General features: G+C 59.0%; 35 protein-coding genes and 4 pseudogenes. 11 read left to right on the forward strand and 28 right to left on the reverse strand.

Features of this window, described 5'->3' with window-relative positions:
- Positions 1 to 11: 11 nt before the first annotated feature.
- Together ACFFWD_RS31535 and ald are read right to left on the reverse strand one after the other, a co-directional pair.
- Positions 12 to 185: a YegP family protein gene (locus ACFFWD_RS31535; RefSeq protein WP_376972059.1), complete on the reverse strand. Its 174-nt coding sequence runs from the start codon at positions 183 to 185 to the stop codon at positions 12 to 14.
- Between the two features lie 175 nt (positions 186 to 360).
- A complete protein-coding gene (gene ald, locus ACFFWD_RS31540) occupies positions 361 to 1,473 on the reverse strand; it encodes an alanine dehydrogenase (protein WP_376972061.1) in 1,113 nt (370 codons plus the stop codon).
- A 416-nt stretch (positions 1,474 to 1,889) separates the two neighbouring features.
- Here ald and ACFFWD_RS31545 point away from each other — a divergent pair, with 416 nt between their 5' ends.
- The 3 genes from ACFFWD_RS31545 to ACFFWD_RS31555 all read left to right on the forward strand — a co-directional run bounded on the left by ACFFWD_RS31545 (position 1,890) and on the right by ACFFWD_RS31555 (position 4,359).
- Positions 1,890 to 2,618 carry a LuxR family transcriptional regulator gene (locus tag ACFFWD_RS31545; RefSeq protein ID WP_376972064.1) on the forward strand — a complete coding sequence of 243 codons (729 nt, stop codon included), beginning with the start codon at positions 1,890 to 1,892 and terminating at the stop codon, positions 2,616 to 2,618.
- Between the two features lie 79 nt (positions 2,619 to 2,697).
- Positions 2,698 to 3,324, forward strand: a complete 627-nt coding sequence (locus ACFFWD_RS31550) for an acyl-homoserine-lactone synthase (protein WP_376972066.1) — start codon at positions 2,698 to 2,700, stop codon at positions 3,322 to 3,324.
- A gap of 63 nt (positions 3,325 to 3,387) precedes the next feature.
- Complete coding sequence (locus ACFFWD_RS31555) at positions 3,388 to 4,359, forward strand: LysR family transcriptional regulator (protein WP_376972068.1); 972 nt, start codon at positions 3,388 to 3,390, stop codon at positions 4,357 to 4,359.
- Between the two features lie 62 nt (positions 4,360 to 4,421).
- On the opposite strand, the gene ACFFWD_RS31560 is transcribed toward ACFFWD_RS31555, so the two are convergent.
- The 16 genes from ACFFWD_RS31560 to ACFFWD_RS31635 form a co-directional block, all read right to left on the reverse strand.
- A complete protein-coding gene (locus ACFFWD_RS31560) occupies positions 4,422 to 4,781 on the reverse strand; it encodes a hypothetical protein (RefSeq protein ID WP_376972070.1) in 360 nt (119 codons plus the stop codon).
- On the reverse strand, positions 4,745 to 5,785 hold the full coding sequence (hypE, locus tag ACFFWD_RS31565; RefSeq protein ID WP_376972072.1) for a hydrogenase expression/formation protein HypE: 1,041 nt from the start codon (positions 5,783 to 5,785) through the stop codon (positions 4,745 to 4,747). Before hypE ends, ACFFWD_RS31560 begins: the two co-directional genes overlap by 37 nt.
- Before the next feature lie 2 nt (positions 5,786 to 5,787).
- Complete coding sequence (gene hypD / locus ACFFWD_RS31570) at positions 5,788 to 6,930, reverse strand: hydrogenase formation protein HypD (RefSeq protein WP_376972074.1); 1,143 nt, start codon at positions 6,928 to 6,930, stop codon at positions 5,788 to 5,790.
- The gene (locus tag ACFFWD_RS31575) at positions 6,927 to 7,163 is read right to left on the reverse strand and encodes a HypC/HybG/HupF family hydrogenase formation chaperone (RefSeq protein WP_512699841.1); all 237 of its coding nucleotides are present in this window, start codon (positions 7,161 to 7,163) and stop codon (positions 6,927 to 6,929) included. Before ACFFWD_RS31575 ends, hypD begins: the two co-directional genes overlap by 4 nt.
- Position 7,164: 1 nt before the next feature.
- Positions 7,165 to 9,432 carry a carbamoyltransferase HypF gene (gene hypF / locus ACFFWD_RS31580; RefSeq protein WP_376972078.1) on the reverse strand — a complete coding sequence of 756 codons (2,268 nt, stop codon included), beginning with the start codon at positions 9,430 to 9,432 and terminating at the stop codon, positions 7,165 to 7,167.
- Positions 9,429 to 10,373, reverse strand: coding sequence for a hydrogenase nickel incorporation protein HypB (gene hypB / locus ACFFWD_RS31585; RefSeq protein ID WP_376972080.1), 945 nt, complete (start codon positions 10,371 to 10,373; stop codon positions 9,429 to 9,431). The genes hypF and hypB overlap by 4 nt, the downstream gene beginning before the upstream one ends.
- Positions 10,373 to 10,714, reverse strand: a complete 342-nt coding sequence (hypA, locus tag ACFFWD_RS31590) for a hydrogenase maturation nickel metallochaperone HypA (RefSeq protein WP_376972082.1) — start codon at positions 10,712 to 10,714, stop codon at positions 10,373 to 10,375. Before hypA ends, hypB begins: the two co-directional genes overlap by 1 nt.
- Positions 10,707 to 11,804 (reverse strand): nickel-dependent hydrogenase large subunit, encoded by a 1,098-nt coding sequence (locus ACFFWD_RS31595; RefSeq protein ID WP_376972084.1) that lies wholly within the window; start codon positions 11,802 to 11,804, stop codon positions 10,707 to 10,709. The genes hypA and ACFFWD_RS31595 overlap by 8 nt, the downstream gene beginning before the upstream one ends.
- Positions 11,801 to 12,532 (reverse strand): [NiFe]-hydrogenase assembly chaperone HybE, encoded by a 732-nt coding sequence (gene hybE, locus ACFFWD_RS31600; RefSeq protein ID WP_376972086.1) that lies wholly within the window; start codon positions 12,530 to 12,532, stop codon positions 11,801 to 11,803. Before hybE ends, ACFFWD_RS31595 begins: the two co-directional genes overlap by 4 nt.
- Positions 12,529 to 13,392: a hydrogenase expression/formation protein gene (locus ACFFWD_RS31605; protein ID WP_376972327.1), complete on the reverse strand. Its 864-nt coding sequence runs from the start codon at positions 13,390 to 13,392 to the stop codon at positions 12,529 to 12,531. The genes hybE and ACFFWD_RS31605 overlap by 4 nt, the downstream gene beginning before the upstream one ends.
- 312 nt (positions 13,393 to 13,704) lie before the next feature.
- The gene (locus tag ACFFWD_RS31610; protein WP_376972088.1) at positions 13,705 to 13,995 is read right to left on the reverse strand and encodes a HypC/HybG/HupF family hydrogenase formation chaperone; all 291 of its coding nucleotides are present in this window, start codon (positions 13,993 to 13,995) and stop codon (positions 13,705 to 13,707) included.
- Between the two features lie 16 nt (positions 13,996 to 14,011).
- Positions 14,012 to 14,596, reverse strand: a complete 585-nt coding sequence (locus tag ACFFWD_RS31615; RefSeq protein WP_376972329.1) for a HyaD/HybD family hydrogenase maturation endopeptidase — start codon at positions 14,594 to 14,596, stop codon at positions 14,012 to 14,014.
- Between the two features lie 12 nt (positions 14,597 to 14,608).
- A complete protein-coding gene (cybH, locus tag ACFFWD_RS31620; RefSeq protein ID WP_376972090.1) occupies positions 14,609 to 15,331 on the reverse strand; it encodes a Ni/Fe-hydrogenase, b-type cytochrome subunit in 723 nt (240 codons plus the stop codon).
- A gap of 10 nt (positions 15,332 to 15,341) precedes the next feature.
- Complete coding sequence (locus tag ACFFWD_RS31625; RefSeq protein ID WP_376972092.1) at positions 15,342 to 17,132, reverse strand: nickel-dependent hydrogenase large subunit; 1,791 nt, start codon at positions 17,130 to 17,132, stop codon at positions 15,342 to 15,344.
- A 20-nt stretch (positions 17,133 to 17,152) separates the two neighbouring features.
- A complete protein-coding gene (locus ACFFWD_RS31630; protein WP_376972094.1) occupies positions 17,153 to 18,244 on the reverse strand; it encodes a hydrogenase small subunit in 1,092 nt (363 codons plus the stop codon).
- Positions 18,245 to 18,818: 574 nt separating this feature from the next.
- The gene (locus ACFFWD_RS31635; RefSeq protein ID WP_376972096.1) at positions 18,819 to 19,727 is read right to left on the reverse strand and encodes a tyrosine-type recombinase/integrase; all 909 of its coding nucleotides are present in this window, start codon (positions 19,725 to 19,727) and stop codon (positions 18,819 to 18,821) included.
- Between the two features lie 242 nt (positions 19,728 to 19,969).
- Between ACFFWD_RS31635 and ACFFWD_RS31640 the strand changes: the two are divergent.
- A pseudogene (locus ACFFWD_RS31640) lies at positions 19,970 to 20,254 on the forward strand (class I SAM-dependent methyltransferase); the annotation flags it as partial.
- A 196-nt stretch (positions 20,255 to 20,450) separates the two neighbouring features.
- Here the strand turns inward: ACFFWD_RS31640 and ACFFWD_RS31645 are convergent.
- On the reverse strand, positions 20,451 to 21,527 hold the full coding sequence (locus ACFFWD_RS31645) for a hypothetical protein (RefSeq protein WP_376972098.1): 1,077 nt from the start codon (positions 21,525 to 21,527) through the stop codon (positions 20,451 to 20,453).
- A 478-nt stretch (positions 21,528 to 22,005) separates the two neighbouring features.
- On the opposite strand from ACFFWD_RS31645, the pseudogene ACFFWD_RS31650 reads away from it, so the two are divergent.
- Positions 22,006 to 22,219: pseudogene (locus ACFFWD_RS31650) on the forward strand (transposase); the annotation flags it as partial.
- 175 nt (positions 22,220 to 22,394) lie between these two features.
- Here the strand turns inward: ACFFWD_RS31650 and ACFFWD_RS31655 are convergent.
- The 6 genes and pseudogenes from ACFFWD_RS31655 to ACFFWD_RS31680 form a co-directional block, all read right to left on the reverse strand.
- A complete protein-coding gene (locus ACFFWD_RS31655; protein ID WP_376972100.1) occupies positions 22,395 to 23,375 on the reverse strand; it encodes a PDR/VanB family oxidoreductase in 981 nt (326 codons plus the stop codon).
- An 11-nt stretch (positions 23,376 to 23,386) separates the two neighbouring features.
- Positions 23,387 to 24,139: a GntR family transcriptional regulator gene (locus tag ACFFWD_RS31660; RefSeq protein ID WP_376972102.1), complete on the reverse strand. Its 753-nt coding sequence runs from the start codon at positions 24,137 to 24,139 to the stop codon at positions 23,387 to 23,389.
- A gap of 3 nt (positions 24,140 to 24,142) precedes the next feature.
- Positions 24,143 to 25,192: an aromatic ring-hydroxylating dioxygenase subunit alpha gene (locus ACFFWD_RS31665; protein WP_376972104.1), complete on the reverse strand. Its 1,050-nt coding sequence runs from the start codon at positions 25,190 to 25,192 to the stop codon at positions 24,143 to 24,145.
- 1,438 nt (positions 25,193 to 26,630) lie between these two features.
- A pseudogene (locus tag ACFFWD_RS31670) lies at positions 26,631 to 26,913 on the reverse strand (helix-turn-helix transcriptional regulator).
- A gap of 133 nt (positions 26,914 to 27,046) precedes the next feature.
- Positions 27,047 to 27,487 carry a DUF2285 domain-containing protein gene (locus tag ACFFWD_RS31675; RefSeq protein ID WP_376972106.1) on the reverse strand — a complete coding sequence of 147 codons (441 nt, stop codon included), beginning with the start codon at positions 27,485 to 27,487 and terminating at the stop codon, positions 27,047 to 27,049.
- A 139-nt stretch (positions 27,488 to 27,626) separates the two neighbouring features.
- Positions 27,627 to 27,821 (reverse strand): transcriptional regulator domain-containing protein, encoded by a 195-nt coding sequence (locus tag ACFFWD_RS31680; protein WP_376972108.1) that lies wholly within the window; start codon positions 27,819 to 27,821, stop codon positions 27,627 to 27,629.
- 1,020 nt (positions 27,822 to 28,841) lie between these two features.
- Between ACFFWD_RS31680 and ACFFWD_RS31685 the strand changes: the two genes are divergently transcribed.
- The 5 genes from ACFFWD_RS31685 (at position 28,842) to ACFFWD_RS31705 (ending at position 35,172) form a co-directional block, all read left to right on the forward strand.
- Positions 28,842 to 29,000 carry a hypothetical protein gene (locus ACFFWD_RS31685; RefSeq protein ID WP_376972110.1) on the forward strand — a complete coding sequence of 53 codons (159 nt, stop codon included), beginning with the start codon at positions 28,842 to 28,844 and terminating at the stop codon, positions 28,998 to 29,000.
- Positions 29,001 to 29,248: 248 nt separating this feature from the next.
- Positions 29,249 to 30,565, forward strand: coding sequence for a C4-dicarboxylate transporter DctA (gene dctA / locus ACFFWD_RS31690; RefSeq protein ID WP_376972112.1), 1,317 nt, complete (start codon positions 29,249 to 29,251; stop codon positions 30,563 to 30,565).
- Positions 30,566 to 31,345: 780 nt separating this feature from the next.
- Positions 31,346 to 34,018, forward strand: coding sequence for a PAS domain S-box protein (locus ACFFWD_RS31695; RefSeq protein WP_376972114.1), 2,673 nt, complete (start codon positions 31,346 to 31,348; stop codon positions 34,016 to 34,018).
- Positions 34,015 to 34,692, forward strand: coding sequence for a response regulator transcription factor (locus ACFFWD_RS31700; RefSeq protein ID WP_376972116.1), 678 nt, complete (start codon positions 34,015 to 34,017; stop codon positions 34,690 to 34,692). Before ACFFWD_RS31695 ends, ACFFWD_RS31700 begins: the two co-directional genes overlap by 4 nt.
- Positions 34,693 to 34,785: 93 nt before the next feature.
- A complete protein-coding gene (locus ACFFWD_RS31705) occupies positions 34,786 to 35,172 on the forward strand; it encodes a response regulator transcription factor (protein WP_376972118.1) in 387 nt (128 codons plus the stop codon).
- 590 nt (positions 35,173 to 35,762) lie between these two features.
- On the opposite strand, the gene ACFFWD_RS31710 is transcribed toward ACFFWD_RS31705, so the two are convergent.
- The 3 genes and pseudogenes from ACFFWD_RS31710 to glmS form a co-directional block, all read right to left on the reverse strand.
- Positions 35,763 to 36,620 carry an effector protein NopP gene (locus ACFFWD_RS31710; RefSeq protein WP_376972120.1) on the reverse strand — a complete coding sequence of 286 codons (858 nt, stop codon included), beginning with the start codon at positions 36,618 to 36,620 and terminating at the stop codon, positions 35,763 to 35,765.
- Between the two features lie 271 nt (positions 36,621 to 36,891).
- Positions 36,892 to 37,098, reverse strand: a pseudogene (locus tag ACFFWD_RS31715) (IS5/IS1182 family transposase); the annotation flags it as partial.
- A gap of 500 nt (positions 37,099 to 37,598) precedes the next feature.
- Positions 37,599 to 39,425, reverse strand: coding sequence for a glutamine--fructose-6-phosphate transaminase (isomerizing) (glmS, locus tag ACFFWD_RS31720; RefSeq protein WP_376972122.1), 1,827 nt, complete (start codon positions 39,423 to 39,425; stop codon positions 37,599 to 37,601).
- Positions 39,426 to 39,888: 463 nt separating this feature from the next.
- Here glmS and gmd point away from each other — a divergent pair.
- Positions 39,889 to 40,609, forward strand: a 721-nt coding sequence (gmd, locus tag ACFFWD_RS31725) for a GDP-mannose 4,6-dehydratase (RefSeq protein ID WP_376972124.1), incomplete at its 3' end; no start/stop codon positions are given.

Below are 40,609 nucleotides of genomic sequence, written 5' to 3' on the forward strand. Positions count from 1 at the left end.
ACTGCGCCGATTCACTGTTCGTAAACCGGCGTCGCATGGTGCGTGCCCTTGACAAGCTCGATGCCACGCTGGGCATCGGCCTTATTCCAGTAGCCTTCACCGGAGTCCGCAATCTTCTTGTCGTTGGGCGCAAACAGCGCCCAGCGCCACTGATTTGCCTTGTCTTCATAGAGGTAGAAAAACATATCAGCCTCAATCTTGATGATTTTCAGCGGAACTTGTTCGAGTACAAATCCGGCGACGCAGAGTGGGGGATCGAAATCGTTGTGCTCAGCAGGTTAATAGAGGCCCTCAAAAAAGAGGCCACTCCGAGGGAGTGGCCCAAGTCAGGGAGGAAACGCCCGCTATGGGCCTCTGGGATCAGGCCGCAGCCTGTTCGATCGGTGAGAAGGGCAGCCCGAGACTCTCGGCCACAGCCCTATAAGTGAGCCGGCCTCGATGGACGTTGAGGCCCGCGCGCAGGTGCGGATTTTCGAGCACGGCGGAAAACCCCTTGTTGGCCAGAGCCAAACCAAATGGCAGCGTCGCGTTGTTCAGTGCCTGGCTTGAGGTGAGCGGGACGGCTCCGGGCATATTGGCCACACAGTAGTGAATGACGCCGTCCACCTCGTAAGTTGGATCAGCGTGGGTGGTCGGGTGCGATGTCTCGAAGCATCCACCCTGATCGATAGCGACATCCACGATCACCGCGCCCTTGCGCATCGAGCTCAACATACCGCGGCTGACCAGTTTCGGCGCGCTCGCCCCGGGAACGAGCACCGCGCCAATGACCACGTCCGCCGCCAACACCTCCTCCTCCACGGAGTCGATCGTAGAGAACCTGGTTCGAACACGCCCGCCGAACAGCTCATCAAGCTCGCGAAGCCGGGGTATCGAGCGATCAATGATGGTGACCTCGGCACCCAAACCGACCGCCATGCGCGCCGCATGCGTGCCAACAACGCCGCCTCCAATCACCACGATACGCGCCGGTTGAACACCGGGCACGCCACCGATCAATAGCCCCCGCCCGCCTGTATACCGCTTCAGAGCGCTACCTGCCGCTTCGATCGCAAGCCGACCTGCGACCTCGCTCATCGGTGCCAGCAGTGGAAGGCCGCCATGCGCGTCAGTTACGGTTTCGTAGGCAATGGCGGTGCACCCGGACTTTAGGAGGCCCTTGGCCTGCTCCGGGTCCGGCGCCAGATGCAGATAGGTGAAGAGGATCTGATTCTCTCGCAGCTGCCCCCATTCGGACGGTTGGGGCTCCTTGACCTTTACGATCATCTCGCTCGATGCAAAGACCTCGCGTGCGGAATCCAGAATTGTTGCGCCGGCCTTGCGATAATTGTCGTCACTTGCGCCAATGCCGGCGCCGGCATCGGTCTCGACCACCACACCATGGCCGGCAGCCACATACTCGCGGACGGATCCAGGGGTCAGGCCCACGCGATATTCGTGCGCCTTGATTTCCTTGGGAACCCCGACCTTCATTTGCACTCTCCTTGCTTGGATGACCTTTCTAATCGGAAGAGCGATGCGATATTGCTAAGCAGGCGTCCAAATCGCGCAGAAATTCAGCGATTTTTGCTCGACCGCGCAGGTTTCCAACACATGGACACCGACGAGACCAATATCCCAGTCCACGGAGCTTGGCAGTAGTACGATCCAGCACGCGGATCAGCCACCAGGATGTCGAAGCGAATAGCCTCTGGCGCAAGCAGCCCGCGGTGGAAGAAGGATACAATAGCGGAGCATCGGAAAGACTTCACCTGAACCGATTTGACCTCAACGCCCGCGTGCTGTCACGCTCGCCTCGGCGGCGTCTCCTTGACTCGGGGTCCGCCGGTCTTAGGGACGTTCCTGCCCCTATTTTGACCTGTTCGAAATCCGATTAGCGACGCACGACCATGCACCGCATCTATCAAACATTCATCGATCGCCTGTCGAGCGCCGAAGATGCTGACGACTTCGCAGAGACGATGGCGATCACTGCTACCGCACTTGATCTGTCTTACTTTGCATATTTATCGATGCCGCGGCGGGTTGGCAAAAACCCGCTCGTAATATCGACCTATCCGAGCAATTGGGTCACGCATTATGTCCGCAACCATTACGAACGCCTGGATCCAATTATCACACACGCGCTGGAGAACACCGAACCATTTCAATGGGGTTCGGAGCTACTTCCCAGCCAGATCTCACCGGCGCAGCAAGGATTTCTAGGCGAGGCTGCCGAATTCGGAATTCGCCAGGGCTTTACTGTCCCAATTCATGATGGGCAGAGCCCAGTCGCTGCCCTAACCTTCGCCACAGACCAAAGGCGTCCGCAGTTCGAAAAGTGCATTGATCTGCATGCGCGTGTCCTTCAACTGATGGCCATATGCTTCCATGCGCATGTTCGCCGCAAACTTTCGCATGAAATGACAATCCATGGAATTCTTCTGTCTCCTCGCGAACTCGAATGCTTGGAATGGGCCGCACAGGGCAAGACCAAGTGGGAGATTGGTCAAATCCTCGGCATATCGCGCAATACCGCAGCTTATTATCTGAATAGCGCGAGAGACAAGCTGGGGGTCCGGACGGTCATTCAGGCTGCGGTGCAGCTGGCCGCTGCCAAAGTAGATGGGCAAGAATAAGGTCAACATCCCCCATAGGTGTACGGGATGCTCGTTGTACGAAATCCAGTCAGAGTCGTGTCTGCTTTGGAGGGGCTGCATGATTCAACTGATTACAGAATCATTCTACGGCCCGTTCTCCTGCATGCTCGCGTCCATGTACAAGCTGCGATATCGCGTATTTAAGCAGCGGCTGGACTGGCGCGTTCGGACGTCCGGCGACATGGAGATTGATGATTTTGACGCGCTGCATCCGGCCTACCTGGTTCAAACATCCGTTGAAGGGCATGTGCAAGGTTCGGTCCGTCTCCTGCCGACGATGGGGCCTACGATGGTACGCGACACTTTTCCGATGCTTCTTGGAGGAAACCCTGCTCCGGCAGACCCGCTGGTATGGGAGAGTAGCCGCTTCGCAATCGACGTCGCTCCTGATGGGCCGAAGCGCGAGCATGGGCTGCTGAAGGCCACTTACGAGCTTTTCGCAGGGATGATTGAATTTGGACTGTCCCGGCGACTAGACAATATCGTTACGGCCACCGACGTTCGGATGGAAAGAATACTCAGGCGCGCGGGGTGGCCCCTCGGCCGTATTTCTCCTCCGTGCAGCATCGGCAACACTCTCGCTGTGGCGGGACACCTCGAAGTTTCCGCCGAGGCTCTTCGGAACATACGTATTGCCGGCGGGCTCTCCGCGCCAGTCCTCTGGGCTCCAGTCTTAATCGAATGAACGCGTCGTCTGCCGGCGTCTCCGCAGTGACCGACTGAATTTCCTTTCGTTGTTGGGTGCGCCATGTCTAACGCCGACCGCGAAGATCAAGAGCGACATAAAGCGCGGATCGACGCGATAACACTGCAGCACCTGCGATTCGCCGTCACTGCTAGCGACGCCGGAAGCCTTCGCAAGGCTGCGCATTTTCTGGCCGTTCGACATTCAATACTCAGTCGCGCAATCGGGCAATTTGAGCATCTGGTCGGGGCGGCCTTGTTCGAACGATCGAGCGGAGGTGTCAGGCCAACCCCGGCCGGCCGAGATGTTCTCCGCATTGCGAGATTCATCCTTGAGCAGGTCGATGTTCTGTTTGAGACAGGACGTGCCACTGCGGCAGGCGAAGCTGGGCACCTAGCCATTGGATTCTGCATGTCCGTTCTGGCAGGAAATCTTCGCGCTACTCTTTTAGAATTTAAGCGATGCTATCCCGAGGTAGAAATCACGACGGTCGAACGATCTCACAGCCACCTTTTGAATGCACTGCAGAATGGAACACTCGACGTTGTGATAGCGTCCGAGAGATTGGCTTCCACGGCGATGATAAGAGTCCTTCCGCTCTGGAGTGAACGAATCCTCATTTCGTTACCTGCGAATCACGAGTTGGCTACGCGCGAAGTGATCTACTCCACGGACCTTCGTGATCAGTCCGTGCTCCTGAGCCCGCAAGATCCAGGACGAGAGCTGGAGGAGCTTCTCATTTCAAAGCTGCTCCTGTGCGAGAGCAGGCCTAAGATTGAGCGGCACGAGGTAAGTCGAAGCGTTGTAAAGAGTCTCGTAAGCATGGGCCTTGGCGTCACTTTGGCGCTGGAGTCTGACTTCGGTGCGACAACATTGCCTGGGTTGACCTACCGCGAACTGCGCGATGGCACCGGATCTTCTCGGATTGGGTTCTCGGCTCGTTGGAGAACTAACAATGAAAATCCAGCCCTGGCGAACTTCTTGAAATTATTGAGCGACAATCACACTCCGCCGGTTGGAGAAGGGCAGCGGTGATCTCGGACTTGTCGCTTTCGCGTTGATGTTGTCCCTGACGATTAATCCAGTCCGACCTGCGCTCACCACGTTTGCTCACCACGGCAGCCTGCCGAAGCAGGCGGGTCCGGGTCATTGGAAATCCGATTGCAGAAAGGCCAATGGTCGTCGACGGCAGCTATGGCCAACTCGACGATGGCCAGGCAGGGCGCGCACATGAATGTCATCAAGCGCCGCCAAGCCAAGCAGATGAAGGGAAAATTGAACACTTGCCAGAATGATAATGCGCGAAATGTCTGGATGAGAAGTTCTCTTTCCAACGGCCGCACTTTTTCCAATTGATACTCAGCCGCAGCGATCAGGCCTTCGAAAGAAATGCGAGAAAAGCAGAATGCACGCGGCGTGCTCAGCAGATCCGGGGCAATTGTTCGCCGGACAGCCAATCAACAATTCGTGCGCCGCCAAAGCTGGTCGACATCTGCACAAACTGATGATCGTCAACTACGGCCTTGCCGATATCAGCCGCATCGCACCCAAGCGGATGCGCCTTCATGGCTGCAAGCACGGCATCAGCCATATCAGGCGCCACGATGGCAACGAGCTTGCCCTCGTTGGCGACATGGAGCGGATCAAGCCCAAGAAGTTCGCAGGCGGCTGCAACCGCAGGCTTCACCGGAATAGCCTCTTCCTGCAGACGGAACCCAAGGCCCGATTGATGCGCAATCTCGTTGAGCGTCGCGGCAAGACCGCCGCGCGTGGGGTCGCGCATCACCCGAATGCCGCTCCCGCCGGCCGCGACCATGACGGCCACGAGATTATGGAGCGCTGCAGAATCCGAGACGATCTCGATCTGAAAAGCGAGGTTCTGGCGTCTCGACATGATCGCCACACCATGGTCGCCGAGGCTGCCGGAGACCAGCACACGGTCGCCGACGCTTGCCTTCTCGGCGGAAAGATCGAGCCCATCGGCCAGAACTCCGACCCCGGTTGTCGAGATGAACAGGCCATCCGCTTTACCGCGCTCGACAACCTTGGTGTCGCCCGTGATGATGTAAACACCGGCGCCCCGCGCCGCCTTCCCCATCGAGTCCGCAATCTCCTTCAGATCCGAGAAGCGGAAGCCCTCTTCAATGATAAAGCTTGCTGACAGATAGAGCGGACGCGCGCCGGCCATCGCGACATCGTTGATTGTGCCGTGCACCGCGAGCGACCCGATATTGCCGCCGGGAAAGAATAGCGGCGAAACCACATAGCCGTCGGTCGTCATCACCATCCTGCCCGCGCCGACATCGAAGGACGACTGATCGTTGCAGCGGGCCAGCCATTGATTGCCGAAAGCTTCGTGAAAGAGGCCGGAGATCAGCTGCGTCATGGCGCGCCCCCCGGAACCGTGAGACAGGTCGACGCATCCGTTCTTGAAATCGAGCTTGCGTTCACAGGCCTTCATTCTCACGACGCGCGCCCCAACTGATAATCGCGAAGGCGGCCATACGTCCAATGCGCGGCACAGGCGCCTTCCGTCGAGACCATACAGGACCCTACGGGGGTTTCCGGCGTGCAGACGGCTCCGAACAGTTTGCAGTCGACCGGCCTCTTGGCGCCGCGCAGGATGGCCCCGCACTCGCACGCCGGATCGTCCGCGACATGCAGGTCTTGCATCGCGAAACGCACCTCGGCGTCGAATTGAGCGTAAGCCCGCTTCAGCTTCAGTCCGCTATTTGGTACGAGCCCGAGCCCGCGCCATTCGAACTGGTCACGCAGTTCGAAAATGTCCGACACCTCCTTCTTGGCGCGCCGATTGCCTACACGCGTCACCGCGCGGCTGTATTGGTTCTCCACCTCATGGCGGCCTTCGTTCACCTGCCGCACCAGCATCAGGATCGCCTGCATCATGTCGAGCGGTTCAAATCCTGCGATTACGATCGGCTTGCCGTATTCTTCAGCCAGGCACTCGTAAGGCTCCGTACCGATGATGGTGCTGACATGCGCAGGCCCGACAAATCCGTCGATTTCAACCCGGCCGACATTGCCGATATCGGGGCCCGCGAGAATCCGGTGCATCGCCGACGGAGTAAGCACATGGTTGCAGAAAACGCTGAGGCTATTCAGCCGCTTCCTCTCGGCCAGCCGGATCATCACCCCCGTCGGGGGCGTCGTGGTCTCAAATCCTATGGCAAAGAAGACCACCTCTCGATTCGGCGCCTGTTCGGCGATCCGGATCGCGTCGAGCGTCGAATAGACCATCCGAATGTCAGCGCCAAGCGCCTTGGCTCGCAACAGGGATTGTCCTTGCGAGCCGGGCACGCGCATCAGATCGCCGTAGACACACAGAATGACCTCCGGCCGCTGGGCGAGCCCGATCGCCATGTCGATCCGGCTGGCGGGGAGAACACAGACGGGACAACCCGGCCCGTGGATCATGCGGACATTCGCAGGCAGCAACTCTTCCAGGCCATAGCGGGAGATCGCATACGTGTGCCCGCCGCAGAATTCCATGAACCGGTAGGCCCTTTGCAGATCGGCTTCGGTGCCAATCGCACCCGCGAGCCCCTGCGCGAGGGCTTTATCGCGAAATTCGTCGGCATACTTCATGACCGGATCTCCAGTCCCGCGCTGCCTAGCTCCTGCAGGAGCTCCAGCGTGCGTTTGGCTTCCGCCGGGTCGATTTTGGCCAGAGCGTAGCCAACGTGGACAAGGACGTAGTCCCCCACGGCGAGATCATCGATGAGCGCAATCGATATCTCCATGCTGACGCCATCGATGGACACGATGGCCATGTCATCGGGAAGTATTCTCGCGACTTCCGCCGGAACCGAGAGGCACATATCAGGCTGCCCCTTCCAGGGCTGACGCCCCCGCAGCAATCTGCAGAGCGGCGATCCAGGCTTGTCCAAGGCTCAAGCCTCCGTCATTGGGCGGAAGCTGCCGTGGCGCCAGAGGCGTGAGGCCGGCCGCAATACACCCGCGCTGGATTTCATCCGCGAGCACCGCGTTCTGGAAACAGCCGCCGCTTAGAACGACAGTGGCGACGCCGCTTGTCCGCGCAGAACGCGCGACCCAGTCAACACAGGCGGCGGCGAACGTGCCGTGAAACAGCCCGGCCCCCTCCGTAGCGCTAACGTTGTCTTCAATTAAACGCGCAAACAGTGGACGAAGCGACAACACGCCGCCATCGATCACCCAGCCGTCTTCGAGCACCGCAGTCCGCCGCACACGCGCCTCGAGTTTCATCGCGGCTTCGCCCTCATAGCTCTGCAAAGTTGCCACGCCCAGCAGCGCCGCCGCTGCGTCGAACAGCCGGCCCGCGCTGGTCGTGGTGAGCCCGCCGGGCCGGTCCAGCAATGCCGGCAGACGCTCGGCCTGTGGATGCGCTGCGAAACGACGTCTGATCTCGTTTTCCCGCCCCAGTAACTGAAATATTGCGCTCGCCATGCGCCAGGGTTCGCGGGCCGCGCGATCTCCGCCAGGCATTTGCAGGGGTGCGAGATGCCCGATGCGTCGAAACCTGGCGCCTTCACACAACAAGAGCTCGCCACCCCAGTTGCCGCCGTCGGAGCCATAGCCATGGCCGTCGAGCAGAAGAGCGAGCGCAGGTCCCTCAAGGCCATGCTCTGCAATGACGGCCGCCGCGTGCGCGTGGTGATGCTGGACAGCGACCAGCGCGCGGCCGCTTGCTTCTGCAAAGCGGGTAGACGCCATGTTGGGATGCAGATCATGGGCAACGACGACAGGCTCGACATCGAGGGTCGACGTGAGGTGCTGGATCGTCTCCTCGAAAAAGCGAATGCCTTCGGCTGTATCGAGATCGCCGATGTGCTGAGAGACGAACGCTTCGTTGCCCCGCGTGATCGTGATGGTTGATTTCAGCGCGCCGCCGACGGCAAGCACAGGCGGTACAGACCTCGGGAGCCGTACCGGGTCGGGAACATAGCCGCGGGCGCGACGAATGAATTGACGTCGTCCCGCCACTACCGACACCACGGAATCATCGACACGCGTCAGGATATCGCGATCATGGGTCACAATAAGATCGGCGATGCCCGCGAGCCGCCGCAGCGCCTCCGTGTTGTCGCTCGGGAGCGGTTCGCCGCCGAGATTGGCGCTGGTGCAGACGATGACTGGACCTTCACTCTCAAACCATGCACCTGTCGAACGAAGCGCATGCAAGATGAGGTGATGCAGCGGCGCCACGGGCAGCACGACGCCCACGCGCGCCAACCCAGGGGCTATCGCGGGCGCCAGATTGTCGCGCGACGGCAGAAGAACAATCGGGCGGGCTGCGGATTGGAGCAGCGCGAGCTCGGCAGCATTCGTTTGCGCGATCTCACTGACCTGCTCTACGGAACCGACCATGACCGCAAACGGCTTCTGTTCGCGCTGCTTCCTCCCCCGCAAACGCTGCACGGCTTCATGGTTGCGAGCGTCGCAAAGCAGCTGGTACCCTCCTAACCCCTTTATCGCCACGATTTGGCCGCCGGTGATCGCGGCGGCAATGGCATTGATCTCATGACTGAGCCGAGGGCCGCATGTCGGGCACGCGATCGCCTCCGCATGAAACCTGCGACTCACAGGGTCGGCATATTCGGCCGCGCAGGCGGCACACATCGCAAAGGCTTTCATAGCGGTGTTGCGGCGATCGTATGGAAGCTGTTCGGCGATGGTATAGCGCGGCCCGCAATGGGAGCAGTTGATGAAGGGATAGAGGTAATGTCGGCTTTTCGGGTCAAACAACTCATCAAGACATTGCTGGCAAGTCGCCGCATCGGCGACGATCCGCGTCGACGGCTTGCCCTGTGCGCTGGAGCCGATCGAAAACTCCACCGCCGCAAGCGCACCGATCTCCTGAACGGAGATGTGGTCGATGAGCGCCAATGGAGGTCTTTCGAGCGGCAAAGCGGCCACAAACTCGGACGTACGGTCGCCCTCGACCTCGATGGTGACGCCGTTGGGATCGTTGGCGACGAACCCGGCCAGACCATAACGGGTGGCAAGACGATAAACATATGGACGAAAGCCGACCCCCTGCACGACGCCACTTACGTGGACCCGAAGCCGGGTTCCATGATAGGTGGTGACGTCGCGGTTGGCGGTCATCGCGTTGCGTCCTCGAGGGGACACCTCTGATGCACAGCCTGCTTCTGGATCCAGGCGTAGAGTGCGGCAAAGCCCCCGCCGGTACGCGCCGAAACCGGTAGCACATCAATCTTCGGGTTGACCCGTCTCACATATTCGATGGTCTGGCCCAAATCGAAGTCAACCACCGGCGCCAGATCAATCTTGTTGATTAGCATGAGCGACGATGCCGCAAAAATATCCGGATATTTGAGCGACTTATCCTCACCCTCGGTGGTTGAGAACACCACGATCTTGCTAGCCTCGCCCAGATCGAATGCCGCGGGACAAACCAGATTGCCGACATTCTCGATGAAGAGAATACCGCGCTTGAGCGACGGCAAGCGGCGATAAGCCTCGCCGACCATTGCAGCATCGAGATGGCAGCCCTTGCCGGTATTGATTTGAATTGCGGGCACGCCGGTCGAGCGAATGCGCTCGGCATCGTTCGAGGTCTGCTGATCGCCCTCGATGACCCCAACGGGGTGTCTCCGCTTGAGCTCGGAGACGGCGCGGACGAGCAGCGAGGTTTTGCCCGCGCCGGGACTGGAAACAAGGTTGAATACGAGTACGTCATCGGCCAGGAAGCGCGCGCGGTTCTCGGCCGCGATCCGATTGTTCTTGTCGAGGATGTCGCGCCCGATCTGAATGACCCGTTCGCTGTTCATGCTCACGACCTTCAAGACGGCCGCGCCTGCGCCGCATTCCACAAGCGCCCGTCCGCCATGATGGCCATGATCATGATGGTCACGATGGTGATGATGGCGGCGGTGGTGCGGATGATGCTCATCCTGGCCGCCATGCACATGATCACGATGATGATCGTAATGATCCCGCGCATGATCATGGTGGCACTTGACTTCGTGCGCGTCGGCCCCCTCAGTGGAAAGCGTTCCTTCACTGCAGCCGCATACGACACACATCAGTCGACCTCCAGCTCTTTCACCCGCATCTCTTCGCCCGCGGTTACCTGCAACTGATAGCTGCCGCAGCAGGGACACGGCTCATACCGCTGCGCAATCTCGACGCTCCTCGAACAGGCCATGCACCAGGCGACGCCAGGCGATTCGACGATTTCAAGAATCGCGCCGTCGGCGATGGTCCGCGCGGCAACAGCCGCAAAGCAGAACTTTATCGCTTCTGGAGCGGCATGGCTCAGCGCCCCGATCTCCAGACACACGGTCCTCACCTTGGAAAACGAACGCCGGCGCGCTTCCTCCTCGACGATCTCCATTACGCTCTCACAAAGCGCCATTTCATGCATCGTCAACTTCGCGGAACTTGAGGGTGAACCCGACGCAAGGATCAAACGATGCGATCAAAGCGCGAACCGCATCCTGTTCGTGCTGTCGTCCTGTCAACACCGCCCCCTGCAGGCTGCGGACCAGCGGACCGCGCGCGTGGAAGTTCCATTCGGTCGGCGCACAAAATTCGAAGCGCGATATCTGCCCCTGACGATCAAGTTCAACCGCGTGATAGAGACGTCCTCTGGCGCATTCGACCGCGGCCGCACCACGGTCAGACTCCAGCCTGTAGCTTTCGACGATCCCATCCTCGGCCACCTCGACATGAGCACCGGCCTTGAGCCAAGCGCATAGTCGCGCGATTTCCGTAACCCTCGCCTTCAGTCGCTCGACCGGCCCTGACCGGCTTAGCGAGCGCCGAGCACGCATCATTTGGCGCGCCCACGGACCCGTCTCGGGAATAAGGTCCGCCAGGTCTGGGCAACGGCAAGCTCTCGCGTCACTCACAAGCAGCCGTCCAACGATATTGCGATCGTCACCAACTGACAGGAACGAGTGCTGCATCGGCATTGGCTTCCATACGATCTCCTCGAGCGCCGCGATGCGAAGAGCGAGTGGGCTGCCGGGCGTTGGCGCGCCATCCTCATTCGATATGCCGAGCGCGGCCAGCACCGGCGCAATCCGCGCTGTTGCCTCGCCTCGAGTGGGGCCGCACCCGGGCTTTCCGCTGCCGACCAGGACCGACAGTTCCTGCATCAGGGCGCGAATAGCTGAAGCACTGGTGATATTAAGCGCGAGATGCCCGACAAGGAGGCCACGCAGCAATTCCGTCAGCCGCTCGGCAACGACCAGGGCGATACGATGCCGCCTCGTGGCAAGGCTGACATCTTCGCCGCGCGCCGCCTCCATCGCGGACAGGAATGCCACCTGGTGCGCAGCAGCACACAAGGAGAAGAGTCGCGGCAGCACGTTGAGCAGCGAAGCGGCCGGTTTGCCGGCGAACAGCCGCGCCAGTGACGGCCGGGCCCTCGGCAGAATCTCGACGGCGGCAATTGCCGCGCCAGCAAGCGATACGGTGACATCGATCTGGTTGCCGACGGCGAGGCTCATGCGCGCCACTTGGCCAGCACGCCGCGCAAGAAATGCCGGCGGTCGATCGAACCGATATGCGGCGCATCGGGATACGACACCAAGTGGTTGGCCGGCGACATCAGCGCCGCGAGCGCCGCTTCGGCGGTGGCTCGGGCGGACGCCATGTCCTTGAACCCAAACATCGACGAAAGCAGAGAGCAACTCGCAATCGCACCCACAGCCGCGACCTCGCCGACGGTGAATTCGAAGTCGCCGGACGGAAATCGCAAGCGCAGGTTCGATCCCGGACCGGGAAACGATTGCGACGCCGCATTGGTCGCGGCGACAACCAAGTTCATGAACCATGGCGTGACCATCACCCCGACGATCCCGCCCTCGTGCGCGCGAAAACCGATCGCTTCGACGCTCAAGGCGTCGTTGAAGATTGGCAGTTCGCGCATAGTCCGATCGGAGATATCCCGATAAGCCGCCGCGAGCATCTCGCCCCACGCCGACGGATCAGCGTGCACGCTCCTGCAGGGAGGCTGTTCGCGGGCGCCATGTTCAATCGACATGAACTTCGATTTGGGGGCGTCGCAATTTGGACAACGCCAATCTTCGGGCAACGCGGCGAAAGCCGTTCCCGCAGCAATCCGCGCTGTCTCGTCTCCCTCAGCCGGATCGTAGACCATCCAGCAGATGCCGCACTCCATGCGCGCGCCGTCCGCGAGATCCTCCCGGACGCCAAAATTCTCAAAGCTCGTCATTTGAAGTAAGCCTCAATGATTTCCTGCAGGCGTTCTGCGGAATCCTCGAAATCCTCGTCGGCCGCCAACGCAGCCGTCGGTACGCCGCCGATCTCCACCGTATCCAGGATGATGGTGTCCATGGAATTGAAGAACTGCACCGACCAGACGTTTCGGATGCCCGTCGCCCGCACTCGGCAAGTGCCGTAGTCGCGCGAGATGAGCTTGATGGGCCCGCTTCCGACGCTTTGTTGCAGAAACGTCAGGTCGACCTGGCTCATTGGCAGCAGCGTGAAATTTATGATCTGCGTGCGCATCCCAGGCCTCCAGGCCAGCGCGCGTTCGCGGATTTCCGCGAGCACTGGCAGCACATTCATCGCGCCGTCCGGCGCTGCGTCGATCATGAGATTAGTCGACGTCAAGTCAGTTGCGGCGCGCCGCACGATCTCCGGAATCGCGCCGACCTCGATATAGTCGTGTGCGGTGTCGGTCTCGATGCACACGCGCCAGATTCCCGCAAGCACTGATTCCTGGATTTGCGCGACAGAGCCTTCCGGCAGGTCAACGACGCCGGCGACCTCGCCCTCCCCAAATACGTCGGCAATCAGCTCGCGCTCGAGATCGCTGAGATTCCCGAGCCGGAACAGCTGCGCCGGCGCGCTGCTCTTCTGACCGGACACGGCAGCGGCGACGTTCAATAAAAGCGCGATGGCCTTCGGACAGTTCCTTGCCAGCTCGGCGCCATCCAGCGAAGCGAACCTGGCGAGCGCACCCGCCGCTGTCGGCCAGCTATGGATTGCGTCGAGACTTGCCGCACCGATGGGAAACGCGCTCACCGGCGGATCGGTGCCTTCGTGCGCGGCCCGGAAACTTGGTTTCAGCGACGCCTGATCGGCGCGGCGACCGCGCGCGACGCGCACGTCGACGCCTGCGGTCCCCACCTCTAGCAGACCGAGCCGCATCAGATCATGCTTTCCCGGCTCGAAGTTCATCAGCCACCTTTCTGATAGTCTCTGTCCTGCCGGATCGGATGTTAGCAAGGCATGTGCCAATCCCGTGATTTGTATTCCCGTTAGATGAGCTGCGCTAAACCGTTGGAAATCTTCCGCGCGAAGCTTGCTCTCGGCTGGACGCTTGTTGTCCCGTGGACATTGGCAAGCGTGGGCAGCGCAGTGTCCGCAAGCGGCACCGGGTTAGCGTAGGTGCTCAGGCAGCTGCGGCTCTTGACCGATCAAGTCCGCGAAGAAGCGATCGCAGTCGTGGCCACTGAGGGCCGCATCGAGGCCGTCGAGCGCCTCCGCGATCAGGCGCGCTGTTTCGTCATCCAGGAGCCGCACCGCGGTATCGACATGGACTAGGACCTTGGCGCCGACCGGCGGCTCGGAGAGCAGCATGACCGAGACGCGCCGCCGTTCACTGCCATACTCGCACAGCGCACACATGCCGTCGGTCTCAATAATCGTCATTGGCAAGCCAAAGCACATGTTAACACACGAGCCGCTAGACCGGCCGCGTCCTCATCTCATAGTTTCGATGGTCAATATCATTGGCGAGCAGACGTTCTGATTCGGGCAGCGACGTGGTTCTCCGTTTTGCCGGCGAGCCCCACTGCGCCAGCAGTTCGCGCGCCAGTCCGATCGCAGGCGTAATCTGACCGCGCACCGGAGCGGTTAGCGGCCCGCCCCAATCCTCCAGATCCAGCGGCTGACAGCCGATGAGAGCGAGCTCTCGCGGGCAGCGGCCAAGCAGATCGGCCGCACTTAAGACCTCCTGAAAACCGGTCTGATGCAGGCTCATCTTCCTTGCGGCGGTGAATTTCGGCACCTCGTCGTCTCGCACGAGCCTCAACTGCCCGGGCGGGAGTCCAAAGTCCATGGCGTCGAACACGATCAGGCAATCGGCCTCCTCAAGAAACTTGACGAGGTAGAGCCCCTGCGTGCCGCCATCGAGGACGGTGACGTTGTCCGGGACGGCATAGCGGCGGTGAAGCTCCTCCACCGCCCGCACACCGAACCCCTCATCGGCCCACAGGATATTGCCGATGCCGAGCACCAAAATCCGTTTCGTATTTTCCGGAGTCAGCATCGGCATCCTCTATCAATCGCGGAACTCGCACACGCCCGAAATCATGGAGGAGATGATGCTTCGGCGCGACATGATCTCCTCGCGGAGCGCCGCATAGATGTGAACGAACGCGAACGTTACGATCACCCATAGGCCGAGGTGGTGCCAGGTATGAACGTCCTGACTGTTCGGCCAGATCGCAAAAACCCAACCGAACAGCTTGTAGTGCCAGCTGTCACTGCCGGGGCTCTGCGCATAAAGTGCGAAGCCGGTGACGATCATGAACACGATCGTCGGCGTAAACATGAAGAACATCGCGAGCTGAGCCACCGGATTGTGCCCGATATACTTCTCCGGCTTGACCGCAAGGAAAGCGTACGAGCGCATCTCGTGCCACACAGCGCCCCAAAAGCACCTGCTCCAGAGCGGCACGTAGAAGATCTGCTTGGCATGGGGATTTCCCATGAAGGCCCAATAGATACGTAGCAGGAAGCCGACGGTGAGCACATAGCCTGCGGAGAAATGCGCAAAGCGGATATGGCCGAACAGGAAATTGTCGCTTGCCTCGCCTGGCATGGCCGGTGTCCCAGTCCCGATGAAGTAGCCAGTTACGCCCAGCACCAGAATGGCTGTCGCATTGATCCAATGCCACAGTCGCACCGGCGCTTCATAGACGTAGATGACGTCACGATCGATGCTGCGATCACTCCGTGCCGTATCGACGGCAATAAGGGCTTGCGGTGTCTTGTCCGGCATGGCCGTATTCCTACCGAACCCTGATTGAAGCCATTTCTCGACCGTCCGGATTCATTACGTGGGTCGAGCACGCCAGGCACGGATCAAAGGAATGGATCGTGCGCAAAATCTCCAGCGGCCTTTCCGGATCGGCCATCGGCGTATCGATCAGGGCGGCTTCAAATGCACCAATATTGCCCTTGGGATCGCGCGGCGAGCCGTTCCACGTCGTCGGCATGACGCATTGGTAGTTGTCGATCTTGGTGTCCCTGATCTTGATCCAGTGCCCAAGCGCACCGCGCGGCGCCTCGGTGAAACCGTAGCCCTTGGCCTCTTTCGGCCAGCTCTCCGGCTTCCATTTGCTGACATTGGCAGTTGCGCTGTCACCCGCCTTGATGCTGGCCACCAGCTTGTCCTGGAAATAGCGCATCTGATGGGCCGCCCACTGGCATTCGAGCGCGCGCGCCGCGGTGCGACCGAGCGTCGAGAACAGCGCAGTCACGGGAAGATCGAGCGTCTTGAGCAGTCTGTCGGTCGGCTCCCTGAACTCCGTTTTGCCTTGCGCATAACCTATGATGTATCGCGCCAGCGGTCCTACCTCGACGGCGTTGCCGCGCCAGCGCGGCGCCTTGATCCAGGAATACTTGCCGCCTTCGTCGAGCTCCTTGATGTCGGTCCTGGTGCCCTTGAGGTTGGGCCCAAGCTGGAAATTCGGCTCGGTGACGCCATCCCAGGGATGCAGTCCGCTGAACTCGTCGGAGTATTTGTACCAAGAGTGCACGACGAATTCCTGGATCTGTTCGGGATCGCCGTGGTCGATAGGCAAGATCTCCTTGAGGTTGCCGTTAAGAATGACGCCGCGCGGCAGCTTGAGACTTTTCGCGGAATAGTCGTTGGCGTTTTCGGGAACGTCGCCATAGGACATGACGCTCTCGCCCGACAGCCCGCCGCCATAGAGCCAGCTCTTGTAGAACGAGCCGATAATTTCAATGTCGGGTAGATAGACCTGCTCGACGAACTCGATCGAACGATCGATGATCGAGGACACTAGGTTGAGTCGCTCCATATTGATCGCCCCCACCGCGCCAGTGCCGTCGACATTGATCGCGCAGGGCACGCCGCCGACCAGCCAGTTCGGATGCGGGTTCTTGCCCCCATAGATCGCGTGGATTTTGACGATCTCCTTCTGGAAATCGAGCGCTTCCAGATAATGCGCCACCGCCATCAGGTTCGCTTCCGACGGAAGCTTGTAGGCCGGATGACCCCAATAGGCATTCTTGAACGGACCGAGCTGCCCTGATTCGATGAACTTGGTGAGCCTGATTTGCAGATTCTTGAAATAGCCCGGTGATGACAACGGCCAGGACGAGACCGACTGCGCCAGGCTCGAAGTGGTCTTGGGATCGGCCTTAAGCGCGGAGACCACGTCGACCCAGTCCATCGCGTGCAGGTGATAGAAATGCACGAGGTGATCATGCACCTGGAGGCAGAGCTGCATGATGTTGCGGATCGAGTTAGCATTCTCTGGGATCTTGATGCCGAGCGCATTCTCAACCGCACGCACGGAGGTGAGCGCATGGGTGCCGGTGCAGACACCGCAAATCCGCTCGGTGAACGCCCAGGCGTCGCGCGGATCGCGCCCGCGCAGGATCGTTTCGATGCCACGCCACATTGTTCCGCTCGAGACGGCGTTGCGGATCACATTGTCGGAATCGAGATTGACCTCGACGCGAAGGTGACCCTCGATCCGGGTCAGCGGATCGACGACAACGCGCTTGCCGGAATTATCGAGCTTGAACCCATTGGGTGTTTGGCGCCCCACCGTTGTCCTCAAAAACTCGATCATTTTTCCTGAGCGGCGCCGGCCCGTTTACGGGTCAGCCGCTTCGCGGCCGTGACCGCTGCGTGCGCGGTGACGGCTAGACCGACTACGCCGGCAGCAGCCATACCGATCTGATCGGCGTTCTCCTCGATGCCGAACTGCTTAATTGTCGTGAGCCGGTCGTAAAACGAGCCCTTGTCCCAGAAGCCGTCTTCAGAGCAGCCGAAACAGCCGTGGCCGGATTGGATCGGGAAGGAAACGCCGCCGTTCCACCGAACGGCCGAGCAGGCGTTGTAGGTGGTCGGCCCCTTGCAGCCCATCTTGTACAGGCAATAGCCCTTGCGCGCGGACTCATCGTCCCACTCCTCGACAAATTGGCCAGCGTCGAAATGGGAACGTCGATAGCATTTGTCGTGGATGCGCTGGGAATAGAACATCTTTGGCCGCCCCAGACGGTCGAGCTCGGGAAGTTTTCCGAATGTGGTGATGAAGGTCACGACGCCGGTCATGACCTCTGCAATCGGCGGGCAGCCGGGCACCTTGATGATCGGCTTGTTCGTGATCACCTTATCGATCGGCGTCGCCTGAGTCGGGTTGGGCTTGGCCGCCTGCACGCAGCCCCAGGACGCACAAGAGCCCCAAGCGATGACCGCCATACAATCTTCCGCCGTCGACCTGAGCTTTTCGATGAACGGCTTGCCGCCATCAATGCAGAACATACCGTCTTCGTTCAGCGGCGGATTGCCTTCGACGGCAAGCACATACTGGCCTCTGTACTTGGCGCGGGTCTCCTCAAGGATGGCCTCGGCCTGGTGTCCTGCCGCCGCCATGATAGTATCGTCGTAATCGAGCGAAATCATCGACAGCATCGCGTCTTTCACCAACGGATGGGCCGAGCGGATAAAGCTTTCCGAGCAACAAGTGCATTCGAGCCCGTGCAGCCAGATCACGGGCACACGCGGCTTGGTCTCCAGCGCGCCGGCAATACAGCTTGCCGCGAGCGGGCCGAGCCCGAGGCTCGTTGCCATCAAACTGCAGAATTTGTGGAAACTGCGACGCGTGATACCCTGACGTCTGATCACGCTGTAGAACGTTTCCGTTGCCCCGTCCATGACCCCTTCCAATGGTCAGATATCAGCTGCGAGGAATTGCTGCGTTCGGTACAGCAAGAAGCAGGCCAATCAAACGTAGGACACCTGACAGATACCAAGCGGCTGCTACGCGATTTGCGGTAGGGATTCGCGAGCCCATCTTGGGTCGCGAACAATTCGCCCCCCGGAACCGGAGAGCTGGATCACGGTAATTGCGACATCCGCGAGCGCCTGCACGATGGGATCGCACGCCACAAAGCGCACAATGCACCGATTACGATCGCCCGGTCGTGAGGTCACAGCACGCACATCATACTCGAGCAGACATTCGGTTCGGCACGAGAGACGAGCGGCGCCCTTCACCTTCCATCCCTTGTACTATTCGTGTCCGTTTTAGAACGTCGATGTGAGGAACCCGACCAGCAGCGCTCTTAACTTCTTACGGCGAGCGCGGATTGTCCGAAGTGCCACCCGGCTTGCCTCCCTCGTTTATGCAGGAACGATACTGCCAAAGGTGCGAGCGCGTCCTGCGTATTATTCACGTTCCTCGCAGCAGTACCTCGCGGCCTGAATGCCGGACGAACGCCCCAATCGGCTAGGCCGCAAGATTGCGGAGCACGTCGGCTCTCTCGAGACTCGCCCTCAGCGCCTCATCCGATACGTGGGTATAGATCTCCGTAGTTGATATACTAGAATGACCAAGGAGCTTTTGGACGAAACGGATGTCTACGCCGCGCTCAATCAATAGAGTTGCTGCCGTGTGGCGAAGCATATGTGGCGTAATTCGACGCTTGCTTTCCGAATTGTCCGAGTAGCGACGAAGCGCTATCCGAACTGAATGAGGCCTCATGGGTCGCTGTCGTCGGTTCAAAAACAAGTGCCTATCCAGTGTCAGGTGCTTTGCACGCCTCTCCAGAAGCTTCACAAGATCTGATCGAAGATCAGGGTCAGAGACATACACGTGCCGATCTCTGGATCCTTTACCGCGAATCCTGACATCCCTTCCATCGGGAGCGACATCGGTGATGACGATCTTGCAGAGCTCTCCAACTCTTATCCCTGTTGCGATCATTAAGCGAACCGCTATCAGGATCGGCTCCGAGGAGATAGCCCTGACCTCGTACTTCGGGGTTAACCCAGACAATACACTCAACACCTCCGGCCGAGAAAGACATCGCGGGAGCCTCTTTCGCCGAGGAAGCTCTAGACGCCACCCCTGAAATGGATCCGCGGCCTGTCCCAACGATGTTGCGCGCCGAAAGAACGTGCGCAAGCAAGCAAAGCGCCGACGGACAGTTGAGATCGAGAGCTTTCGGCGCTCCAGCAGGTCGGCTAGGTATGCTCCGAGCTCAGAGTTGGTTACCGCAGCGAGGGACTGGGCGTCTCTTAAGAACTGACGAAAATCATTCAGATCCGCAGCGTACGCTTGAATACTATGTGTGGAGAGCTGCCGTTCAACCGCACAATACCGCAAATACTCGGCAACTGCTGAGCTAATCAGCATAACAACTCACTCCATACACGCAGCCCACTTGTCTCTATCGCAAGACCCGTCGAGTTGGGATGGCCCCAGATGGGTTCATGGTAAACGCGATGACAATCTCCGGCTAAGCAAAATAACTCGGAATTATGCGCACTCAGCCGGCCTATTTGGCTCGAATTCGTAAGAAGTATAACGAGATTGGCGAGATCTGGGACAAAGCAGATCGTTGGCACGCGTGGAGCAAACGCCAGATTGAACGGGAGATGCTCGCTGTAGCAGGGCAACTTGTCTCTTGCGATGATCGTTGCCTCATCGTCGACGTAGGATCGGGCGGCTATTCATACTTCGATTCATCGTGCGACCGGGTCGAGATAGATATAGCTGAAGCTCGGCTACGACGATCAGAGTGGTCAGTTTGCGCTAGCGCTGAGAGCTTGCCGCTCCCGCCCGGAATCGCAGATCTCACCATTTGCGTGGGTCCAGTCGTCAACTATTGTTCGTTGGAAGAAACGCTCAACGAGTTTGCTGCCGTGACGAAGGACCAGGGACTTCTGGTACTTCACGTTGAGCTCAGCAACAGCTTCGAATTTTTCGGATCAAAGGCCTATAGAGCGGATGCTGCCTTCGTTACGACTTTCTATAAGGGTACAGAACAGTATTGGGTATATTCCAACAACTTCGTAAGGCGAACACTCGCACTGCACGGATTCAAGATCGAGAGGGTCAGATACTTTCATATCCTCTCTAGTCTTGTTTATCGTCTGTCCCGATCTCCAAATCTCGCTTCCTTTTTTTCAGTCGCGGACGTGTTTGCTCGGCATCTTTGGAAGGTGGCCGAGTTTGCTGATAGTGCAATTTTTGTTTGCCGCCGCGTAGAGATTGAATAGCTGCCTCAAAGACCTCGAATGATCTTCCGCTGCTAATCGCGACTATGCCTGCGAATACGGCCACTAGGGCGACTAGCAACGGAATAGCCCAGTTTGGCGGAACGTTAAGTTCGTAGATCGCTGTGCACGCGATGGTTACGACGGCAGCAAACATCGCTATGTGTTGCCCAATGCGAAATTCGGTCGAGCGCACGGGGACGCTAGTAGGGCTAACGATTAAGGCGTCCGCTTCTGGACCATTGACCTTGATAGTCGGCTGGTTTCCAAGACGTTTCGCAAATTCCTGATGCAACTGCTCTAAGTATCGTTGATAAACCCCCGTTTGCTCGCCGAAAAAGTCACGGTACCAGGGAAGATAGTGTTCGAACAACATTCCTCGCGAAATTTGAAGTAAGTCCTCTCTCCTGATCCGATAGAGTTTCTGGCTTCCACGCAGCATCAATACTCCGGGATACTTCGCCTCGTAGTTGACGGGCTCGATATTGGCTAAGAAGTATTCGACGTGGACCTTGCCAAACCCCACTTGGCCGAGCAGGCGCACCAATTCGTTGCCGCCCGTTTGCTCAGATCCATACTCATTTCCGTCTTCGAGCTCGACGGCGGTAAAATCGATTTCAAGGTCGAGTCCTAGAATCGTGTCATGGAGGAGTTGGGCGAATATGAAGAACGCCGCATCACCACGATGATCGCGATCAATAACCATGTGATCGACCACCATAAGCTTGGAGTTGGGATAATAGCCGAACATCGCGAATCCGATCACGCTCTTGGATCGGCATAGCGCTGCAAAATAGAACGTGCCTTCCGGCGTGATCGGATTTGCGATCTTTTGTCTGATCTGATTGGTCTTTGTTCTCAGTAGCGGCGAAGTATTTTGAATGAAAATGGCGAGCGCCCTATCCACGTCCGAGCGATCAGCGGGCGTCGTGCCCAAGAGTCTGAGCTCAAAAGAAGCGTTAACTCTGCGCATAATTCCGAGTTATGTGCTTTAGAGAGCCGGATTGGCCCCCCGAAAGCCGTAGATACTAGTAACCCGGGAAGAAAAGGCAATAGAACAACCGCTGGTCACACGGATTGGGATTGTCTTTACTCGGCTGAGCGGCCGGCCGATGCACCTCCAGTCGGCGCGACAAGCTTCGGGCGGGGTTTCGGCCGGGGGTCAGCTATAGCGCAAACCCACTCTCCCGGAAGCAAGATTTGCTACAGGCAGCCTCGTTCGCTCGCTTAGCATTGCGTAATCGACCAAACGGCACCGTCCATACCGTACAAAGGTCGCTGAACAGGGGCCGACATTAGAAATGCTGATTCGACGCGTCGCAGAATAAGACGGGAGGCGCGGCGCGCAACACGTACGGCAACTTCAGTGGGTGCACTTACCCGGCATGATCCCGCGGTCGCAGCGGAGCGGGAGGATGCGACCGAAGAAGCCGGAGACGAAGCTGAGGGCGATCTGGTTCGCCGCCAGGCTCGATCAATTTGTTAAACTAAAGCACGAGTTGGTCCAACTTGGCGGCAGATCGACTGGGACTGAATCGATCGCGAGATCGCGCCTCCTATAGCGAAAATGGTGGGCCCGCGATTGAGACCCGCTTCATGACCGGGCTGTTGCTGCTCAAGCACATTTACGACGTGTAGCTGAGGTCCTGCGCCTTATCCCAAACGTCTTCTCCCAACTGTTCGCCGTCCCGACCGCACTCAAATGAGCTTCTTTGACGGACTGCAAAAAGCCCACTCGTTTCGCGGGCACGGCGAGCCCCGGCCGCATGCAAGACCTGCTGCCGCAGAACGAGTTAAAGCGAGCCTAAACCGCGTCCGGACGATGCAGCATATCGACCGTGATGGTGCCGCGGGCGCGCGAGACACATGTGCAGATCTTTTCGTTGGCGTGCTTCTGCTGATCGCTGAAGAAGACGTCGCGGTGGTCAACCTGACCGTCGATGTCGATGAGGTCGATGGCGCAGACGCCGCACTCCCCGCGCCGGCAATCCGAAATCACCTCGTAACCAGCCGCATTGAGCGCGTCCAACATCGAGCGATCGCGCGGAATCTCGATCTCAACGCCCCGGTCCGCAAGGCGCACCCGAAAGCATTCGGTCGGCAGCAAGCCACTTGAACCGAAGGTCTCGTAGCGCAGGTCGGATAACACACGGCCCGCCACGGTCCACGCCCGGCGTGCTGCATCGAGCATCCGGATCGGGCCGCAAAACAGGGTCATGGCATCAGACGGCAGCGACACGAACAACGTGTCGAGATCGAGCCGGCCTCCCTCGTTGCCTGCATGGACAACAAGGCGCTCGTTCAGCAAGGGGGCCAGAACATCCAGATAGACGGCATCCTCACGCGAACGCACCGCATAATGCAGAGTGAAATCGACATTGTGCCGGGCGAGCACCTGCGCTGCCCCAATCAGCGGCGTAATGCCAATGCCGCCGGCGATCAGGCAGTAATGCCGGCGCGCCCAGTCGATCGGCAGCAGCGAGGTTGGCAAAGTGACGGTCAGCCGCGCGCCCGGCGCGAGCGACCACATGTAGCGTGAGCCGCCGCGGGAGTCCTCCGCCCGCCGCACCGCGATACGGTAACCGGCACGGTCGGCTTCACCGATCAGCGAGTAGGACCGCGTCTCAGGCTGACCATCGACGTCGACGGCAACATCGATGTGGCTACCGACCGGGTAGGCCGCGCTGTCGAAATTTTCCGGACGGATCAGGAACTCGCGGATCGAAGGCGTCAGATCGCGCGTCGCGATGAGGGTTGCGGGAGTCCAGGTTTCGATGAAGCGCATGCGGTCCTCCTTTAATCGCCTGCCGTCCTGATGAGGGCCAGCCCCGGCAACAGGTCAAAACGCGTCTTATTCTTGAGCACCAAGCGCAAATTTCGCGCCGCGAGCCGCGCGTGCTCGCGCATGATTGCTTCGGCCCGCGCGCCCTCGCGGTTTTCGATCGCGTCGATCACGGTGCGGTGTTGATCTTGCGCAATCAACAGCGTCTGGTGCGCGTCCGGCAGTTCTGATTGGGTCATCACAAAACCGCTTGGCGAGGCGAATGGCAGCGCGGACGCACGATCGATCTGCCGGATCAGGGGCGGACTGCGCGACAATTCGGTCAACAGCGCATGAAAGCGCGCGTTCAGCGCGACGTAGGAGGAGAAGGCCTCGACCGAGATCGGATCCTGCCGCACCAAGCCGTCGATCTCGTCGAGACATGCTTTCAGGGGCTCGAGATCGCGCGACGAGACGCCGCGCTCGGCGGCAAAACGCGCGGCCAGCCCTTCCAGCGTGCCGCGCAGTTCGATCGAGTCCTGGACATCTCGCTCGGAGAACGCCTTCACCATGAAGCCGCCTGAAGGGATCGCCTCCAGCAGGCCTTCCTCCTCCAGCCGAACCAGCGCCATTCGCACCGGGGTGCGGGAGGCGCCGGTCGTCTCCACCGCCTGCAATTCAGAGATCCGCTCGCCCGGCCGCAAATCGCCCGACAGGATCAGATCGCGCAAGCTGAGTTGCGCGCGCACCGTCTGTGAGGCGGAGCGATCACTGTCACGCTCGGCCATGCCCTACTCCGCGGCCTGCCGATGTTGCGGCGGATTCTCCGCCTCGATCATGCGATCTATCAGGCGGCGCGCCCACATCGCGCCCGCATCGATATTGAGGTTGTAGAAGATCCGGTCGGGGTTTTCGTCGATCGCTCGCTGCTGCGCCTCGAGAATGACCTCGTCCTCACGGAAGATGCCGGAAACGCCTTGGCGGAGTTCGGTGGTCAGGCGCTGTTCGCCTAACCGATAATTGCGCACGAATGCCCAGAAATAGTGGCAGCTCGTTTCTGTCTCGGGTGTGATGGTGTTGAGGACCAAACCGTTGACGCCAGCCGAGCGATCGCCTTCGGGCGCGCCGGTTCCAGCGGGCGCAACGCCGACATCAATATTAATGGTGCACGGCGCCTCGAAACGAATGATTTGCCAGCGGTCCACCGGACCAGGCTTTTGCAATTGCCCGGCCCAGAACGGTGGTGCGGCAATCCCCTTCATCCAGCGCGTCACGGTGGCGGTCTTTTCGCCATGAGTGACGTCGAACGGCGCTTCCGCAATGGCATCATTGCCGATGCTGGCGCCGTGCACGAAAGTTTCGTGCGTCAGGTCCATAAGATTGTCTACCACCAAACGATAGTCGCATTTGAGGTGAATGGTCTGGCCATCGCCAGCCCAAGCAGGGTCGTCGTTCCAATGCATGTCCGGCACCAGTCCTGGGTCGGCCATCGCCGGATCGCCCATCCACAGCCAGATGAAGCGATGACGTTCGACGACAGGATAGGCACGGACGCAGGCGGAGGGGTTGATCGTCTCTTGCGAGGGCATGAAGGTGCAGCGGCCCTGCGCGTTGAATTTCAGCCCATGATAGCCGCAGACGACGGCGTCGCCCTCAAGCCGCCCTTTTGAGAGCGGCACCAGCCGATGCCAACAGGCATCTTCCAGCGCAGCCACCTCACCGCTGCTGCGGCGATACATCACGACGTGCCTGCCGCAGATCGTGCGTGGCAACAGCGCCTGCTTCACTTCCGCATCCCAGGCGGCGGCGTACCAGGCATTCATCGGAAAACATTGGCCCATTCGCTCCTCCTCGCTAGTCTGTATACTTACTGTATACGCATTTTCCAAGCACGCAACAACGAAGCTGCTTTTTTCAGTCATAACTAGCCACAATGACGACCAATACCAAAAGGAAGTCGGAATCATCCGATATAATGTATACATCATGCCGACAAATGTGATCGATCGCGGACCCGGCGCCATCGTTGCCGGCCTATGGAAGGCCTCGGATTGAGTTTGCAAAAAGCGGTGGTGAAGAACGGCCACGGAATCTGACTTCGGCCGTTAGGGGTAAGCGGGCCGCTGACCCACGTCGCTACAGCAGGTCGGCAAAGTCGGCTTGCAGGTCAACGCCGCCAAGTTTGCAGGCCCCGATTCACCCAGGTGGCGCAGACCCAAGTTCTCCGCACCATGATTGTACGGGCGAAGACTGGGTTCTTGCGAGTGACCACGATGGGAGCGGATGTCGCGTCGACAATGTTGGCGTCAAGCTCGATACGGCCATCGTCCAGGAAGCGGGTGACACGTCCCAGTGGTTCAGCCCGTAGCGGATCTCCCCGGCGATCTCCACCTTGGCGGAGACGAGCGCAAGCTGCTGTTCGAACCATCTCCTGAGTGACGCTACCAGCGGCTTATTCTTTGGCGTACCAAGCGCCGGTCCTCGCTCATCCCGCAAATCGTCCTTCGATCGCATAGAGCGCAGCGATCCGTTCGAGCGCTCGCTTAGCGATTGGTGCATCTTTGAACGTGCCGCGCGCTCTGCCCCCACTGCAAACTCTAGCTACCCACCTTTGATAGTGACTCGCTTTTTGCCTTCCAGGCACAACGCTCTGTTGGCCTGGGGATCCCTATCTTCGAGGCTGAACCGCTTTACTTGCGTTACGGCCCGCGCTTCGCTCTGCCTACCCTTAGCTCAGGTCGTTACCTCCAAAAGCCCAAGGCCCGATTCCCGGTGCGGGGGCCGTTCCCTTGACGGGGCGAGAATTTCACCAGTTGGAAGCGCCAGCGTTGGCCTGACACGCACCGTAGGGGACAAGCAGATGCATCAACGCGGGCGAAATGTCCTCCCCGCGGCCCTTCTCACGCCCGCTCGACAAGCATGCCGGCGCCCAACGTTGCCGGTGCCTGTAGCCAGTATTTCGACATTGAGCAGCACCAGGCGCATTTCGTTTGCTTAGGCAACCTCGACAACACCGGCCGCGGGCGTCACACTCTCCTCCACGGGAAGAGGCCAGCACAGCGGCCGGCGCAAGGCTGAGGTGTTTTCAGCCCTCGGGTCCAGTATTTGCCGTTTCGAGGCCCTTGGCGGCTCTCGCATCCGAGTGCCTGACGGTCTGGGAAGCGACCCAGATATCCACTCGTCCAGATGGCCGCCATGCCTGCCGTGCCTTGGATGGCCCTTAGAATCCTGGCATCGCGCTGCATCTCGCGCCACATTATCACTGCCCTCGCGCGGTGATCAGCGACGTTCCTGGCCCGCATAAGGGCGCAGCATAGGGCGCTTCTTGGCCGGCAGTACGGTCCCCCCTGCCTGGATCTGACGTCGACGTTTTGGCGCCGAGGTCAGCCCAGGCTCTCAAATCATCCAGAGCATAGACGACACGACCGCCGATCTTCCGATAGACCGGCCCGGTACCGTACGTGCGATGTTTCTCGAGCGTGCGACCAGAAAGGCCGAGATAACGCGCGGCCTCCTGTGTGCGCAGGAAGCGCGGGGGTAGGCCGGCCATCGGATCGGTCATTTGAGAGCTCCAGAGTGACAGGCGCGCTGCGAACGGCGGCATCTTCGTGCGTGTAGTCATCATGGAGAAGCCGTTCTTGGAGAGGGATACCGAATATTGGGGTGACGGTTTTCGTCCCCCACCGCTGAAGGTGCTATTGGTCCCTGCGCCGCGGTCGCAGAAGTTTGCGATAGCTTCCGCGCACCAGTGCGAGGCCGCTTTGTACGAGACGGATGGCTCGGCTACGCAGATCGTGGGTTTTCGAGGCCCGGTTTAGGACGAGCTTCTTGGCAAATAGCGCGTTTGCAATATTGCAATAGGTACCGCCGGCACTATGCCCATCGACTGCGCGAAGTGCCGAGCTCAAGCGCTCGCGGCGCTGTTTGGACAACTGATAAAAGGCTGGACCTGCCGCGCGTCCATTCATTGCGCGCCACAGCCGCCGGGCTGCATGCGCCCGCGGTTCGAAATCCCCATCAAGCGGCAATTCGGCTGAATAGTAAGCGCCTGCCGCCAGCGGCTCTTTCGACCATATGCGGTGCTCCACCGAACCGATATCCAGCACCCCATGCCAACCGTCGGCAGCGCGACGCACCTGACCGGCCGTGACATCAAGCAGAGGCTGAGATGCCGCCCCACCTTGAACTGCAGACGTCGTTACTGCAACCGGAACAACGGACGGCAGGACCTCAGGCGCCCAAAAGACTGTTTCTTCCCTCGAAGACCTCCGAGGATCATGGGCGAAAGCAGACGCCCCACCTCCTCCTGAATTCCGCGGTCACTTCGCCATCCGGGCTGTTGGCAATTATCGATCCGTAGTCGCGTCGATAGTCTGCATCGCGACGGAGACATTCCCAAGCGATACCGGTGATTTCGGCATCTTGTAGGCTCTTATACGAATCCGGCGACCGCCAGTCGAACTCGGGCATTGTCCGCCCCCATGGCACATAAAAACGATTGTGGCACAATAACCATGATCAAATGGGTTGCAGGAAGCCCCCAGTTTGGCACCACGCGGTGCCCAAAAACGACCACGCGTGAGCAAGGGAAGTATCTTTGTTGAATCAAACCGTTTCGACGATTTTGTTCTATTTAGGCCTGCCGCAGACGGACAGCCGTCCTTGCTCACTTACCACTTAGCGCGCGCGAGGTGCCTCTGGTATGCGTAGCACGCGATCCGGCTCACGTTGCGGATCGATATGCAAACACTCTTCGAGTGACTTCCCGCCAATCGCCTCCCCTCACCTTCCTCCTGAACAAGGCGCATGTAGGCCTGTCATGCTGCTCTTCAGAAGTCATCAGCGCCGACCCGTTCGGCGCAATATGCGCGACGTCAGGATCTGGCCGGGGTTTTGTCATGAGCAGCCAGACAAAAATAGCGAATGATTTCTCCTTCGAAGGCCGAGATTGGGATCGATATAGTGGTCCGCATCGACAGCGATCTGGAGCCCGCGGCTAGTCGCGATATTCGGCGCTTCGGCAGGCATGATTCCGGCAGGTGTTCATGTTTACGCGGTCGACTTGAGAACAACCGGCTTGATGGCGCTTGTTGCGAGAGGGGGGGACCGCCCCGTTCAGCGGGAGCGCAGTGCGTATTCCATTCGAAGAAAGGAGCGGATCAAAGCCACGATGTCCGGGACATTATGCCGAGAGCCGGGTTGCACCAGAGCCTCGCGATTGGGGCCCTTCCGCATGCGATGTCGGGACAAGCTCCCCGTTTATACACCTTCATCGTGTTGATGCATGCCATCCAAACAATGGATTTTACCAATGTCACGAAATGTTGCATCGACGGCACCGCCTAACTCGTAACGATCACGCCACTGACTATCGCGTGACGCCGCTCGGCTGAGCGATGGCGTCGCATCCGCGTCGGCTCACTTGATGGGACACGACAGGATAGAGGGTCAACTCGCGAAGGAACTCATTGCCACCATCAAGAACTACGCGTGGACGGCCGCGAGATAACGACGGCCACGGATCCGACATTGCTTGGCATCCAGTCGCTCGAGTTGACGGAACTCTGCGAGCTGGCGCAGGTGCGCGTGGCGCTGAGCAACACCTTTTTCGTCGGCACGAACGCGGTAGTGGCATTCAGGCAGCGCTAATCAGGAGACAGTCGGTTCATCGTCAGGCCAGCTGAACGGTTGTGGCTTCGGCGTACTTGGTGCGCATCTTGCTTGACGAGCGAAGATACGCAGAAACTAAAGCCTGCCTTGAAATGACGCTGCCGGCTGTCGGCATTCCGACATCCCCGTCTTCAATCGGACACGGCTGAAATGACAAGCTCGTACGATGCTGTCGCACCTCAACGCGCGGCGGCTCGGTATTCGAGATCGAATTCGGGAGGAGCGTCATGACCACCATCGCAACTGCGGCGCCCGCGCCGGCGTCGCAAACCTGGTACAAAATTCTCTACGTTCAGGTGCTGATCGCGATTCTGATCGGCGTCATGGTCGGTTGGCTGTGGCCGTCGCTTGCGACCAACGACTGGGTCAAGGCGCTCGGTGACGGCTTCATCAAGCTGATCAAGATGGTGATCGCGCCGATCATCTTCTGCACCGTGACATCCGGCATCGCGCATATTCAGGATGCAAAAAAGGTCGGGCGGGTCGGCGTCAAGGCGCTGGTCTATTTCGAAATCGTGTCAACCTTTGCCCTGGTGCTCGGCCTGGTGATCGGCAATCTGTTCCAGATCGGCCGTGGTCTTGCGGCGAGGCCAGATGCCGCAGCGGTCGCCAATTACGTGAAGCAGGCGGAAGGCTCGAAAGCCGTCGATTTCATCCTGAATATCATTCCCGAGAGCGTGGTTGGCGCCCTCGCCCGCGGCGATGTCCTGCAGGTGCTCCTGTTTTCGATCCTGTTCGGGTTTTCGCTGATGGCGCTGGGCGAGCGCGGAAAGAGGCTGCGCGGAATGATCGACGACACTGCGCACGCTGTGTTCGGAGTTATCGCCATCGTCATGAAGGCCGCCCCAATCGGCGCATTCGGCGCCATGGCCTTTACGATCGGCAAGTTCGGTCCCGCCGCGCTCGGCAATCTGATCGGTCTGGTCGCGCTATTTTATGCAACCGCGGCACTATTCGTGGTGGTCGTACTCGGTCTGATCGCGCGCTTCGTCGGGTTTTCGATTTTTAAGTTCATCGCCTATATCAAGGACGAGCTCTTGATCGTGCTCGGCACGTCGTCCTCGGAAAGTGCGCTACCACAATTGATGGAGAAGCTCGAGAGGCTGGGATGCTCCAAGCCCGTGGTCGGCCTCGTGGTGCCGACCGGCTACTCCTTCAACCTGGACGGCACCAACATCTACATGACGCTCGCAACATTGTTCATTGCGCAGGCGCTCGGGGTCGATCTCACCTTTGGCCAGCAGCTCACGATCCTGGTGGTGGCAATACTGACTTCGAAGGGCGCAAGCGGCGTCACCGGCGCGGGCTTTATTACGCTCGCCGCGACGCTTTCGGTGGTCAACCCGGCGCTGGTGCCGGGCATGGCGATCGTGTTCTCGATCGACAAGTTCATGAGCGAGGTGCGAGCGCTCACCAATATTACCGGTAACGGTATTGCTGCCGTGTTCGTGTCCTGGTGGGAAGGCGAGCTCGACCAGGCGACGCTTCATGCCCGTCTCAACCAGGATATCGATCCAAACGAAGCGGCGAACACGAAGCGGTAGGAGTTGCGTTCTGTGCGCGATTCCGGGACGCGTTGCACTCGGGCGCAGCCGAGTGCGCGCTTCTTGGTTATTCAACTCGGCAGCAGCCGACTTGTATTGCAAACTACAAAGCTTCGCGCCAACTTGATTGTCCGTTGTCCTGCGTCCGTTGCGGCATCAGGTCGCGATCGGTGCACAGCGTGAACAGGTCGAAACGAGCAACTCACAAAGAACCGTTTTCGCGCAGATCTAAATCAGCTTCCACAAAGATTAGCTTTTATGTGCAGGCTATTTTCCGTGTCAAAGACGCACAGGAGTGGAGCGACCGCGACAAGATTGAACGGATTAGCGCCCGCCGGGTAAATCAGTTTGGCTGGCAGCCCGCGCGGGAGATCGGAATAGCGGGATCGACGTCCATGTCTCACATCCGATACAGCGGACTTTCTCGTCATGAGCGTAACTGGAATGTGCTGCCAAGGCCCTGTGCCGGATCGCCCCCCGGTTGGGTTCGATCCTTCTGCCGGCCGTGGAGGCAATTTGCTTCCTGAAAGTGGCTTTTGCTGTCGAGAGGGCTAAGAGATTGAGATCGAAGGCTCCTACACATTCAAGCCTTCGATATCGAAATGTTTAAGGAAACTATACGAACGTTTGTAATGCGCCTCCGTTCGGCTCGTGCTGATTTCAGCGGCGCTCATCGATCTCGGAACCCGCTCACGGGCAGTTGGGGGTCGAAGGAATTGCCGCATTTTTGCCTAAGATGTTAATTTCTCCTGCCATAGAAAGGCCGGACGGTTTAAAAGCATGTCTAATCAGGTCACCAAATTCGGACGGTCAGCCACGCAGCTTGTTTTCGGTAGCATCACGCTGGCACTGGTGACGCTGATGTCCTTATGCCTTCATGCCCATTTCGCTGCGACGGCGTTTGCCTATCTGGTGGTGATATTGCTGTTTTCGCAGATGGACAGCTTCATTGCGTCGGCCACCCTTTCCATGGTTTCTGTCGCTGCTTTGGCCTACTTCTTTGCGCCGCCAACTTTCAGTCTCTGGATCGACGATCCGCAAGATCTTCAGGTTGTTGTTGCTTTCTTTACTGCTTCGATCGTCGGAACTTACTTGATCGGAAAGATCCGCCAGGAAAGGGAGGATGCGCTAGAGACCGCAGCGAGGCTCCAGCGCATCGCGGCCGATTTACGCGACCGCGAAAAACAGTGGCGCGAGATCTTTGAGCACAACCCAGTCATGTACTTCATGGTCGATGAAGCTGGAACGGTCCTGAACGTCAATACTTTCGGCGCGACACAGCTCGGCTATACGCCCACCGAACTGATCGGCCAATCCGTGCTGAAGGTTTTTCAGGACGAAGATCGTGCGTTCGTTCGCAAACGCGTCGCGGTGTCCCTTGAAATGGTCGGCCAATCGCACACCTGGGACGTCCGGAAGATCAGGAAGGACGGTTCGGTGCTGTGGGTGCGTGAAAACGCCAAAGCCATGCTGTGGGCTGATGACAAGCCCATCGTACTCATTGCCTGCGAAGATATCACCGAGCAGAAGCGGACCGAACTTGCGCTGCAGCGGAGCGAAGCACATTTGGCCCAGGCTCAGGAATTGAGCCACACGGGCAGCTTCGGCTGGGACGTCGCCTCCGACGAGCCGTTTTGGTCAAAGGAGACTTTTCGTATTTTCCAATACGATCCGGCGACGAAACCGCGACCGCAACTCGTCATTGATCGTACCCATCCAGAAGATAGAGCCTCCGTCCAGCAGATTATCGATCGAGCGATGCAACACCAGGAGGATTTCGAGCATGAATACCGACTACTGATGCCGGACGGCTCGATAAAGCACCTCCACGCGCGGGCACGAGCCACCCGAACCGCGTCTGGTGATATCGAATTTGTCGGGGCAGCGACAGACATCACGGCCGCAAAGCAGGCGGAACAGCAGTTGCGCCGTAGCGAGGCCTATCTGGCCGAGGCCCAGCATCTCACTCACACGGGCAGTTGGTCCTGGGACCCCCATCGCCGCAATTTTGTGTATCGCTCCGCCGAGGTCGACCGTCTATTTGGCTTCGATCCGGAAGAGGCCGTATCGATAGATGCGATCCGCTCGCGTATCCATCCAGACGACCTGCCGCGGCTTCAGGAAGTGCAGCGCCAGGCTATCGAAGACAAGGGGGGGAACTTCGAGTATGATTTCCGAGTCCTTCTTCCCGATGGCGCGATCAGGCGCATACATTCCGTTGCGCATGCTGTGGTCAGCAGCGATGGCTCTGCCACCGAGCTGATCGGAACGCATATGGACGTCACCGAGCAACACGCGGCCAGGGAACGATTGGAAAACACTCTTGCTGCGCTGCGCGAAAGCGAGCAGCGCTTTCGTGACTACGCCGAAACGGCTTCCGACTGGCTCTGGGAGACCGGGCCAGACCACCTGGTCACCCACTTATCGGAGCACACCAGCGCTGCGGGCATCTTGGCCACAGGGCTCATTGGCCAGCCTCGCTGGGAAATTGCGTGCGACGTCGAAGTAGAACCCGAGAAGTGGCAGCAACATCGGGCGACGCTAGACGCACGTCTCCCATTTCGCGATCTTATCTATCGCACCGTCAACCGGATGGGATCTCCGATCTACGTCCGGACCAGTGGCAAGCCATTTTTCGATGCAGGCGGCAATTTTCTCGGCTACCGCGGCGTCAGCACTGACATCACCGCAACTATTCGTGCAGATCAGGCCGAACAAGAGCTGCGAAAGGCACAGGCAGAGCTTGCGCATGTGACGCGCGTGACGACGCTAGGGGAACTGACAACCTCCATCGCCCACGAAATCAATCAGCCGCTCGCCGCCATTATCAGCAATGCCGACGCGTGCCTCGGTTGGATGGGCCGCGAGGCTCCTGACCTTTCTGCCGCGCGCTGCTCGGTGGAGTGGATCATCGAAGATGCAATTCGGGCAAGCGAGGTGATCCGGCGCGTCCGCGCGCTTGCGAAGAAAGGTGAGATCGAAATGGGGCCGCTCGATATCAATGACGTCGTTAAGGAGGTCATCGCGCTCGTGACACGAGAGCTGGTGAGCCAACAGGTGACGTTACGAACCGAGTTGGCGCCAGTCCTGCCCACGATCCTCGGTGATCGGGTTCAGCTGCAACAGGTGATCATCAATCTGGTAATGAACGGAATTGAGGCCATGCAAACGGTTGAGGACCGGACGCGCGAACTGGTGATTCGGTCATCCATGGACGACACGGGGCGCGTGCAGCTCGCCGTGACTGATTGCGGCGTCGGGATCGCCGAGGATGACACTGACCGCGTCTTAGACCCCTTCTTCACCACCAAATCAAGCGGCCTTGGAATGGGTCTTTCGATCTGCCGTTCGATCGTGGAAGCTCACGGAGGGCGCCTGTCGATTGTCCGCAAGCCGGAGCCGGGCGCGACCTTTCAATTTGCCCTGCCGTTGCATAAGGAGGTCGTGTCGTGAACGGACGCTCTGACTCGCCGCGCGAAGGCAGGAAGACCGAGGGGCCGACAGAACCGATCGTCTTCGTTGTCGAGGACGATGTCTCGATGCGTCGGTCGCTCACCAACCTTTTTCAACAGGTGGGCCTGGACGTCGTTACTTTCGGATCGGCCCGCGAAATGTTGCAGAGCAAGCTTCCGGATACCGTTAGCTGCCTGGTTCTTGACATCCGACTGCCAGGATTAAGTGGCCTCGATTTTCAGACCGAGCTGGCCAAGTCGAACATTCGCATTCCAATCATTTTCATCACAGGCCATGGCGATATTCCCATGAGCGTCAGGGCCATGAAGGGTGGAGCGGTCGATTTTCTCACCAAGCCGTTTCGCGATCAGGAGCTGCTTGATGCAGTGGTTGCGGCGACCGAACGGGATCGCAAGAGGCGGGAGGCCGAGAAGACGGTCGCGAATCTGCGGTCCTTATTTGAAACCTTAAGCCCGCGCGAGCAGGCGGTATTGAAACTGGTCGCTACCGGCCTGATGAACAAACAAGTAGCCGCCGAGCTCGGACTCGCCGAGATTACCGTCAAGATCTATCGGGGACACGTAATGAAGAAGATGCGCGCACGATCGCTCGCCGATTTGATCAGAATGGCTGAAACGTTGGGAATCAGTGCCAACCGCTCCGAACAAACCTAAGTATGATTTTACAATCTCGTCCCTCGAGCCCACTTGTTCGTCCAGGGTGGCTAATGCTTGGGCAAGCAATTGCCCGCGTCGGGAGGGCGTGTCTTGTCCACACCTTTGATTTCCGTCGTTGATGACGACGCGTCGGTCCGTGCGGCGATAGAGAACCTTTTGAAATCGCGCGGCCATATCGTCCACACATTTGCGTCAGCCGAGGAGTTCCTGCGGTCGCCTCAGTTGAACGAGACATCCTGTGTGATTACGGATGTGCAGATGCCGATTATGAGCGGCCTGGACCTGCTGGCGGAGATGCGGGCCCGCGGTTACGGTGCACCGTTGATTTTCATCACCGCCTTCCCCAATGACCGCATTCGCGCCTCCGCCCTGAACGCCGGAGCGGTTAGTTTCCTGGCGAAGCCCTTCGCCGGACAGACCTTGCTGAAGTTCCTGGATACCGCACTGGCGGATCACCGTGGCGGGGCCGGCACCTGAAACAATGCGCCATTCGCTCACCTTCATGCCTGATCTGAGCGCCCGCCTCGCACGGCGCCCGAACGAGCCCTGGGGCAGTTTGACCTTGCGATAAACCCACAAGCCTGATGACACCTGCCATGCAGTCGCCATCACGGCAGCCATAAAGCCGAAGTCATAACCCCGGTGCCGAGGGCTCCATTCATTGGAACCTCAAACTGACTCGATAAACGGGCGAGCGGATGTCGGACTTCCCCAGGACAATCGCATACGGTCGAACACTTCGAAGAGTGCCGCCAAGCCGCGGCCTTAAGACTGTCTCGGGATATTATACGGTTTGTCCATTGGACCGCGGCTTCGGTCCGCGACTTGTTCAGACCACTCTTGCGACGGCGTCCTTCGGTTTCACTAACCATCCGCCATTGGATTGGATCGCCGCAACGAAAGACCCTACCGCTTTGCCAGCCAGACCAGATCTCGCACGCCCGGTTCAAAAGCTGCGCATCGGTCGGAAACATCACGTTATTGGGCTGAACCGTGGTGCGGACGATGACGCGGTTGAGGTCGAACGGATTGATTGCCTTTTCGCGACCATCCCATAGACCCCAAGCTCACATAAAGTCATCCTCGTAGGGGTACGTGGGGTCAGTTGCACTCTCGGTAGCACTGCTCTCGCTTTCCTCGGCTTTGGAGAGATATAGTGGAGGTTTGTTTGCACGCTGCCATTCACCGGCGCTGTTCTTTGTCCATTTGTCAGGATGCTGGGTAGGATCAAGTACCATGTTGCAATCGTCCACTTCCACGAACCCCATCATCGCCGCGCGGGCTTTTGCTTCTTCATTGAGAGGATACCATTTGAGCAACGGACGTTCGCCGTCTAGTCGAAGTTGATGCTCAAGCAGGATATCGCCAGCGTTCTCAACAAGGGGATGAACAACCTGAAGATCGACAGTGGAGGTGATGTCAGTTCGTCCGGGAAACAGTTCCCGCCACTTTTCACCGTCGAACTCAGTCATGCTGAATCCCTCTTCCGTTCTCAGGAGTGCGACACTCTTGTTTCCTAATTGATAGCTGAAATATCGCGCATGCTCCGAATCTGTAGTGGTGCCGTATTCCGCCGCGGCCTCTGCGGCATTCTTGGCTCGTGTGGATACGAAATCCGAATACTCCTGCGGATTTTTGGCGATGCGGTTGATTTCATCGTCATGAAATGTCTTCGCTAGTCTCCTGAATGTTTCCTTATTGATCTCCACCACAGGAGGCTTGAAAAGGAGCGAATAAGCCGGCGCTATCGAAGATGAACTGGCGTTGGAATCCTCTGCGGCCAAGTGCATGTTGGCGAACATGTCTGCGAACCCTCTACCCTCGGCATCGGTTTGCTCGGCGTTTGCTCTTGAAGGATTCGCTTGATCAGCTTCGCCAACGGACGTGTACCGGACACTGGACGAGCCGCGAATACCGTCATGCATAATGAATCGCCCTCTACGAGGTATAGGTTTCATTGAGTTGAGGCCGGTTAGGCCCTTCAGCGCTCGATAGGCAGCTTAGCTGACGATAAGCTGACGTGGACGCTCTTTGGATGCAGAAAGACGATCCGACCTGTTCCAAGCGCTCTCAGCCTGAATAAATAGTCAGGCTGCGGCATACGTCGGATGCACCTTGTTACGGAGCAAGAGCCAGATCGTCGTCTGTGGCGGAGGTTGATTTCCCCATGGCATGACCGGACGGGGAAGAGTGCGGTTAGGACCACGCACAGCAAAGGGAGCGCGATCGGATGAGCCGGCGGAAGTTGTAGCTGGCGGCGGCAAGGAGGGAGGGCGTTCTCAGCATCGCCGTGCCGGAACCAGAGATCATTGCGGCCCATGCGGTGCTCGGCTTTGAGATGGCCGATGATGGAATCGACGGCCGACCTGCGGCGCATTCGCGCTTGATCCTCTGCGTCACCCTCGCTTCTGGCCGGAGATGAAGCTCAGAAATTGTAATCGGGTGGAGCGTCGTGGCTCGCGCTTCGCTCCCGCATTCGGGTTTGTTGCAAGCGTCCCGCTTGAATGAATGCCCGCAACTGAGAGAAGCGAGCGCTTGCCGCTGGAACTCTCATTGTTGCGGAGATGACGTGAGCGCTGCTTAGGATGCTCGTCAGTCAGGGATTGGATCGGTGCATAGTCGAACTGTTGATGCCATCGCTGGGATCCTGGTCCTTTTGGAGATCGGGTAGCGACCCAAGATCAAGTCCAGGTGTGCGCCTCTATTCAACGCGGAGTGCGTACGAGCCGCCACCAGCGGATTGACCGCAAAGGCACCCTAGATAGCCTAGCAACGGCAATCAATTCTGGATGGGAGCGAGCCTGAGGGTCTATCCCGTTTTTGGCATCCACAGACTAGGTGTAACCAATCGCAGGGCCTAACCGTTAGACGGCCGGAAACGGTTCAACCTTAGACGCTGCCGGCTATTCGACGGTGACCGATTTCGCGAGATTGCGTGGCTGATCGACGTCCGTGCCCATCACGACCGCGGTATGGTAGGCCAACAGCTGCACCGCAATGGCATAGACCATGGGCGCAAAGGTTGCGGCCATGTCCGGCAATACAATGGTCATGAGCGTGTCCACCGTCGCTTCCGAAGCTCCCTTTGCATCGGTTATCAGAATGATTTTGCCGCCACGAGCGGCGACTTCTTGCATATTCGACACGGTTTTCTCGAAAACGCCGTCGTAAGGTGCGATCACCACCACCGGCACGGTCTCGTCGACCAGCGCAATCGGACCGTGCTTGAGTTCGCCGGCGGCATATCCCTCTGAGTGGATATAGGAGATTTCCTTCAGCTTGAGCGCGCCTTCCAGCGCAAGCGGGACCGACGTGCCACGACCAAGATAGAGAACATCGCTCGACTTGGCGATGTCGAGCGCGAGTTTCTCGATCTGCGGCTCAATCGCGAGCGCCGTAGCAATCAGTCCTGGCACTTGGATCAGCTCGCGCACCAGCTTCGTTTCCTCGATGTCGGATAATTCGCCGCGCTCCTTACCTGCCGCGACCGCAAGCGCAGCCATCACCATCAGCTGGCAGGTGAAGGCTTTGGTCGAGGCGACGCCGATTTCCGGCCCCGCCAGCGTTGGCAGCACGGTTTCGCTCTCGCGCGCAATCGTTGATGTCGGCACGTTGACCACGGAAATCGTGTGCAGCCCTTGGGCCTTGGCGTAGCGCAACGCGGCCAGCGTGTCGGCAGTCTCCCCTGACTGCGAGATGAAGATTGCGAGATCCCCCTTGCGCAAAGGCGCCTCGCGGTAGCGGAATTCGGACGCTACATCGATCTCGACCGGCACACGTGCCAGCCGCTCGAACCAATATTTGGCAACGTGGCCGGCATAGCTTGCCGTGCCGCAAGCCGTGATCGAGATGCGTTGAATGACATTGAAATCGAATGGTAATTTGAACGGCAGCGCAATGCGCTCGGCGGCCATATCGACATAATGCGCCAGCGTCCGTTGGGCCACTTCCGGCTGCTCGTAGATTTCCTTCGCCATGAAGTGGCGATAATTCGCCTTATCAACCAGGTGCGACGACGCACCGGACTTCAGCGCCTCCCGGTGGGCTATAGCACCACTCGAATCATAGATGACGCCGATGGTGCGGGTAAGCACGGCCCAATCGCCGTCTTCAAGATAGGTGATGGTGTCGGTGAAAGGCGCAAGCGCAATAGCGTCCGATCCTAGATACATTTCACCGTCGCCATGCCCGACCACAAGTGGCGCCCCCTTGCGTGCGCCGATCATGAGGTCGTCGTGGCCTTTGAATAGGAATGCCAGCGCAAAGGCACCGCGCAGCCGCTGCAGCGACGCTTTCACTGCTTCCTGCGGCGAGTAGTCATTCTTTAAGTAAGATTCGACGAGATGCGCCACCACCTCGGTATCGGTCTCAGAGACAAAACTAGCGCCATTCTCTTCCAGCTCGGCACGCAGCTCGCGGAAATTTTCTATAATACCGTTGTGAACTACCGCGACATTTTCGGTCACATGCGGGTGGGCATTGCCTTCCGTTGGCTTGCCATGGGTGGCCCAGCGAGTATGACCGATGCCGATACGACCTGACAACGGATCGCCGCGCAGCCGCTCCTCAAGGTATTTCAGCTTCCCCTCGGCGCGCCGGCGTTGGAGATGAGAGCCTTCAAGCGTCGCAACGCCTGCAGAGTCGTAGCCGCGATACTCCAGTCGTTTAAGTGAACCGATCAACTGCTCGACGACCGGGCCACGCCCTACGATGCCGACAATTCCGCACATACCGATGGATGCCCCACGATTTAAGGAAAGTGATCTTCAAGACTCGAGGAACCTCTTCGCGAAATTGGCAAACGACGCAAGTCGCTCGAAGCATCTAGGCGCGATCTCCAGCGAGATCACGACCGCGAATCGCATCCGCGCCGAAATACTCTCGACTCATATGAACTTTTGGCCCCCGCAATAGCGCGCCTGGGTATCTCGCCTACGTTCGGTCATCTCGGTAATCAGGCAGATCGAGAAGTCTTGTTGAGCTTGACCTTTGAAGACTAATTACACGTGCGGCTCCCAATGCAATATAAATCAATGTATATAATGTGCACGCTCCTTTGATGTGTATGATTAGAGCAAAGATCGCTCTCTTCCATTTGCGCGTGGTAGCGAGCCTGCGTATCTAGATTATTTGAAACTCGCTCCGCAAATGACTTGCCAAGGGCGCCTTTCTTTCTGCGCGTCTGGAGAGACAATGACGGCTCAGGATTCGAAACGGCGCGTTGCGCTAATCACCGGCGTTACGGGGCAGGACGGCGCATATCTCGCCGAATATCTGCTCGGCCTCGGCTACACCGTGCACGGGATCAAACGGCGCTCGTCCTCGTTCAACACCGCGCGCATCGATCATCTCTACCAGGACCCCCACGAGGGCAACGTGCCGTTCCTGATGCACTACGGCGACATGACCGATTCCACCAATCTGATCCGCCTGATGCAGCAGATCCGCCCGACCGAGATCTACAATCTTGCCGCGCAGAGCCACGTCGCGGTTAGCTTCGAGAGCGCCGAATACACCGCCAATGCCGATGCCATCGGCGTGCTGCGCCTGCTGGAGGCAATTCGCATCCTTGGCATGGAGAAGGAGACGCGATTCTACCAGGCCTCGACGTCTGAGCTCTATGGCCTCGTCCAGGAAGTGCCGCAGAAGGAGACGACACCGTTCTATCCGCGCTCGCCCTATGGGGTGGCAAAGCTCTACGGCTACTGGATCACGGTGAACTACCGCGAGGCCTACGGAATCTTCGCCTGCAACGGCATCCTGTTCAACCACGAAAGCCCGATCCGTGGCGAGACCTTCGTGACCCGCAAGATCACGCGCGGCGTCGCGCGCATCGAGGTCGGGCTGGATGACAGGCTCTATCTCGGCAATCTCGAGGCCAAGCGCGACTGGGGTCATGCCCGCGACTATGTCG

It is taken from the genome of Bradyrhizobium erythrophlei, assembly GCF_042430365.1.
In the GTDB taxonomy this organism is placed as follows: Bacteria; Pseudomonadota; Alphaproteobacteria; order Rhizobiales; family Xanthobacteraceae; genus Bradyrhizobium; species Bradyrhizobium erythrophlei.

Excerpts from the sequence above, each read along its gene's own strand:
- ACFFWD_RS31535 (WP_376972059.1), bottom strand. The coding sequence starts at position 185 with ATGTTTTTCTACCTCTATGAAGACAAGGCAAATCAGTGGCGCTGGGCG.
- ald (WP_376972061.1), bottom strand. The coding sequence starts at position 1,473 with ATGAAGGTCGGGGTTCCCAAGGAAATCAAGGCGCACGAATATCGCGTG.
- ACFFWD_RS31545 (WP_376972064.1), top strand. The coding sequence starts at position 1,890 with ATGCACCGCATCTATCAAACATTCATCGATCGCCTGTCGAGCGCCGAA.
- ACFFWD_RS31550 (WP_376972066.1), top strand. The coding sequence starts at position 2,698 with ATGATTCAACTGATTACAGAATCATTCTACGGCCCGTTCTCCTGCATG.
- ACFFWD_RS31555 (WP_376972068.1), top strand. The coding sequence starts at position 3,388 with ATGTCTAACGCCGACCGCGAAGATCAAGAGCGACATAAAGCGCGGATC.
- hypE (WP_376972072.1), bottom strand. The coding sequence starts at position 5,785 with ATGAAGGCCTGTGAACGCAAGCTCGATTTCAAGAACGGATGCGTCGAC.
- hypD (WP_376972074.1), bottom strand. The coding sequence starts at position 6,930 with ATGAAGTATGCCGACGAATTTCGCGATAAAGCCCTCGCGCAGGGGCTC.
- ACFFWD_RS31575 (WP_512699841.1), bottom strand. The coding sequence starts at position 7,163 with ATGTGCCTCTCGGTTCCGGCGGAAGTCGCGAGAATACTTCCCGATGAC.
- hypF (WP_376972078.1), bottom strand. The coding sequence starts at position 9,432 with ATGACCGCCAACCGCGACGTCACCACCTATCATGGAACCCGGCTTCGG.
- hypB (WP_376972080.1), bottom strand. The coding sequence starts at position 10,373 with ATGTGTGTCGTATGCGGCTGCAGTGAAGGAACGCTTTCCACTGAGGGG.
- hypA (WP_376972082.1), bottom strand. The coding sequence starts at position 10,714 with ATGCATGAAATGGCGCTTTGTGAGAGCGTAATGGAGATCGTCGAGGAG.
- ACFFWD_RS31595 (WP_376972084.1), bottom strand. The coding sequence starts at position 11,804 with ATGAGCCTCGCCGTCGGCAACCAGATCGATGTCACCGTATCGCTTGCT.
- hybE (WP_376972086.1), bottom strand. The coding sequence starts at position 12,532 with ATGACGAGCTTTGAGAATTTTGGCGTCCGGGAGGATCTCGCGGACGGC.
- ACFFWD_RS31610 (WP_376972088.1), bottom strand. The coding sequence starts at position 13,995 with ATGTGCTTTGGCTTGCCAATGACGATTATTGAGACCGACGGCATGTGT.
- ACFFWD_RS31615 (WP_376972329.1), bottom strand. The coding sequence starts at position 14,596 with ATGCTGACTCCGGAAAATACGAAACGGATTTTGGTGCTCGGCATCGGC.
- cybH (WP_376972090.1), bottom strand. The coding sequence starts at position 15,331 with ATGCCGGACAAGACACCGCAAGCCCTTATTGCCGTCGATACGGCACGG.
- ACFFWD_RS31630 (WP_376972094.1), bottom strand. The coding sequence starts at position 18,244 with ATGGACGGGGCAACGGAAACGTTCTACAGCGTGATCAGACGTCAGGGT.
- ACFFWD_RS31635 (WP_376972096.1), bottom strand. The coding sequence starts at position 19,727 with ATGCTGATTAGCTCAGCAGTTGCCGAGTATTTGCGGTATTGTGCGGTT.
- ACFFWD_RS31655 (WP_376972100.1), bottom strand. The coding sequence starts at position 23,375 with ATGCGCTTCATCGAAACCTGGACTCCCGCAACCCTCATCGCGACGCGC.
- ACFFWD_RS31660 (WP_376972102.1), bottom strand. The coding sequence starts at position 24,139 with ATGGCCGAGCGTGACAGTGATCGCTCCGCCTCACAGACGGTGCGCGCG.
- ACFFWD_RS31665 (WP_376972104.1), bottom strand. The coding sequence starts at position 25,192 with ATGGGCCAATGTTTTCCGATGAATGCCTGGTACGCCGCCGCCTGGGAT.
- ACFFWD_RS31680 (WP_376972108.1), bottom strand. The coding sequence starts at position 27,821 with ATGCCCGAGTTCGACTGGCGGTCGCCGGATTCGTATAAGAGCCTACAA.
- dctA (WP_376972112.1), top strand. The coding sequence starts at position 29,249 with ATGACCACCATCGCAACTGCGGCGCCCGCGCCGGCGTCGCAAACCTGG.
- ACFFWD_RS31695 (WP_376972114.1), top strand. The coding sequence starts at position 31,346 with ATGTCTAATCAGGTCACCAAATTCGGACGGTCAGCCACGCAGCTTGTT.
- ACFFWD_RS31710 (WP_376972120.1), bottom strand. The coding sequence starts at position 36,620 with ATGCATGACGGTATTCGCGGCTCGTCCAGTGTCCGGTACACGTCCGTT.
- glmS (WP_376972122.1), bottom strand. The coding sequence starts at position 39,425 with ATGTGCGGAATTGTCGGCATCGTAGGGCGTGGCCCGGTCGTCGAGCAG.